Here is a 57,671-nt window from a genome sequence, read left to right on the forward strand (position 1 = left end):
ATTGATTACGCGGAAAAGCACTTATTCGATGAAATGAAGTTTGATTATTTCGCAGTTTCTTTGCCAGACTTCCTTGTGTTTGAGGACGACCTGAACATTCGGAATGAAGTTCACTGCCGATACATGATGGGACTCGGACATCTAGGCCTCGGTCATACTGAAATGGCGAGAGAACAGTTTGAGATTGTACTTCGTTTGGACGCTAACCATACTGGCGTGCAAAATCATTTTATTATGTGCCAATAAGGAAAAAGGGACTTCGGTTACTTTAAACACGCCATCACGGCGTGTTTTTTGCATTCCAACTATTATTACGTTTCCCAAGCATTTTTTGTCGGAATGTCAATATAGTAGTGTTTTTTGTCAAAATTATCAATTCTAGGTCTAAAATTAAGCGGTTACAATGAGGGGAAGAAAGTGTGAATCGTCAAAAAAAAGGTTTTTTAAATCACTTCAATAGGGAGGCAGAATCATGAAATCAATGAAAAAAACATTAAGCACCGCACTTGTCCTATCGCTTGTGGGTACATCAGGATTAGCTGCGGTACCGGGGATGCCGGGCGGCATTCAAGTCGCCGGGGCAGCGCTGTCGCAAATTGACAGCGTTTACACCAACACATTGGACAGTATGACGGCAGGTATGCTGAAGGACTACGATACACCGGCCGATACGACCGTAACGTCGGCCACGGCGCTTAGCGGAATAAGCGGCAGAGCCCTGAAGATTTCGGCCAACCCGATCTCTCAATTGATGCTCAACCAGAAGTTGAGCCTAAAGAACGGCGAAATTGAATTCAAAATAAATATGGATTCGAAATTCGAGCGGTTCGGCTTTATCATTCGCCATAAAGATGCGAATAATTTCAGTTTGATTGGCTATGACATCACAGGATGGTTCCATCAAGGGGTTAAAAACGAGGTGGCTGAATGGAGTAGTGCGAACACCGCCGAACCATTGAAAATTGGTCAAACTTATACCGTTAAGCTGGTTTTCCAGGATGATAAGTATACCGTATTCGTGGATGACAAGGAGGTGTACAACGTAGATGGAACCGGCGGTATAATGGGGCTCGATGAAGGGAATGTCGGACTGTATACATGGAATAACCCCAGAAAGTTTTATGTAGACGATTTCATCGTACGCGATTCCAATAAGGCTACCGTGTTCCAAGAGGACTTCACAACAAATGGTCCGAATGACGTTTTTATTAATGCAATGAATCCAGCCCTTTCGACCTTTGAAATGGCGGAACCCATTGCCGGAATGACCGGCATGGCGGCCCGCATTCAGAAGAGCGGCTCCATGCTTCTAGCTGATACGAAGTCGCCCGTCAATGCGGTGAACGGCACGTACAGCGCTAAGGTGAAAGCTTCGACCGCGTCGGATCTCGGTTTATTGTTCAAATACAAGGATAATAACAACTGGACTTCCGTGTATTATGAGGGCGAAGGCAACTGGTCGTTGAAAGGCAAAAAAGACGGCGTAGAAGTGAATAAATCCATTGCCAGCAATGCGCCGCTGGTCGACAATCAAACGCATCAATTAAAAGTGGAATTTGAAGGAACGCAGTACAAGCTATTTATCGACGACACGATGAAGTTTGACGGGACAGTGGACGACTTCTACATAGGAGAAGGTTCGATCGGCGCAGTCTCTTTAGAGGGAGACAACACGCTGTGGCTGGACGATATTAGCCTTCAATATACAGAAGGCGCGCCTATAGAGGAAGTAACCTCGTACAAGCGGACGTATGACGATGGCGAAGCAGGAACGTGGAATCGTGTAGACGGCACAGCGCTTCCAACTCAACCGACGATTTCCGACGGATCGCTAGTCATTCCGACTTCGGGCGATATGCGAATCTATGACGAAGAAAGCTTGGATATTGCGGACGGCACCTATACGGTCAAATTTAGGACAAGCTCCGATTTAGGCCGACTTGGATTTCTGTTCCGTTACTCAAGCCCAACTTCCTATGCGATGATCGCCAATGACGTTGGCGGCAAGTGGGTATGGGTGAACGGCAATGCCTACGGAACCCTGACGGATAGCGGTCCGACGCTTCAGAAGAATACCGACTATACGTTGAAAGTCAAATTCGTGGGCCAAAATGTTAAAGCTTGGATGAACGGAGAACTGTTCGCGAACTCGACAGTAGATATTCCGACAACGGAAGGCAAAGTCGGCTTTAGAAACTGGTTCGACGCCAAGACGATTACAGTCGACGAATTGTCGGTAGAGAAGCACATTCCGCTGCAGCCTCCTGCAGAAGGAGTATATGAGCCGATTACGATCAAGTCCGATGAGCTTAGCGTCGATTTGGACAACCGTTACCCGGCAGTCCGCCAATATACGTGGCTAGACTCTAACGAGACGGTGGCGGGACAGTCCGACTTCATGTACGCCATTCGCATCAACGGTGAAGATGTCATTGCGAAGGTTACCGATGTGCAAATGAACCCGGATGAAAACTCAGCCGTATATTCGCTGAACGCAACAGTGACAGATGATAATTCGGATGCGACATATCCGGTTCAATTAAAAGCTACCTTCAGCGTAGACGACAACGTTCTGACGTTCCGTCCGGAAGTTGTCTCCGAACCTGCAGCTTATCCGATCCAGACCATTGAATTCCCGAATCATAAGCTTGTGACCTTCAAGGGCGATCAAGCCAAAGTGGCCACAGCCACAACTTCTGGCGGCTGGAACACGGTTAGTGAAGAGTTCTATTCGGTTGCCGAGGCAAAAGAAGGTACAACTGCGAAGTCCTATAGCTTCATCAGCGACGGCAAATTCTCCGCCACCATTGTCAACAATGTGATTGAGACGCCTTCGAAAACGATTGTAGGCGTAGACAAACCATCGAATGGCGATCCATCGGTTTCGATCTGGAATGGCGGCTGGGTGTACAGAGGCGTAGAAGGTCTCGACGAGCAATTCCCGCCGCAAAACGATATGTACGCCAAGATCATCCTGACGAAGGATGCCAACAATGACAATACGGCCGATTGGCAGGATGCGGCGATCGCTTTCCGCGAGCATATGGACATCCCGCAAGGCGGCGAAGACATTAAAGACAACGTGTCGTATATCAGCTTCAACTTCAACAGCTTGGCCCAAAATCCGTTCATGCGCACGTTGGACGATGCCAAGAAGCTATACAACTTCTACGACGGCTTCGGCCAAATGATTTTGCTGAAAGGCTATCAGGCCGAAGGCCACGACGACAGTCACCCAGATGTAGGCGGCCATACTGGCATTCGCCAAGGCGGCGTCAAAGATTTCAGGAAGCTGACAGAGCTAGGCGAAGACTACAACTTGAAAATCGGCGTCCATGTCAACGTGACGGAATACATGCTGGATGCTTTCGGCACCAATTACGATCACCTCAATAAGCCGCTTAGCGCTGGCTGGGGCTGGCTCGACCAAGCGTATTATGTCGATCAAATGAAAGATCTGACCAGTGGAGAGCTTGCAAGCAGATTCGCCAAGCTGAAGGAAGATGTGCCTAAGCTGGACTGGGTATATGTGGACGTATATTCCGGCGCAGGCTGGCATGCCAAGCAACTGGCCAAGACGATCCAATCCAATGGCTGGACGGTTGCTACAGAATTTAGCGGACCAATGGAGCCGGATACCGTCTGGACGCATTGGGGGACAGACTTGTATTACCCAAGCAGCGGCGACGGCAGCCAAATTCTTCGTTTCATCAAAAACCAAACGCAAGATACATTCCCGGCCAACAGCGCCAAATTGAGCAGGCTGCTCAAAGGTGTTCAACAGCCTGGCATTGGCACTTGGCAGAACCGTACCAGCATCAAGGAAGGTGTATCCGTCTTCTACAACCAGAACTTACCTACTAAGTATATGCAATATTTCCCGATCATGAAGTGGGAAGAAAACCGAATTCAATTCGACGGAAATGTAGAAGTCAAGCTGGAAACTGTGGACGGCAAGGAGAAAGGTGTACTGCACAAAGACGGCAAAGTCGTCGCAATCTCCGATATTGTCGTGAAAGAGGACGGAAAGCTTGATACGAAGGCTGAAAGCCTTGTCTTCCTCCCTTGGGATCCTAAGAACGAAACCAAAATTTATCACTGGAATCCGAAAGGCGGAAGCACTGAGTGGGAGCTGCCGAACAGCTGGAGCGGACAAACAACTGTCGAGCTGTACAAGCTGACGGAAACCGGCAAAGAGCGTCAAGAGACGCTTAACGTTGCCAATGGTAAGGTGGCAGTTGATGCGGATGCTAATACTCCTTATGTCATCTTCAAAACCGAAGCCGACGCGAGCAAAGCTGAAGATGCGGGCAAATGGGGCGAAGGTACGCCTGTAGCAGACCCTGGCTTCGACAGCGGCAAATTTGAAGATTGGAAAGTGGAATCGAAGCAGCCGAATACCGACCATGTCACAGTCGTACAAGACGATAGATTCAACAACCTGCTTCACGTAACAGGCGGCAAGGACGCTACAATCAGCCAGAAATTAACGGGCCTTCAGCCAGGCAAGACGTATACGGCTTCCGTATGGCTGACTACAGGCAACGCCGGCAAGCAGCGCGCGACGATTGGCGTCAAAGATTACGGCGATAAGGAAGTAAATCATTACATTGAGAACCAGCCGATGCTGAACCAAGAAGAGCCGCATAAGTTCAAAAATACGAGATTTACGCGGATGAAGGTAGACTTCACGGCGGATGCAAGCGGCAGCGCGTTGCTGTACCTGAATGTAGACGCAACCGCGACTCCAAGTCCGACTAGCAGCGTGATTTTCGATGACGTTCGCGTTTGGGAGCATCCAGGTCATACGGATAAAGGCACCCATGCTTATTTCGAAGATTTCGAGAATGTCTCGGAGGGTTGGGGACCGTTCCTCTACCAAAGACCAAGCGGCGGACAAACGCACATGGTCGAGAAGGATACAGATCCGAATACGCTGCAGCATATGCACTATGTATTGGACGGCATCTTCTCGCTTAAATCGAGTGAAACGGATTACGTAGGAAAGCTGTTCCGTACCGTGCCATCTACGCTTAAATTCAAGCCGAATACGGAATACAAAGTCGGCTTTAAGTATGACACGTTGAAAGATGGTATGTACAAAGTGTCTGTCAAAAACGCGGACGGCACGGACCTTACTTCTCAAGTGCTGACCAAAACAACGGATGGCAAGGAATTCAATGAAGTATTATTGACATTCACGACAGAAGGCGAAGATACGTACATCCAGTTCGAATCGCTTGTTATGCCGAAGAGCGTCGTCAACGATTATATCGTTCTGGACGATCTATATGTAGACGACCTGTCGCTGACAACGGAACCGCCAACAACGGGGCCGCCGACTACGATCCCTCCGGCAGTCAAGCCTGATATCCAAGTTTCGGGCAGCAACGTAAACGCGAATGTCAAAGCGGATGCAAACGGAAATGTAATAGTAAACCTGAGCGCTTCCGACATGAACAAAGCAGCAGAAAACACAGATCAAACGATCACCGTTAAAGTCAATCTGGAGTCTGCGTCCCAAACGAATGGCGTAACGATTCACCTGCCTGCAGACGCGCTGAATTCAGCGGCGCAACAAGGGAATACCGTGTTGCTCGACACAGGCTTTGCAACCCTGACCTTGACTCCGGAGCAGTTGGCTCATCTAATCGGTAAAGATACAAAAGTACTTGAAGTATCGATCACAAGAGCCGACCTATCCAAGCTTACAGAAGCGGCGCAAGCGAAAATCGGAAGCGATCCGGTATATAATATCGCACTGAAGACTGACGGCGCTGCCGTTAACTCGATCAAAGGCAAAGATAAAGTATCCGTGCAACTGCCTTACGAGTTGAAAGCAGGAGAAAACCCTAATCAAATCGTCGCTTACTTCATTACGGAAGACGGCAAGTTGAAAGTAGTGAAAAACAGCAAATACGATGCAGCATCAAAAACGGTCGTATTCCAGCTAAACCAGCTGGGAAGCATCACGGCCGCGCATGCCGTAGTGAAGTTCAATGATATCTCAAAGCTGCAATGGGCACAGGATAGCATTGAGGCTTTGGCAGCTAGAGAAGTCATTAATGGCGTTGCACCAGGGGTATTCAAGCCGCAAAGCCAAATTACACGGGCTGAATTTACTACCATGCTGATGAACGCACTGGACATCGCTCCTGCTGATGCCGAAGGCAAATCTTCCTTCAGCGATGTGCAGCAAGACAAGTGGTATAGCGATGCGATCCTAGCCGCACAGCAGCTTGGCATCGTCAACGGCAAGAAGGACGGCAGCTTTGGCATTAACGACAGCATTACGCGCGAAGAAATGGCAGTCATCCTGTTCCGCGCCCTTCAATTGAAGCCGGCAGCAGGTGAATCGACATTCGAAGACGAGGCTTCTATCTCCGGTTATGCGCAAGCAGCCGTTCAGGCCATCTTCGAATCGGGCATCATGAACGGAATGGGCAATGGCAGCTTTAATCCGCATGGACAAGCTACTCGCGCTCAAGCAGCCGTAACGATTTATCGGATTCTTAAGTAAAGCAGCAACACCATCATAAAAAAGCAGGATTGTTCGCGATTCCCTGAATCCGAGCATATCCTGTTTTTTTTCTACATAAGAATTAAACTGAATAAAAATGCAATTAAATGAACGAAAACGATATTTATTTATTGATAAAATGAACATAACCGAATATAATTGGATTATCCTAGGTGAAAAAAGACTGTTCAGGAGGGAAAGGGCATGTCGGAAGAAAGTTCAGGGATGTTTGCAGAAGAACGCAGGGAGAAGATTTTTGAGCTGCTGCAGCAAGAAAACCGTGTATTAGCCAAAGACTTGGCGGAGAAATTCCAAATTTCTATTGATTCGATCAGACGTGATCTTACCATTATGGAAGAAAAGGGATTACTCAAAAAAACGCACGGCGGGGCAATACCATCTATGAAAGTCCGTCAATCCGCTCAGCCCCCAGAAAAGAGATACGGAGAAGGGACAGCGCAAGGGAATGCGATTGCTAAACTAGCTGTATCTTATATTCGTGAAAATGATACCGTATTTATTGGCAGTGCCGCGATTTCATACGTATTATTGAAGTATTTACCTGACCATATGCCGCTAACTATCGTAACCAATAGCATGCGGGTAGCCGATGTATTACGTGAACGAGAGTGGATAAGCACCTATTTAATTGGTGGTCTTGTAAAACCTTCTGGTAATATTACAGATGTTCTTGCGAACGAATGGGTTCGTCAATTTAAGTTCGATATCAGCTTCGCTACCGGAGGCGGTATCTCGGAAGAAGGAATATTTGTAGCTACCCCAGAAGTAGCAGCTTTTGGACGAGCAGTCTCGGCTGCATCCCGTCGCCGTATTGGCATTACAACGCACCATACTCTTGGTAATGATGGTTTTGCGAAGGCAGGGCAAATAGAAGATTTAGATTTGTTAATTACAGACTGGGATGCTGATCCAGAAGCGATTGAACGGATTCGGGCACTAGGAGTTAAGGTGATCGTGGCACAAACGGATGACAGTGAGAGGTTATAAATTTAGTTGAGCAGGCGCTAAGGCGGCCTGCTCTTTTTTTGTAAAAAACTCTATTCAATGACACTCATCGCAACCTTACTTATTGGTCTAGCGTCTATAGCGACAAGAGGATAATCAGGAGGGACGTAATGATCAAGCTCATTCTTTATTGCACAGTCATTGTGAGCATGTTGACGGCTTGCGGCGCTAATTCTGAACCATCAAAAGCAGTTACTAAAACTGTTTCAAATGCTGAGATCAACATGGAAGACCGTGTTGCCTTTGAAAGCAAGTACCTTCCTATCGTTGAAAAAGCGATAAAGGAGATCTTTTCTGATATTACAGCGTTTGAAACATTCGGCGTATACTACATTGATGATTCAGAGAACAAGTTGAAGATTGTTTTTCTTTTGGAGCAGCCTGATGCAAAAGAAGTGAAAAAACTTAAGACCGCTTTGGAAGTCGAAATGGGCGATTACGTGGAATTTCGTGTATCTAAGCACGCTCAAGAAAAACAAAATGATGTCCAGAATGAAATAGCCAGCACATTAAAAAGTATGGGACTGCGTGGTGGTTGGGGAATTAGCTCTGATATTAAGAAACAAAAAGTATTGGTGGAAGCCCATCTAACAGAAGAGCAGAAATCTCAATTAATGAATAAATATGGCGCGGATTTAGTTGAAGTTACAATTAGTGGAGTAGTTACCGCAATGGTTGGGTATGTGGTTAAGGAAAAGGACGGGAAAATTCTCGTTGTGGACCCGAATGTTCAAGACTATGGTGCACAAGGGGGAGAAAGTTTTCACTATGCCGCATCATGGTACTCAAATGTGCCTCCTGAAGTAAAGATTGGTCAGAAGGTCGAAGTTAAAGTGATTGAAGGACCCACCACTTCTCAATACCCTGGAGATAGCTCAGCAGAGGAAGTCATCATTATCCTAAGCAAAAAACCAGACAAAGCCAAAATGTTAGAAGAGGAAGCTATTCGGAAAGCACTGGCTACCAACGAGTACAAACAATCGATTGCGACGGCTGATGGTTGGCTGCCTGTAATTAAAGAAGCCAAATATAACGAAGAGCAATCGGTTTGGACGGTGGATTTCACAAATGAAAGTACGGATCAAGCGGTAACGATCCATGTTGAGGACTAACCGTAACAAATGAGGGAGAACGGCAAGGAATAGAGCATTTCTCGTTAATGAGGAATGCTTTTATTTTTGTGTAAAGTTAAACGAATATTTTTGTAACAACAATAATATAACTATATTCAGTAATTATATATTGCAAAACGATAAACGCTGTATTAAAATTAAGTTGACAATAATTAAGTGAGGTGCTTTTTATGGAACGAGGAACAACACTCTTTTTGAAGATAGCGGTTATACTTATTGGAATCCCGGTTCTTGCTTTGTGCATATTTCTGGTGCCCGAGATAGGGAAGTTTGCGGTAGAATTGTATCCAGATATGGCATATTTGAAATATCTCGTTTTTATTGATTTGTATGCAATGACGATACCTTTTTACTTGGCTCTGTTTCAAGCTTTTAAACTTTTAAGCTATATTGACAAGAACATAGCTTTCTCGGAATTATCTGTATTAGCGTTAAAGAAAATAAAATACTGTGCAATCTCAATCAGCGGCTTGTATGTAGTAGGCATGCCACTCTTTTATCTTATCGCGGAGAAGGACGATGCCCCAGGTATCATAGTCATCGGATTGGTTATGATTTTTGCCTCCATGGTGATTGCAGTCTTTGCTGCTGTTCTTCAAAGGCTTTTAAAAAATGCCATAGATATAAAATCAGAAAATGACCTGACGGTTTGAGGTGAATAACATGGCGATTATAATCAATATTGATGTGATGTTGGCTAAAAGGAAAATGAGCGTAACAGAACTTTCGGAGAGAGTTGGAATAACGATGGCTAACCTTTCTATATTGAAAAATGGAAAGGCAAAAGCAATTAGGATTTCAACTTTAGAAGCAATTTGCAAAGCATTAGAATGCCAGCCTGGAGATATTTTAGAATACAAAAGTGACGAGAACTCGCGGTGAGGTGCTTTTTATGAAACAGGGTTCAACACTCTTTTTAAAGATAGCTGTTTTTATAATAGGAACTCCAGTTCTCGCTTTGTGTATATTTGGGTTGCCTGGGATAGCCGCTAAAGATGCAGCAGCGCATCCAGAGACTGCCTATTTGCAGTATCCCTTTCTGATCGGTGCGTATTTAACGATAACACCGTTTTTCCTTGCCTTGTATCAGGCTTTAAAGCTTTTAAGTAATATCGACCAGAACAAAGCCTTCTCGGAATTATCTGTTAGAACGTTGAAGTATATAAAATATTGCGCGATCACCATTAGTACCTTGATTGCAGCAGGAATAATATCTGGAGTTATATTGTTTGCAGGTAAAGGTGAGGATATCACAGGTTTTATTAGCTTGGGATTAATGCTCACTTTTGCATCAACGGTAATTTCAGTGTTTGCTTCTATTCTTCAACGACTTTTACAAGAAGCCATTGCTATAAAGTCAGAAAATGACTTGATAGTCTGATAGGAAACCGGTTCATCCCTTGGATCCAAATAATGAAATGGCAGTTTCATTTCTCTCCTGTAATTAGAAATTGATCAAAAGCATAGCCTCGGGTGGCTGCAGCTTATTAAAGGTTTCAAATATGACCTTGTGCTTCAATTGAGGAGAGTATTCTGTTGCGTTGACGGAAGCGGCGAAAAATGGTTGCATCGCGGATAGGACGGCTGCCCTACTTGTGCGACCATTTTTTTAAAGCCTCGTAATCAAGTATCGTATAACCGGTTCGATGCGGCTCCAAGATACCTTCCTTGCGTAGCTGATTGATAAACCGGTTAACTGACTCTCTTGTTGTCCCGATCGTGTTGGCGAACTCTTGGTTGGTCAATGGAACATCCACATGGATAACACTGTCTTTGACCATGCCATAGTTTTCAACAAGCTTCAATAAGAACAGCAGTCCCCGATCGTGTACGTCGTGGCCCGTAATTTCCTGCAGCTTTTCCTGCAAGTCTCTGATTTTCCTGCTCATTACTCGCATGACCTTGATAGCGATCATTGGGGTATCCATTATAAGCTTCTCAAAGGACTGAATTGGAATCGCGAGGAGTTGGGTCGGGAGGATGGCTTCTGCGGTTGCGGGGTATGGAGTCTGATTAAAGAACCCGGTATGCGGAAACATGTCGCCCGTTCTAAGGAAAGATACGATATGCTCATGACCATTCTGATCCGTTTTGAACGTTTTGACTAGCCCGTCTTGAATGAAATAGACGGCCTCTTTGTTGCTTCCTTCCGTAAATATCGCTGTTCTTTTACGGTAGCCTCTCTGGATAGAAATATCCCATATGCACTCCAACTCCTCCTGCGTCAATTCTCGAAATAAAGGAACCAGGCGAAGCGCTTCTATTTTTTCCCTCATTTTGTTAAGCTCATTTTCTTTTGTCATATCAGCACCTCCAACTGTACTCAGTATACCAACAGGCATTTGGAATGAATGTGATTTCTGTCACTTTAACGGGAATGTAATCGTGCTGCTTTAGAAGGGGGGCTAAGCCCTTGCATTTTATTATGCAGATAATTTAGGAATTTATAGCGGAGTTCTGAAAGAGTGATATGGCTCACAGTAGTACTGCGGAGCGCTGATTATAATTGGGGGTATAAAGGTATAGACAATAATCACCGAATAGAGAGGTTGCAGCCTATGTTTAAGACATATAGGGGAGGAAACCGTAGAAGATGTGATGCCTATCACAGAGTCGGTACTTTGATCAGGCTATAATCAGAATCTAAGCGAACGCTTAAACAGGAATTTAGTTTTCGAACTCATTTGGAGGTGTACTATGCTAATCTCATTTAATGGTACTGAGAAGATCGGTGATATTGTAACAATTTTCCCGGGTGCTAGTAACTTGTTTAAGGAGTACAACATTGATTTTTGCTGCGGTGGAAATCGTTCACTGTTAGAAGTGCTTCGACAAAAGGATACGAAGGAAGATCTATTTCTTGAAAAGCTAAATCAGAATTACGATGAGGCAAATAAAAACAAAGATCGCAGAGTGGATTGGCTCGAAAAATCTTCTAGCGAATTAATGGATTATGTAATAAATACGCATCATGCCTATTTGCAAAAAGAACTCCCGTTGTTAAGCGAATTTACGACCAAGATTCTTCGTGTTCATGGCCCTACACAGGGAGATGTGCTTGCCAGGTTGCACCGACTTTTCCATCAAATGAAAATAGAGCTTGAGCAGCATTTAATTGCAGAGGAGGAAGTTGTATTCCCTCTAATCAGGCAATATGAAGAAAGCCCATCAGGGGCGCTTCAAGAGCAAGCGTTCCAAGCTATTAATGATCTTGAGGCTGATCACAGCGGCGTTGGCGATATTCTGAAGGAAATGAGAGAAATAACGAATCAATATGAGCTGCCGGCGGAGGCATGCCGAACCTATACGCTAACCTTCCAAAAGCTAGAGGAGCTCGAATCGGATTTGTTTGAGCATATCCATCTCGAAAACAACATCCTGTTTCCTCGTATGGCCGAGGCGCTTTAAACGAGAAATGAGTAGGAGCCGGTCAACACATCCATTTATACAATTTCTTCTGATAGCTGAGGAGAAATTGTATTTTTTTTGAACACTAATCACAGATCGGCCCTGATGTGATAAACCTCACAGCGATTAAGGTGCGACGGATGGTTTAATGAGTATAGAAAATAAAGACGAGGAGAATTTGCTATGAAAATTGCCTTTGCAACAAAACTTGCGAAAATGTACTTTCTGACGATAGTGTCACTTCTTGTCCTAGTTTATATCGGAACTCGGTTTTTCACGCATATCGATCTGGCGCTGTATGGATATATGGTCGGTACAATCGTATTTATTGGCGGTTTCTTCTATCGTTTTATTGCCTGGGCAGAGAGGCCTCCAACCAAATTAATCATTAAGAAGGGCATCAAGCTGTTATTTCGTAAGAGCACTCCGCAAACCTCGGTCGAGCATTTGGCTACCTATCGTTTCATTTGGAATCGCGGTGTGTATCGTTGGACGCAGCACGTACTGCTAGGCTGGGGCTGCATTCTCTCAGCATTCGTTACTTTTCCTCTGGTCTTCGGATGGATGTATTTCACGATGGATGACAACGGCACGTATACAGTTGTCGGTTTCGGACTTGATTTAATGAGGGTGAAGGCCGACGGGTGGATTGCCTTTCTCTTTTACAATGCTTTAAATATTACAGCGTTTATGGTCATTGCCGGCGTATGCATGGCGTTGTACCGCCGCATCAAAAATATGCAGGCAAGAGCGGAACAAACATTCGTTTATGACTTTCTTCCGCTATACCTGCTTCTGTTTATTAGTATTACCGGCTTAATGCTGACCGGCAGCAATATCTTCCTTCATGGATGGGGGCATCCGGTCATCACTTTGATTCACCAGTGGTCTGTCATCCTGACACTGATTTACTTGCCTTTCGGCAAGCTAGCGCATATTCCAATCCGTCCGCTCAGCGTGTTCGCGAAAAACTATCGCGAGCATTATAGCAAGCAGCAGATGAAGGCATGCAAGGTGTGCGGAACCGGCTTCGTGTCTGCGGAGCAATCGGGCGATGTCATTCAAGTGCTGAAGCAAAATGATATCGAGTTTGCCATGAAGGACGGTTTTCACCTAGCTGAGCTGTGCCTACCTTGCAGACGCAAATACCGCATGTCGAGATTCGCGGGAGTCGCTACCCACCAGATCAAGGTCAAGGAGGCCAACCAGAATGCTAAAGGATAAATTTTATAAAGAAATACCAAACATACATCATCCTAAAGAAAAATTAGTTCCGACTCACTGCTCCTATTGCGGCATGCAATGCGGTATGAATTTAAGAGTGGATACGGATAAAAACACCATCATCGGTGTGGAGCCGAGATATGACTGGCCGGTGACACTGGGCAAAATGTGTCCTAAAGGGGTTACGGCTTATCAGCAGACGAACCATGATGACCGCTTGCTGCAGCCATTGATCCGGGATGACGCGTCGAAGAAAGGAACGAAGGAAGGGTTTCGGGAAGCAAGCTGGGAAGAGGCTTACGATCTGATCGCGCATAAATTTAAAGCGCTGCAGGCTCAGTATGGCAAAGATTCGTTATCTGTATACAGCGGTGTGTCGATGACGAATGAAAAGTGCTATCTGACCGGAAAGTTTGCAAGGGTCGCCCTGCAGACGCGCTACATTGATTATAACGGCCGTTTCTGCATGTCGAGCGCAGCGGCAGGATTTCTTAGAAGCTTTGGTGTAGACCGCGGTTCTACGCTGCCTTGGACGGATATTCACGAAACGGATTGCTTGTTTATCGCAGGCAGCAACACGGCGGAATGTCATCCTACATCCATGTTCCGGGTTTGGGAGGTGCAAAGTCGCGGAGGCTACCTGATTGTTGTAGACCCGAGGGAGACGCCGCTCGCGAGGCGGGCTGATATTCATCTGGATCTTAAGCCGGGAACCGATCTGGCTCTGGCGAACTGTATGGTTAATCTTCTTATTCAGAATGGTTATGCGGATGAATCGTTCGTTCAGGCTCATACGAACGGCTTCGAAGAAACAAAGGAGCTCGTAAGCAAGTTTACGCCGGAATATACGAGTGAAATAACAGGCGTAGCGCCTGAAAAATTGATTCGCGCGGCAGAGATTTACGGAAAGGCGCCGAATGCGATCGTTATGTTTGCCCGCGGAATTGAGCAGCAGACCAGAGGATCGGATAATGTATCGGCCTACACCAATATGTGCTTGGTTACGGGGAAGATCGGTCGTCCCAAATCGGGCGTTGCTACGCTAACGGGACAAGGAAACGGCCAAGGGGGGCGCGAGCATGGCCAGAAGGCGGATGCGCTGCCGGGCTATCGCAAGATAACGAATCCGAAGCATGTTAGAGAGGTATGCAGCGTATGGGGGATTGAGCCGGAAGAAATGCCGCAGCCTGGGGTATCTGCCTATGAAATGTTTGATTTAATGCAAAATAAAACGATCAGAGGCCTGTTCCTGCTCTGTTCGAATCCTGCGGTATCGGCGCCTAATTTAAACTATGTCAAAGCGGCATTGAAAAATTTAGATTTTATGGTTTGTGCGGACATATTCTTATCCGAATCGGCCGAATACGCCGATGTTGTGCTTCCCTCCGTCACATGGTCGGAGGATGAAGGAACCGTAACCAATTTGGAAGGCAGAATTATTAAAATCAACAAAGCCCAGGAGCCAATTGGCGAATCGAAGCCGGACTGGTTAATTGAGGTCGAGCTTGCGCAGCGGCTGGGCCGCGGCAAATACTTCTCTCATCTAACGTCGGCCGCAAAGGTTGCGGAGGAATTCCGATTAGCCTCCAAAGGCGGATATGCGGATTACTACGGCGCGACATGGGATAAAATTGAGAAGCAAAATGGTGTTTTCTGGCCCTGCAAGGATAAAGACGATACAGGAACGCCATACATGTTCCTTGATCAGCAATATTACCATGCGGACGGGAAAGCCCAAATTTGCGCGCTTCCCTACCGTCCCCCGGCCGAGGAGCCTTGCGAGCAATATCCGCTTCGCTTAACAACGGGAAGGGTAGTCTATCACTATCTATCCGGGAATCAGACACGAAGAATACAATTCCTACATGATATGTGTCCGGAGCCTTATGTGGAGGTTCATCCGGAAACAGCAAGGCAGTACGGCATTGAGCATGATGAATTCGTGCGATTGTTCACGCGGCGCGGAGAGGCGCATTTTAAGGTGAAGATAATTGAAGCGATCCGTAAGGACACCGTTTTTGTTCCATACCATTTCGGTCACGAGCAGTCGATTAATTTATTAACCATTCCTGCTCTGGACCCGATGTCCCGTATGCCTGAGTTTAAGGCTTGTGCGGCTCAAATTGAAAAAATCGCAGTTGGCGGGGAGGCAGTACGGTGAAGAAATTACTTTATATCGAAATGGATAACTGTATTGGCTGCCGGAGCTGTCTGGCGGCATGCACGCAGTGCGGCGGCCATGATGAGCGCAACCGCAATTATGTATATGATGTCAATCCATTTGTGAACCGGCAAACGATACCGCTTATGTGTCTGCACTGCGTTAATCCTGCGTGTGCCAGAAGCTGTCCGGCGCAAGCGATACAGATTACGCCGGAAGGCGCCGTATTGTCCGCGATGGTAGAGAAATGCATCGGCTGCCAGAACTGTACGATTGCTTGTCCGTACGGTATCCCGAAATTTGACGAAGAGCAGAATTTGATGTACAAGTGCGACCTCTGTTACGACCGTACCAAAGAAGGAATACCTCCTATGTGCGCATCCGTGTGTCCAACAAATACGCTGCAATGGATCACAGAGGATGAACTGGCGATGAAACAAGAGCAGCACCGTCTTGGAAAATGGCTTTCCAGTCATCAGCCTTTCGATCCGCTCGAAGGAGAGACGAATGTGAAAATCAGTCTCCCTGGCATTTTGCAAGGTAAACAAAAGCTATTTTGAGGGGGATTAGCAAATGGAAAAGGATAAAGGCAAAAATAATAAGATTCCGTTTGATGAAGATAATTACACCCATAACATCCATAAACAGAATGAACGGCTTCTGGATCGGCGCGGGTTTATGAAGACGATGGTTGGCGCAGCGGGCGTATTCGCGGTCTCTACCCTGCCATGGGGCGGATTGGCTGCCAAACAACTGATGGGACTTAGCACAAAAAGCCATGTGAAAAAGAAGATTGTCGATATTGCTTCCTTGCCAATAGGCGAAGCGGTTGAGTTCTCGTATCCGAGCGAACATGAATCCGCTTTGCTCATTCGATTGGGAGAAAACGAGTACAAGGCGTATCAGAATGCTTGCACGCATTTGAAGTGCCCCGTCTTCTGGAGCAGCGAGGAAGTGAAAATGGTCTGCCCTTGTCATCATGGTTACTTTGATCCGAAATCGGGTAAGCCGACGGCAGGTCCGCCTAGAAGGCCGCTTCCCGAAATTGTTATAGCCGTAGAAAATAACGCCGTATTTGCAACAGGAGTGAAGCGCTATGAAGCGTAGCTACAGAGGCGTCATATTGTTGTGTATTATCTTATTTTTAAATATCGTCTGTACCCAATATGTGGTCAATCATTATTTCCATCAAAAGTACGAGCTCGTTATATTATTTTCGGTATTGAATATCGTTCTGTTCCCTATTGCTTTATACATTTATAAGAAGGAAGGTAAAGCAAAATGAATGTGGAGTTCTTTTTGGATTTATGCTTTATACGCGAACATGAAGCGGAACCGGAACACCATTTCGAGCAGGCTGTTCAGAAGCAATTAGATCGTCTTTTTTCCGGCATGGGAAGCTGGTATACAGAAGGGAAGCATGAAGATGATCAAGTAGATATTGTTGTAGCGGAAGTTAAAGGTATGGCGAAATGGCAGAGTGAGGAGGAAATCGTTGCTTATATAGAAGCGAATGCAGACCCGCAATTCATGGCCTGGCTGCAAGGTTACCGGATTCAGCTCGATATCAAAGAAGCTCATGAAGGCTGCAGCCATTGCGGCAAAAATTGAAATGGAATCAGAGGGATCATTATGGAATGGGAAAAAGGATTATCCGCGTACTTTGGACGTCCAATAGAGGTGTGGATTGAAGATCATTCGGGAGAAGAGCAAACGAAACCAAAGCCGTATCCATCCTTGTTCGGAGCGAGGATATCAGACGACCGAAAATTCGTGCAGTTTTATTTGAAGCCTACGCAGTTTTTAGCCGTCCCTGTATTTGATGAAAACGCAACAAAGTTGGAACAAAGCGGCGCCGGACGACATTATTTTGTTTCTCATGATCTCGAAGGCAAGCTAACCTATTGGATATTTTTTGAGGACGAGAAGGGCAGGGATTAACCGTGAACGGTAATAAACTTCAATTATCAGTCCAGACACTCAGTCTTATTCTAGGTTTTATGGTATGGGTCATACTGTCTTCTTTGATCCCATTTATCAAAGAGGACATTTCATTAAGTGCTGGTCAGTTGGCCTGGGTTACAGCCACACCGATACTGTTTGGTTCCTTGTTGCGTATCCCGGTAGGTTATTGGACCAATCGGTACGGCGCGCGCAAATTGTTTGTCATTAGTTTTCTGCTGCTGCTGGCACCGGTATACTGGGTTAGCATAGCGGACTCCTTTATAGACCTGATTATGGGGGGGGATGGTTCTAGGAATTGGCGGAGCCGTATTTTCCGTTGGCGTTACCTCTCTGCCGAAGTACTACCCGAAAGAGAAGCATGGGCTTGTGAACGGGATTTATGGTATAGGTAATTTGGGCACCGCGATAACTGCTTTCGCGGCGCCGGTCATCGCAAATTATATAGGCTGGGAAAAGACAGTCCTTATGTACGGCTTGCTTCTTGGTATCTTTATAGCCATTAACTTTTTCTTGGGGGATAAGAAGGAGCCTAAAATCGTCACTTCTTTGTCGGAGCAGATTAAAGGGGTTTACCGAAACGAAAAATTATGGCTATTATGCTTATTTTACTTTATTACCTTCGGTTCGTTTGTCGCATTTACCGTCTATTTGCCTAACTTTCTAGTTACCCATTTCGAATTAAACAAAGTAGATGCAGGCATCCGAACAGCTGGATTCATTGTTCTAGCTACGATCATGAGACCTGTTGGCGGCTGGATGGGAGACAGATGGAACCCATTCAAAATACTGATGTTTGTTTTTGGCGGATTAACCCTGTCGGCCGTTATCTTATCGTTTGCTCCTTCAATTGAAATCTATACGGTAGGATGTTTAACAATAGCACTGTGCGCGGGAACAGGGAACGGTACCATTTTCAAGCTTGTTCCGTTGTACTTCTCGAAGCAAGCAGGAATTGCGAATGGACTTATTTCGGCTATGGGAGGCTTAGGCGGTTTTTTTCCACCGCTAATCTTATCGGCGATCTTCAAATGGACTGGTCATTATGCGATCGGATTTATGGCGCTATCCGAGGTGGCTCTGGCAAGCTTAATTCTTGTGATCTGGATGTTCTATCAGGAGAAGCTGAGTGTAACCTTAAGCATTATGGATCAGAAAACAGTTGACTAAAAAAGATAGCCATAGGTGCGTGAAAACATCCCTTGCTTTATGCGCTAGCAGCACATGGGGCAGGGGATAACGGCGGTTATTACATTCTGCAAATGTCTTTAGGGCATCCCTCGCAGTGACATATGTCGCGCAAGTACGGCAGATCTTTTATAACAATGTGACCAGTCTCAATTGTAATCGCATTTGCTCTACGCAATTCACTCAGGATACGATTCACACTCTCCCGGGTAGCCCCGATCATATCGGCGAATTCGGTGTTTGTGTGAGTCTTAGATATCCAAATGTCGTTCCCATGTTCAACACCGTACGTATTGGCCAGTCTAATCAGTAATGAACAGAGTGCGCCATGCTTGCCGAACATCATTAAATCACGGAATTTAGTCTGGGTCATACGATGAATAAGCCCCATCCATTTCATGAATTCCACTGCTAGGTCCCCGTTTTGCCACAGCAGTACTTCCAAATCTTTCTGAAGGATAACTCCAACTATACTATCTTCCATAATGACTGCGTCAAACACATGGGAAGACTGGCGAAATGGATCTACTTGTCCGAACATGTCACCTTCCTGATACATATACAAGATGAATTGTCTGCCTTCATCCGAAGATTTTGTCATTTTAATTCGCCCGCTCTTAATGAAATACAACTTGTCGGCAGGATCGCCTTCCCAAAATAAATGCGAACCGCTAACAGCTTTGGTCTCATACATAATTTGCTGCAATTTCATAAGGTTGTCGGCAGAAAAACATTGTGTGTTCCGGACATTGGATTCAGTTGAACCGTTCGATATATTCATTGGCATGATCGCTCCGTTCCTAAATCATTAATAGTTAATACAGTATATCCACCTTTCCTATCTGCCGTTGTGATTTAAATCACTTTTGTCGGCAGTGTGACATTTTTCACTTACACAGTCCATTATTTTGTCTAAGGTGAAACTATAAGAATGAAAAGGAGAAGTGATGGCGATGCTTTCAGGAGTGGTTTTGGCAGGTGGAACAAATCGTCGAATGAAAGGAGAGCTTAAGGCACTCCTTCCTTTTGGCGGAAAACCAATGATTGCGAGGCAATTGGATCGTATGTCGGATTTATGTGACGAATTGATTGTGGTTACTCATGATCCTAAGCCTTTTTTAAATATAGTTAATCGTTCGGTACGAATTATTACCGACTTTTATGAAGGTCATGGCCCTCTTGGAGGGTTGCACGCTGCATTGTCTCTGGCGAAGCACGCTTCTGTATGGGTAGTTGGGTGCGACATGCCATTCATTTCTAGTAAAGCGGCGGAGTTAATGCTGGAAAGGAAGCGGGATGGTTTTGAAGCCGTAGTGCCTTTGATCGCTGGGGAGATTTATCCTTTACACGCCATTTATGATCGGATGTGCTTATCGCATATCGTTCCGCTTCTCCATCAGGGGGAAACGAAGATCTCTGCTTTGCTGAAGCATGTCTTTTGCAGTGAGCTGGATGACCGGTTTTTGTACGAGAATGGTGTAGATTTGAATTTTGTGTCCCGTATGAAGTCGATTGAGGATTTTGAGGCAATGAGCCGGTTGGAAGCCTCGAAGCAGTAACACATAAGGGCTGGATGAAAGGATTGTTAAGCAATGAAAAATCGCAGCCAGAAATATGTCCGCAGAGCAGTAAAAGTTGATTACGCACAGCATGTGATCAGTCAGCATATCCGGCAAATGAACAGCGAGTATACATCGATAGATTCAAGTTTGCATAGAACAATATCGGAAACGTTGTTATCGAAGGAAATTATGCCTCATTTCCCTCGGTCGGGGTTGGACGGCTATGCCGTTTTGAGTGAAGAGGCCGAGTCTGCATCTCCACAAGATCCGGCATGCCTTAGGGTGATCGATGAAGTGCCTGCCGGATCTGTTTCAAATAAAACGGTGGTTCCCGGAACTGCGATTCGCGTTATGACGGGATCAGCGGTTCCGGATGGTGCGAATGCTGTTGTCATGTTCGAGCAAACGGAAGAGTTTCAACAGGATGGGCATGAGTGCATCCGGATTAAACATAAAGTTGCGTATGGGCAAAACATAGCCAAGCCGGGTGACGAGATAATGACCGGACAGCTGCTTATGGGCGCAGGCACTCGAATCGGTCCAGGACAAATTGCGCTGCTCGCTTCATTAGGTTATGACAAGGTTCCTGTTTTCATGCGTCCTATCGTCGGTGTATTAACGACCGGAAGTGAACTAACCGCAGTGGGGGATCCGCTCCAGCATGGGAAAATACGTAATAGCAATGCTTACATGCTTGCAGCGCAAATAGAGCAATATGGCGGGCTTGTTGTCAACTATGGCACAGTTCCGGATCATATAGATAAAGTGGCGAGTACGATTCATGCAGCGCTAGAGAAATGCGATATGCTCATTGTCAGCGGAGGGGTATCCGTCGGCGATTATGATGTCATGGCGGAATTTTTTACTGCAACGAACGGGAACGAAACCGAGCTGCTCTTCAATAAAGTGGCCATGCGGCCTGGAAGTCCAACCTCGGCTGCCGTCATGAATAAGAAGCTCGTCTTCGGTCTATCCGGCAATCCCGGCGCTTGCTTTGTTAGTTTTGAGCTGTTTGTGCGCCCCTCTCTGCTTGCGATGCAGGGTAAAGAAAGACCTCTCCCATTCAGTATTCAAGCGATTATGACAACCGATTACAATAAAGGATGTCCGCACGATCGATACATTCGGGGAAAAATGACTTACTCTCAGGAGCAAGTAACGGTGAGTGTGTTGGAAAAGAATAGTTCAAGTATGTTAGTATCTATTCAAGATGCCAATTGCCTCATTCTGATCCCATCAGGATCGAAAGGTGTCTCAGCCGGTCAGATCGTTAAATTGATCACTCTTCCTTATGAAATAACCAAGTAGCGAAGTGAGGTGGACGATGGAAAATCAGAACAAACAAGCATCCAAGGTCAAAGATGCTCTTCATAGGCCTCTTCGCGATCTTCGTATATCGATAACCGACCGCTGCAATTTCAGGTGCCGCTATTGCATGCCGGAGGAAGTGTTTGGCCCGGATTTCCGGTTTTTAGGGAAAGAAAAGCTGCTTACCCCTCAGGAGATCGAGAGGCTAACGCGTATTTTTGTTTCGCTTGGCGTTACGAAAATAAGGATTACAGGCGGGGAGCCGTTGTTAAATAAAGATATCGCTGACATTATTATGCGTATTCGTCGAATAGAAGGCGTAGAAGATTTGGCTGTTACAACGAATGGTTCGCTATTAAAGTCGAAAGCCAAGGAATTAAAAGACGCCGGGCTAGAGCGAGTTACCGTAAGTTTGGATAGTTTGGACGATGACCGGTTCGGAGCTATGAACGGGAGAGGTTTTCCGGTAAAAGGAGTATTGGAAGGCATTGATGCTGCAGCGGCTGCAGGATTATCCGTAAAGGTAAATATGGTCGTCCAGAAAGGTGTCAATGATCAGGATATTGTTCCGATGGCCCGTTACTTCCGCGAAAGAGGTCATATCCTGCGTTTTGTTGAGTTTATGGACGTTGGGAATAGTAACGGCTGGAATTTAAAACATGTTGTTCCGAGTCAAAAAATTATCGAAATCATTCATAATGAAATGCCTCTCGAGCCTGTAGAATCAAACTATTTCGGCGAGGTTGCATCGCGGTATCGTTATATTGGCTCTCAGGAGGAGATAGGCTTGATTTCCTCTGTAAGCCAGGCGTTCTGCAGTTCTTGCACGAGAGCAAGGCTTTCTGCGGAAGGCCACTTGTATACTTGTTTGTTTGCTTCAGAGAAGACCGATCTGCTAGAAATGATCAGGGGAGGCGCCAGCGATGATGAGGTGAGATCGTTCATCGCTCAAATTTGGGGCAAGCGTCAGGATCGTTATTCCGAGATGAGACTTACGCAGACAACTCCTAAGCATAAGGTGGAAATGTCCCATATCGGCGGATAGTCTGTTGTGCCGTATGATCAGAGATGATTGTTTTTCATATATAGAAGAGCCCGTGGCGAATGGATGCTGCGGGCTTATTTTTTTTTATGCACATGTAATTTGAATTCTCTGTGATAAAATTCACATCCTTGTTGGACGATTCTCTTTATGATTAAAGCATAAGGATTGAGGAGAATTGAGACTGCATCGCGAGGAGGAGCTAAAATGACTATCCATGGAGATAAACGTGAGAAGCTTATGCTGATCGGCAACGGTATGGCGGGAATCAACACGATTGAGCAAATATTGAAGCTGGCGCCGGACAAGTACAACATTACGGTCATAGGTAAGGAGCCGCATCCCAATTATAACCGTATTCAATTGTCCTACCTATTGGAAGGCAGCAAGTCATTCGAAGAAATAATATTGAATGATTATTCCTGGTACGAGCAGCACGGAATTACATTGCTCGCCGGGATCGAGGCAGAGCAGATCGATATCGACTCCAAGCAAGTGCAATTGAGCGATGGGACGTTCAGCGCCTATGACAAGCTGATCATTGCGACAGGATCCAAACCCGTTATGCTTCCGATTCCAGGTGTAGATAAAGAAGGGATCGTCAGCTTCCGAGACGTGCAGGACTGTGAGCGAATGACCAGCGCGGCGCGTACACGGAACAAGGCTGCGGTCATCGGCGGAGGCTTGCTCGGGCTTGAAGCCGCGAAGGGATTGCTGAAGCTGGGAATGGAGGTAACGGTCGTTCATTTATTCCCGGATTTGATGGAACGGCAGCTTGACACAGCCGCCTCCGCCATGCTGCAAGCGGAGCTTGAGGAACAGGGAATTCGATTCCTTCTAAATAAGAAGACGGTGTCAATCGGCGGTGGAGCGAGTGTTGAAAACCTGCAGTTTGAAGACGGCTCATCGCTCGAAACGGATTTCCTCGTGATGGCGGTAGGCATTGCGCCGGAGACCGCACTGGCTCGCGATTGCGGCATAGAAACAGCAAGAGGAATTGTCGTAGACGACTTCATGCAGACAAGCACGTCTGATGTATATGCGGTTGGCGAGTGTAATCAGCATCGTGGCGTCAGCTATGGACTTGTTGCGCCGCTATACGAACAGGGAGCCGTGTTAGCCAAACATCTATGCGGATTGTCTGTAGAGCCTTATCAAGGCTCGATCGTATCGACCAAGCTGAAAATATCCGGCGTCGATGTTTTCTCTGCAGGGGAGTTTCAAGATACTTCCGGGCTGGATGTTATCCGCATGCAGAACAATTGGAATAAGACCTATAAAAAGGTGCTTCTTCGCGATAACCGTATCGTCGGCTGCGTGTTGTTCGGAGATATTACGGATTCGGCCCAGCTGTTCAAATGGGTGAAGGCGCACGAACCGATGACGCAGGACATTCATGACCAGCTTGTGGGCCAGGCTCATGCAGAGGGCGCGAATCCGCTTACTTTCGTTGCCGCTATGCCGTCCGATGAAATTGTTTGCGGGTGCAACGGGGTTACCAAAGGCATGATCGTCGATGCGATTGCAGATCAAGGTCTCCGTACAGTAGATGAAATTAAAAGCAGTACGGGCGCCAGCCGGTCATGCGGAGGCTGTAAACCGATGGTAGAGCAGATCCTTGCTCTGACGCTTGGTGATCAATATGAGGTCAACCATCAAGCTGCCGAGTCGATTTGCGACTGTACGACCCATAGCCGGGAAGATGTGATCACGGCCATTCGAGATAAGCGCCTGACCCATGTTCGCGAAGTGATGAACGTGCTGGAGTGGCACAACCCGGAAGGCTGCACGAAGTGCAGACCGGCGATCAACTATTACATCGGTATGGTTTGGCCGGAAGCTTCTGAAGACGAGAAGGATTCCCGGTTTGTCAACGAGAGGCTGCATGCCAATATTCAAAAGGACGGCACCTACTCGGTTGTACCTCGCATGTACGGCGGAGTTACAACACCGGAGCAGCTTCGCAAAATAGCCGATGTCGCCGATAAATTTGAAGTGAAAATGGTGAAAGTAACGGGGGGACAGCGTTTGGATCTTCTAGGCGTGAAGAAGGAAGACCTTCCTCACATATGGGAAGAGCTTGGCATGCCATCGGGGTATGCGTACGCCAAGGCCCTCCGAACAGTGAAAACATGTGTCGGCTCTAAATTTTGCCGGTTTGGTACGCAGGATTCCATTACTATGGGAATACTGCTGGAGAAGAAATTCGAACGGCTATGGATGCCAGCCAAGTTTAAAATGGCCGTTAACGGCTGCCCGCGTAACTGCGCTGAGGCGGAGATTAAGGACTTCGGTATTATCGGCAACGATGGAGGCTGGGAAGTCTATGTAGGCGGCAACGGAGGGGTGAAGTTAAGAGCTGCGGATCTATTATGCAAGGTAAAAACGGATGAAGAGCTTATCGAGCTTGCGGGTGCATTCATCCAATTTTATCGAGAAACCGGAAAGTACGGGGAGCGGACATCGGATTGGATCGAAAGACTGGGCCTGCCTGCGATTGTCCAAGAGATTGTCGAGAACAAACAGCGCCGGAAAGAGCTAGTAGCTAGAATTGAACTGGCCTTGCAAGGGCTGCGCGATCCGTGGGGTGAAGTTGTAGAGAGGGAAGAACTGCGGCATCAATTATACGATCACATTCATGTGAAGTGAGGGAGGTAGCAGTATGGAAACCATGACGAGTAAAGGTAATGTGAGCTATTACCCAGTGGGGAAACTTACAGATTTCCCACTGCATTTGGGGAAAGTCGTTAAGTTCGGCGTTGAACCTGCGGTCGCCATATTCCGTTTGTCCGAACGCACCGTGTACGCACTCGAGAATAGAACGGGACATAAGAAGGGAGGCCCTCTCGCCGAGGGTCTTGTCAGCGGGGACTATGTATATTGTCCGCTTCGTGACTGTAAAATAAGCTTGTTGACGGGAGAGGTTCAGCTTCCGGACACCGGACAGGTGAATACGTTCCCTGTACGTATAGAAGGCGATATCGTCCTTGTCGGTATCGAAGGGATTGTTGAACTTTGAATAAGGATGAAAGCCGCTATCCGGAAGTGATCGGCGAACTGCAGATTATGATGTCGCAGATGCAGGGGTCTTGGCAAGGAGAGATTTGGAATCGCAAGAAGAACGGTGCTGTCTATCTGGAGTGGTTAACGATCAGCTCGGTTAAAAACGATGCGGACGAGGTCGTTTATTACTCAGCCATGTTTAGTGATGTGACCAATCGAGCGATAGAACGATGTTAAGCATAAAGGCTATTTGAAAAGCGGTAGGCTAGGACCTAAATTAATGTCCTACACTACCGCTGTTTTATTGTCTAAACGTTCCCTGTTATGTTCTAGATTCATCGTATAGCTCCCGTATGGTAGATCTTCACCTTTACGGAGGTATGAAACTCAACGTCGGCAAAATCCTTGTCCCAGTCGAGTTTCCGCCAAAGATCCGGGTGATGTGCTCTAATTCGAAGTCCTACTCCATACAAGTCGCAATTGTAATTTTGCAATTTTCGAATGGCATGTTGAGCTTGATCAGTTAGCAGAACCGAAAGCGTTTGATTCCATTTTTCGATATTCTCTTTCATGAATAGATCTTTTTGATTGAATTCCTGCACATGAGCCGTTAATTCCGTATTTAAATTTGCAATGATTTTCCCTTGTTTATTTACGTTTACTTTGATCTTGCTCTTCGAATCCAGAATCCCCAGGGTCATATAATTGTTTGTCGGCGGGACTTGATTTTCAAGAACTTTTAACGTTATTTTAGCGTATTTCGGGTTTGCCTTCGTAAAGAGTAAGCTAAGCCGCGTATCATCAGTAGAAAGTATGCCTGTCATTTTATCGCCATGAACGATCGCAGAGCCGATTATGGCAGGCTCCTTATCTTTAAGCTCTAATAACGGCAGAATAAGATCCATACCGAGCTTCGGTATTTTGTCTCCTATCGTTCCCAGGTCCTCTTTGCTAATTGTTAATTCCTTCTCCTCGCTCAAGATTAATCCGGATAGATAGGGCCCGACTAACGGATCCTTCCTATCGACTGCTTCCATTAGTTCCTTCGGACTGCCCTTCACGATGGCTATTTTGGCAGTTAGCGCAGAATTCCGGTCCCGGTATTGGATGTTGAGCGGGTCAAAAAGATTTTGTTTGGCGATAGTGTCGCTTAATAATAACACTTGAATTTCAGAATTATCCGCTGTTTTTTCCGTTTTATAATCGATTGCTACACGTGCACTGCGAAGCGTGTTCCCGGTTCCTGTAAGGAAAACTCCTCGCCCCTCCGCTTTGCCGGTAAACGATGAAACGGATAATTCGATTTTCCCATCCTCAGCTTGATCAATACCGGCGCACAAAATCAAATGGTTATCTTTTAACAGTCGTTGGTCCCAACAGCCTGTCTGACTGAGCAAGACAACAATCATTAAAGCGAGTCGAATTCGTTTCAAGTCCTTTGTTTCGTTCCTTTCCCTTGTTTGATTATGGATCCGAGCAGCAATACGACCGGTACCCCTACCAGAGTCAAGAGCGCACATAGTTCTAAATAAGGCGTCCAATTGTCGACTGCAAAAGGATTATGCTGCCATAAAGCTAGTGCGAATGGCACCAGAGCTACCCACGGCACGAACTTAGCATGATTATCGTTGCGAAATACATGCGCCAGACTAAACGAACCAAGATAGAGAAACCCAACGAATGAGGTGATGGACGAAACGATCCAAAACGACAAGAAAATCAGATCGATTCGTTCAACGATTCCAAAAGTAAATCTGCTCAGCATATATAATACGGGCTCAGGAACTTGATCCAGCCTCTCAGTCGATAAATAGACGATGCAGGTTATCGTAATTAAAACGTACATACCGATGACGTACCACGATGCCAACGAGACGCTTTTCAAAATTTGTTTATTTGAGCCTAAAACAGCAGGATGTATTGCGATCAATACTTCAAATCCGAGAAGCGACAGCATCGTGGTTTTGGTTCCAAGCAGAAGCGAAGGCACGGGAGTTTGTCCAATGGGCTGGATATTCAGCCAATTCGCGTCTTTCATCGCATATACCGCAATCCCAATAAAGAATAGATGCAAGACGGTCTCAAGGAGGTAAAACCGCGCGATCGCTTTCAAGCTTTGTCTCCCCATATAGACGGAAACCAAGATGATCAGCCCCATCGTCACCCATTTCGGTGTAAGAGGATAGGCCCATTTGTACAAGATGTCGAACGTGTTCATCAAGGATAACATATTGACGAACGTAAAATATCCTGCATACAAGAGAGTGATTCCGTTGCCCGTCCATTTCCCCAAAACGCTTTCGCAAATTTGAAAGAAATGGAGACCCGGATACCTTCGCATCACACCCCAAAGGAGTAAAAGCGTGAGCTGGACGACAACTCCAGCGATTAGTATCGAAATCCAGCTATCCTGCTTCCCAAATTCATGCACTCGATATGGAAGCGAAAGAATCTCCGTTCCGATTTGGATTTGAGCGGCCAGCGCAAACAATTGAAGCAGGGAAATTTTATTATTTTTCTGAGTCATCCGATTTCCATCCTCGCGAATCCGATTCACGCTTAAGCTTTTGCGGCCTTGAATCTTTGGGGAGTTTATCCATTTTCCATAGTGGCAGTCGAACGAAAGTATCTTTGAAGCCAGAGAAACTTCCTGTCGACCACGGGGCCAAATACGGCGTCCCGAACGATTCCAACGCGCAAAGATGCATCACCAATACGGTTAGGCTTAATATGATCCCCATGAATCCGAAGGTAGCCGCTGATACCATCATCGGAAACCGCAGCAACCTGAGCGATGTCACCATCTCATTGGAAGTGACGACGAAAGAAGCCGTTGCTGTGACCGCTACGATGATGACCATAATATTGGACACCAGATTAGCCTCAACGACCGCTGATCCGATGACCAAGCCTCCCACGATACCGATAACCTGTCCGATGGAAGTAGGCAGGCGTACCCCGGCTTCACGAATCAGTTCGATCGTCAGTTCCATGATCAGCGCCTCGATAAGAGGCGGATAAGGAATTTTTTCGATCGACTCTTTAATCGGCAATACAAGCTTAAACGGCAGTGCTTCAAAGTGAAAAGCAACGACCGCGATATACAAAGCAGGCAAAGTAATCGCAATCATAAAGCTGAATAATCGAAGCAACCGGTAAAACGATCCGACTAACCAACGGCTATTGTAATCATCCGGGGTCTGATAAAAAGCAAAGAATGTAACGGGTAAAATTAACGCCGTAGGACTGCCGTTGGCAAGAAGAACGACTCGCCCTTCCATTAAATTATGAGCGACCCTGTCCGGTCTCTCGGTATTCAGCAATTGAGGAAAAGGAGAAAACGATGCGTCCTCGATAAACTCCTCCACAAATCCAGGGGACATGATGAGATCCGTTCGGATGGATCGGAGGCGCGTGCTTATCTCTTCGATCAAACCGGGGTTTGCAATATTTTTCATGTATAAAATCACGACTTTTGTTTGGATCTCTTCGCCGATCATGAAGGATTGGACGACAAGATTCTTGTTCGGCAGACGGGTTCGCAACAGGTTGATGTTGACATTTAGGTTTTCGATAAAGCCTTCATGAGATCCACGAATGATTTTTTCGTTCTCTGGTTCATCAATAGACCTTAGAAATTGCGACTTCACGTCAATGGAAACTGCTGTTTGCTCGTTCTCTATGAAAAGAACGGCATAACCTTGCAACAAATCATCGACGGCGTCGTTCAAATCGGTTCGCTGCAGCACTTCGCGTGCCGTGAGTACATCGCAAAATGGCCGGTCGGAATGATGGCTCACCGGGTTTAAAATCTGCGTGTGAATCTTATTGTCATCGGTCATCGTTTCCAGATAAACAAGCTTCCCGACGAGGGAGGGCAGCTTCAATTCATGAATTTTTAAATCGGCAGGCTGGTTCAACGTATGTTGTATAAATTTGATATTCGCATCAACGGAGGAAAGAGGAATAAAAGCCGGTTTATCCTTTGGCTCGTTCATTTGTATGTTGTTCTTTTTAAACTGAAACATCTTCCAACCCCCCTTTAGTTTGTATGATGTGCTAATTGGTGGAAAATTATAAGGGGCTTCAAATCGTATGTAACGAATGATTCACAGCAGCTATTAGAATTACGCTGTTTTCGCAAGAATTGTCGCTATCTTGACCATACTGATAAAAGGTCGACTTTCAACTAGTACATTGGTGTTAAAGGATGGTTAATATGAGAGATGAATTATGTATAAATATCTATTTAGATGAAACGGATACTCCGTTTTCAAAATACTATAGCTTAGATGATGTTCACCTAAGTTCTGATCTTGAAGATTTTATTTTGTCAAAGCAACACAGTGGTAGAAGAAAAGAAGTAGATGTATTTTTTTTAGGTCAGAATGATTTTGACGAAAAATCATTGCAGGCTGCCACATTTAACACTTTTTCTAACATCCTAAACGAAGAGGAATATACATATGCTAGAAATGCCAAAAAGGCTATTGTTTTATTTGTGCTTGGTATTATTGTTGGGATAATATTCATGAAGTTTACAACTACTCATGCCTATATTGCAGGAGTTTTAAGCATTGTGTGTTGGGTTTTTATTTGGTCAGGTACAGAGATTTATTTTTTTGAAAATCAGCAAATCAAACAAAAAATTAGAAAATGCAGAAATATTCTAAATGCGAATGTACGCAAAAAATAGGGTTTTAGTAAACTGCTGCGGAATCATATCCAAGAAATCGAGACATAGGACCAAGGAAACCTAACGGTATCCTTGGTCCTATGTCGTTGCTTCCTCACAACATGAAACGACAATAAAAGACAATTCTTCATCTGAAATCTAACGTTTGTTGACTATGAACTTATGTTTGTTAACTAGAAGTCAGTCCATTATTTCTTATACAATACAGTTAGTAAGCGGTTACAAAATTAAATAAAGGAGTTAATACTATGAGCGCAAAGCTAGAACCACTCAAAAAATCAAAGCGCTTTCATTTAAGAAAGCAAGATATTGAGTTAACTCTCCTGGCCATACCAACAACAATTTGGTACATCTTATTCTGTTTCTTGCCCATGTTCGGTGTTATTATCTCTTTTAAAAATTTTAAAATTAGTGGGGGCTTCCTTAGTAATGTGTTCAACAGCCCTTGGGTTGGTTTTAAAAACTTTGAATTTCTATTCAAGTCCAATGATGCTTGGATCATTATCCGCAATACAATCGGCTACAACATAATCTTTATTATTCTCGGCATTGTACTGCCCGTGGCGTTCGCCCTTATGATTGGACTTCTTCATAATCGCAAGGCGGGGAAAGTATACCAAACGATGATGTTCCTTCCTTACTTCCTGTCATGGGTAATCGTCTCCGCAGTAGGTTGGGCATTCTTCAGCTTCGACAAAGGGATTCTCAATCAATTTTTGGGTAATATCGGATTAGAATCTATAAACTGGTACATGGAACCGCAATATTGGCCTTATATTCTTATTCTCTTGAATGTTTGGAAGGGTATCGGTTATGGCATGATTATTTATTTGGCAACCATTACAGGTATCGACAGTACCTACTACGAAGCTGCTGTAATTGATGGCGCTTCCATCTGGCAGCAAATCCGTTTCATTACGCTCCCATTGCTTAAGCTTGTAATCGTCATGATGTTCATCCTTTCAGTTGGTCGAATATTCTACACCGACTTCGGACTATTTTATCAGGTCACTCGTGATTCAAACTCCTTGTTTGAGGTCGCCACAACGATTGACGTATTAGTATACAAACAGTTGAAAACCGCTACACTAGGAATGGCGTCTGCAGCTGCATTTGTCCAATCGGTCCTTGGTTGTATTACAATCTTGACGGCCAATTGGATTGTCAAAAAAATTGATTCTGATAGCGCAATGATATAGGAGGTGTAAGAATGGCAGCAAAAACATATGAGTCCGGACTTGATAAATTCAATCGAATAGGTAAAGGCCTCAATATTCTATTTAACTTATTCTTCATTCTTGTAGCACTTGGCTGCGTCATCCCCGTGCTTGTCGTATTATCGATATCACTGACGGATGAATCCTACATTCGGGAAACGGGCTATAGCATCATTCCAATGGTTATATCGCTGGATGCTTACGCGTTTATCGCTAAGCAAGGAACGATCATTTTGAATGCCCTAGGTATATCCGTACTCGTAACAGGTGTCGGAACTGTAATAGGTGTACTGCTAACGACTTCGATGGGCTATGTTCTCTCACGTCCATCTTACAAGTTTAAAACCTTTATGACTTGGCTCGTTTTTATTCCGATGATTTTCAACGGCGGTCTCGTTTCTAGCTACTTTATTAATACCAATTTATTGGGATTAAAAGATAGCGTTTGGGCACTTATTTTACCGCTTGCGGTTTCATCTTTTAACGTCATCATTTGCAAAACTTTTTTCAGAAGTACAATTCCTGATGGTCTGATTGAATCAGCTGAGATTGATGGAGCGAGTCAATTCCGAATTTTCTTCTCCATCATTCTCCCAATTTCATTACCCGTTCTTGCGACAATTGGCTTGTTCCTTTGCTTCGGCTACTGGAATGACTGGTTCCAATCTATGCTATATATCTATAACCCAAATTTGTTCTCCTTGCAGGCATTGCTTAACAACTTAATGACCAATGTCGACGCACTAGCGAGAAATGCTTCGAGCATGGGTATTAGCGCCGCAGAGCTGGTAGCAACGATGCCTAAGGAATCTGCTCGTATGGCAATTGGTATTCTCATCGTCCTGCCCGTTGCTTGTGCTTACCCATTCTTCCAGAGATATTTCATTTCTGGACTTACGATTGGTGCCGTCAAAGGCTGATTACGAAGTAGGCCAGATCCATTCTGGTTTATGATATGCCATTCACAATTTGTGAAATGGCGCAAAACATACGATTATAGGGGGATTTCCGATGAAAAGATCGTTCAAGCTTTTATCAACAATCTGTATTATCGCATTACTGGCGACCATCGTTGCAGCATGCAGCGGTTCCAACTCGCCAAAGAACAACGGTTCAACTAACACTGGCAAGACACCAGAGACAACGAACACAGATAAACAAGCTAACAAAGACGTTCCAACATTGGTATGGTGGCTAATCGGTGGTACTCCACTTCCGACAAACTTTGATAAGGCTATCGAGAAGATGAATGAATATACCGCTGAAAAAATCGGTGTGAAAATTGATATCAAAGTCGCAAGCTGGGGCGAGTGGGATTCAAAAATCAACACAATCGTCAACACTGGCGAACCTTTCGACATCATGTTCACGAATAGTGGAAAATACAGCAAGCAGGTAGCTATGGGAGCATTTGCTGACATTACTGATTTAGTTCAAACTGAAGCTCCTGAATTATACAACTTAATTCCAGAACAAGTATGGAATGGTACTAAGATCGGTGGTAAGGTGTACTCCGTACCAACTTACAAAGACTCTGCTCTAACACAGTACTGGGTCTATGATGATAAGCTAGTACAGAAGTATAACATCGACGTAGCGAACATTAAGACACATAAAGACTTAGACAAGCCGTTCCGCGATATGAAAGCTGGCGAAGGTAAGAACTACTATCCTTTGCAATTTACTCAATCTGAAGGCCTAAACGGCATGTTCAACGCCTATGATGATATGACATTAGGCTTCACACCAGTTGGTGTTAAAACCGATGATGCTTCACGTAAGGTTGTTTCTATTTTCGAACAGCCAGATGTTATGGAAATGTTAAAACAATTCCACGTATGGTATAAAGACGGCATCATTAACCCAGATGCTCCAACTAAAGCCGAAGGCGAGAAATACAGACCATTCTTTGCAGCACAAGCTTTCCCAGGTGCTGAGGTTGGTATGCAAATCAATGCCGGCGTAGAGAAATATGTGATGGAAAAAACATTGGGACCAATCTATACGACAAGTACAATTCAAGGTTCATTGAACGCGATCTCTGCAAATTCGAAATATAAAGTAGAAGCATTGAAATACCTGCAATTGGTGAACACGGATTCAAAGCTACGTAACATGCTTGCATTTGGTGAACTCGATGTAGACTTCAAAAGCGTTGATGGCGACAAGGTTATTGAGCGTACAACGGATACATGGCCTTTGGCTGCTTACTCGCAAGGTACATTCTTCAATATGGCAGTAACAAAAGGTGCACCTGTCGATCAGTGGGAGCAAGTTAAGAAATTGAATGAAGAAGCTACTGCTTCAACTATTCTAGGCTTCGCCCTTGACGTTTCCGATCTCCAAACAGAAATTGCCAACGCTAGTGCTGTATATGACAAATACAAATATGAATTGATTACAGGCGCCTCTGACCCTGAAAAGGTTGTACCAAAAATGCTTTCTGAATTGAAAAACGCAGGTATGGATACGATTATGCAAAAAGCGCAGGAGCAAATTGATAATTACTTCAAATAAGCCTCACTAAACAAAAAGTATATGGTATAGTTTAAATAACTGTACCGTATACTTTTTGCGTCCAATAGACAAAATTTAATTACTACCTACCTGTGCTGAGGTGCCGCATGAATACTCTTTTGAGTATAAAAATTTATCGAAATAAGTTTTGGGCATATCTGATCTTCATTGTATTAGTTGGATTAACGTTACAGATATTGACGAGTGCAATCGTAATTAATCAATCGCTTGGCAACGCTCGAATCGAAGCTGCCAATGCTTTTTCCCGCATAGAGAATAACTTCCAAAGCGATACTGATCGCATAGAAGCTTATTTACAGCGAATTTATTCCAATCAGGATCTAATGAAGGATACTCAATACTTTATGAGCCCAACCATCGATCAATATCTGACAAAGAGACTGTTAAACAACCCATACTCACAAGAGGAGCTTCTCTCCTTCCCAGAAGATGTTAAAACCTACCTATATCGCTGGGCACAAGGAGATATTATGCAAATCAGCGTACATTCAGCGCATAGTGGAAATGTTATATTTTTTGATAATAACGGCATTCCTAGCTATCAATTTGGTATATCCAACGATGACGAAATATTCCAAGAAAGCATTCAAAAGGGTTTCGTATATCGAAAGAAATTATTTCAAAGCACAGAGGGATCAGGTGAAATTCGCTTTCAGGTTAGCAGTGAGCGGATTTTCAGCAGTGTTAACAATTATCAGCTTGGTAAAGCAGCCGCCGTTAATGCTGCTGGAGATGTATATCTCATCGGCAATGGCAATATGAAGACAGAGCATATTGTTCAACTAGCCATTGCCAATAAGGATACACATGGATTTATATTTGATAACTCGTTGACACCGATCTTCTATGACACTTTTTTTTCAACAAAGTTTAATTATAGGTTTGTAAGCACAATTGATTTGGGCACATTAATACGAGACCAGAGCTCCGTGCTATTCAAGCTATTCTCCGTCATATTAACTGCTATGGTCAGCGTATTACTGCTCGTTGTTTATAATCTTCGAGACGATGCTCGCTTTCTGCATCGTATAATTCAATCCATTAAACGAGTGAAAACCGCCGACTTTACCCGGAATAAACCTGCACGCTATCGGCGTAATGAATACGGCATGATTGCGCGTGAAGTAGACGATATGATCCACCAGCTCGACAGACATATTCGCAATGAATTTGTACTCAAGCTGAAACAGCAGGAAGCTGAAATGAAAGCGCTGCAACATCAGATCAATCCACATTTTCTCTATAATACACTAGAGGTTATTCGATCTACAGCATTGGTAAATCAGGATGCGCATACGGCAGATGCCATTGCTACTTTAGGTGCGTTATATCGTGAGATTGTTCAGAAGGACAATATTATTTCCATTGGAAGCGAACTGGAGCTGCTACAAAAATACCTTAAAATTATGGAGTTTAAATACCCTAGTCATTTTTATTATCAAATCGATGTAGAGGATTCAGTTCTGTTGCTTCCTACCATAAAATTTTGGATGCAAACGTTAGCTGAGAACTTCTTCGTTCATGGTTTTTCGATAGAGAAGGAATTTAATTTATTTATAGTCAGAGGCTGGGAAGACAAAGATTTCTATAGATTGGAATTTATCGATAACGGAATCAGCATTGAGGAAGATCGGCTAGCTGAAATTCGATATGCTTTATCGAGCAACTACGGCACGAATACGAAGAGTATCGGCTTATATAATGTCTATACTCGACTAAAATATTATTATGAGCAAGGCCTTTCCATAAACATTGATAACAATGATGAAGCAGGCGTTAAAATCTCTGTACAGATTTCTAAAGAGGTGAGAGGTGATTAGAAATGTACAAGCTGTTAATTGTTGATGATGAGCCGCAAATTCTAGAAGGAATGAAACGTATTCTGGATTGGAAACACTACGGGTTCGAGCACATCGAAACTTGTAATTCCACAGATGCCGCGGTATCAAGAGCAATACAGCTATTACCTGATATAGCTATTTTTGATGTGTGCATTGGAAAAAACCGTGGATACGATGCGATTCAAAGACTAAATGAAGCAAACCTTCCAACAAAATATATCATTATGAGCGGTTATAGTGATTTCCACTATGCTCAGCAAGCGATTCGTTGCGGGGTCAAAGATTATTTACTAAAGCCCGTGGATCGTGAGAAGCTGCAACAGGTGGTCGAGAATATTATTGTTACGGATCTCCATGGGACAATAGGTAATCAAAGTGCAGATTTACTTCAAGTGGACCCTGTACTCGGTGTCCCCTATGATACTCTCTCCAAGTTAGTACGACGTATTCTACTCATGGTTAAGACAGAATATGCCCAGAACATCACACTTAAATCTGTCGCAGAACGTTTACAAATGAATAACATCTACCTTGGGCAATTATTTATCAAAGAAACACACATAAAGCTGTCAGAGTATTTGATGATTTATCGCATGCAGCGTGCAAAAGAGTTAATTTTATCTACAAATGAGAAGATTCAATGGATTGCTGGTTCAGTAGGATATAATAACTTAAATTATTTTTACACACATTTTCAGAATTACTTTGGAAAATCACCCTCTGAACTACGCGAAAAAAATTAAATTAACCAGCATAAATCAAGCGTAAACGGCTGGCGCCGTCCTCTGAAGGCATAAGCTCGTTTCGCGGTGAATTATAAGTATATTATAAGTGTGAAACTTATTAGTTCTTATAAATGATCAAAAAATGTGTCGGGGAGATTCATGTCATGAATAAATGTAGTTGCCTTATTGTTGGCCTTGCCCTGTTACTCATTACACAACTCACCGGATGCACGAGCCAGAATAAGACCGCTCCCGAATCCCGCAATGAATCGGCTGTAAACCTCATTTATTATACGATTGGTGATCCAGATAAGAATCTTAATCTTGTCAATAACAAGATCAATGAGCTTCTTCTACAGAAGATTGGAATTACAATCACATATATTAAGATTGGCTGGGAAGAGTACGAGAATCGTTTGAATACCATGATCTCATCGGACACCTCATTTGATATCGCCTTTGCTCCTAATTTTAAAACGTACGCAAAACGCGGTGCCTGGTTGAAGCTAAATGATTATTTAACGAATCAAGGCAAAGAGATGTATGATGCGATTGATCCCGTCTTCTGGGAAGGCACGAAGCTTAACGATGGAAGTATTTATGGCATTCCTACGAACAAGGAACTAGCCGTGCTTGAAAATTGGATGTATCCGGAAGCATTGGTGAAAAAATATAACATCGATATCTCAAAATATAACACGTTAGAGTCGCTAGAGCCTCTATTGCAGATGATTCAAAAGAATGAACCGGATTACATTCCCATGGAGCTGAACAAGGACTCTCACAATTTCTTCGCTATGTACGGATATGAATATATTACAAATTATAAAATACCTTTAATGATACAATCGCTGGATCCAACCGCATCCGTCGTCAATATCTTCGAAACCGCTGAAGCCAAGCAAATATTAAAAACACTCAGACGTTACTATCAGCTTGGCTTCATTAATCAAGATTCTGCATTGCGTGAACCGGGAGCGCTTCAACGAGATTCTAAGGTGTTTTGGAAATCCGCAAGCGGCGGACCGCTATCTGAGAGCAACTGGAGTAAAGATCTGGGGTATAAGGTAGTATCGAATCCTGTCATTCGTGAGATCGCGACGAATGATTCCGTGGTCGGAGGGATGATGGCTGTTAGCGCCAACACGAAATATCCAGAAGAATGTATCGCATTTTTAAATTTACTAAATACCGATCCTGAGCTGCGCAATCTATTTAACTATGGTATTGAAGGGATTCATTACAACTTGGATCACAATGGTCAGGTTGTTCTTATTCCACCGAAGGATGCTCAGGGGAATCCATTAACGAATCAAGCTCCCAATTATGCGGGGGTTCAATTCACACAAGGAAATTGGTTTATCTTAAATACACTAGGCGGTGAATTTCCTGATCCTCTGGATAAATGGGAGCAATTCCGTACGTATAACGCCCAAGTTACAAAATCTAAAGTACTAGGGTTTAACCCTGACCTATCCATGATGAATGATGAATTTGAGAAGTTGGAAATTGTATGGCGTAAATACTATCCTCTACTCATGACCGGCAGTGTCGATATCGACACCTTCCTGCCCAAATTTAATAATGAAATGCATAAAGCTGGACTTGAGAACGTACGTGCAGAGGTACAAAAACAACTAGATGCATGGCGCCAAAAGCATGATAAATCGTAATATTGTGATCAAGGGGCTGTCCCAAAAAGTGAACTGCACCCCATCAAGTAGTCAGTACAAATAATAAAACCGTTAAGCGGCCTTAGTCCTGAATTCCATTGGACTAAGGCCGTTTAGTTTTGCCTGTAATCGTTCGTTATTGTAAATGTGGATGTATGCCTCAATGTCCCGTTCAAGTTCATCAAAAGTTCGGTACTTATTCAAATAATACTTTTCGCATTTTAGGGTTCCCCAGTTTTCGTTGGGCTCCGCTGTCTTCCCGTAGTCCTCGTTATGCGTCAGACAATACTGAACAATCTCTATCCGTTCATTCCAGGTCGTAGAACGTCCTTTCGTCATAGTCTTCGCTCCCCCTTTAGGTAATCCAAAACCGCCTGTAGCTTAAGTTCTGCGGAGTAGCTGCGGTTGTTCGTTTGAAGCTTTAATCCTTCAAAACCATAGACTTCATACCGGCGTTGCCATTTCACCAAGCTTGTTTTTGATATCCCATATTTATGCACAGCGGCCATAAGGCCAAGTTCACCACTTTCGATCTCTTTGATAATGGAAAATTTCTCTGATGCGCAATATTTAACTTTAGACATGAAAATGCTCCCCTCAAAGTAGCAGGTTTTTATTATTTCACCTGTCTACTATTTGGGGAGCATATCAAAGTCATCAAAGATGACGATGGGATAGCCCCTTTCTATTCAGAACAAAATGATTTCACAGATTTCTGCTTCGAGGCTCGATTCCCTAGGTAATCGACTAGTTTCCTAATTGATGTCGAAGTCGAGTGGAATCACATATAATGTCTAGAAAAAATTAGACTATAGAAAGGGAGATTGTATGTCTGATGATATTGTCATTGCCGCGGTTGGAGATCTCTTGATGAAGCCGCTGCTTATTCGATCAACGCGTACCAGTGATAAACGAGGTGACAACGGGACTTATAATTTCGAGAAGGTGTTTGAACCAGTTACCCAATATCTGCAGGATGCGAATCTGACGATAGGCAATCTCGAGACAACCTTTGCCGGTGGATCGGAAGACGGATACACGAAGACGATTCGGAATCCGAGGAATAGAAATCCGGTCTTCAAATGTCCGGATAACTTCGCCTCGGCTTTGAAGACCATTGGTTTCAATGTGCTCGCTACGGCAAATAACCATTGCATGGATTATGGCGTTCGCGGGCTCAAACGGACGCTCAAAGTACTTGATAAGAACGGGATTGCCCATGTCGGAACGTACCGGAACAAGAATGAGTCTCGAAAGCTCTGTGTTCATGTTGCCGGAGGGATTCGTATCGGCATACTCTCGTATACGAGGGACACTAACGGCAATATCGTTCCTAAGGGGCAGCCTGCCGGCGTTAAGAAGATTGTTCGCACGAGCATGAAACAGGATTTGAAACGGTTGCGAAGGATATCGGATTTCATTATAGTCTGTATGCATAACGGATTCGAATATCACCGAAGTCCATCTGCCAACCAAAAGGAGCTGGTCCGATTCTTGTTTCGACAGGGAGCTGATGTGGTTCTTGGCGCACATCCGCATGTTCTTCAGCCAGCGGTGTACCGCACTGTGAAAGATGTAGACGGACGGACGAGAAAACGGTTCGCGATCTACTCACTGGGTAACTTTATTTCCACGCGGCTACACGGCAAGGATGACGCTTTATCTGGTATTATTGTTCGTATCCGAATTCGGAAAACATCCGACGGCGTCCGGATTGCAGGAATTGAATACATTCCGACTTGGGTATGTATCCCGAAGGATGGCAAGCAACGAAGCTGTCGGGTTGTGCCGATTCATGAGGCACTTCAAAAGCCTGAGAGCTATTTCGCCGGGCAGATGGGTCGGATGAAACGCACCTATCGTAGAACGCTTCGCATGTATAAAGTGGGTAAACCATTGCTGGGCAAGTCGCAGGCCCATATTCAAGCAGGAGCCCCCTTGCAACATTTATTGGAGGGCAATTTCATTGAATAACGGGTTACTATAGCTTAATAAACACATAGAGACGGCAGCCGATCTAATTGGCTGTCGTTTCTTTCCGAACGGGAAGATCTCGTCAACCCCTGGAGTGGAGAACTCCCTTTATTGAGACGATAGCGTGGGAAAGAAATGACGGAACAATGGATTTGTTCTTTAATGATTTTGCAGATGGCAAGGAGTATCAAACTTTATTTAGTGATAAGCAACATCATATAGGACACGAGAATTTGTTTTCTAATCACTGCGATGAATGGTTAGATAATTTGTTGGATGTTCAGCTAACGGGGAACGAGAGCTCAATAATCATCTGGCATTTATTTTCTTATGTAAGTTAGTATACTTAGGAAAAGCTCTTTCTTACCGGGCGGCGATTATTTATACTATAGAAAAACCCATTGTTTGGGAAAGAAGAGGATAGCCATATGCCTAAGATAGTATTCTTGTTTCCACTGTCCCAGAACAAACTTGAACAGATTTACACGGTAATTCCCCCGGAATGGGAAGTGATTCATGGCGATAAAGAGCTGTGGACTCTCCATCTGAAGGAAGCCGAAATTATAGTCGGCTGGAACAGGACGGTCGCGGAGCAATGTTTGAATCCGAAAGCGAAATTAAAATGGATACAGAATTGGGGGGCAGGTGTGGACGGAATGCCGCTTGCCGAGATGGCTGCCCAAGGGATTGTATTGACAAATGCTAGTGGAGTACACGCTTTTCCGATTTCTGAAACGATCTTGGCGATGATGCTTGCCTTTTCCCGAAAGCTTCATCTTTCGATCCGCCATCAAATCCAAAATACCTGGAAACCGACGGGAAAGTTGGACGAAATTCACGGCCGAACGATGGGCGTGATCGGAGTCGGGGAGATCGGAGAGGAAACGGCCAGGTTGGGCAAGGCGTTCGGTATGAAGGTGCTTGGGGTAAGACGATCTGGAAATCCTTCACAATATGTGGATCAAATGTTCGATAATCTCGGACTCGATGAGGTGCTCCGGCTAAGCGATTACATCATCGTTACACTCCCCTTAACACCGGAGACGTATCGTTTATTTGGACGGAGGGAATTTGGTCTCATGAAAGCTTCTGCACACTTTATCAATATCGGCAGGGGCGGAACGACGGATACTGATGCTTTGCTTGAAGCGCTGCGTGAGGGCAAGATCGCCGGTGCAGGCTTGGATGTATTCGAGCAAGAGCCTTTGCCCGAGACGAGTCCGTTGTGGCAGATGGACAATGTTATCATCACCCCGCATAATTCGGGATCAACGGTGTATTATGATGATAGGGCAATGGATATTTTTATGACAAACTTAAAGGCATACCTTAATAACGGTCAACCGTCCTGCAATCTTGTGGATTTTGATAAGCACTATTAAACAGAAAAAATATAATTGCAGAGGACACTTCTACCGAGGAGTGTCCTTGCTTTGTTGACAGAATAAGTCTGATGCCTTATGAATTCTTATTTCGCCCTATTTGCTTGCCTTTACGCTAATGGGCAGGATACTGGGAATAACTTCAAGAATTTATACTGGGGTGGAATAATCTCTGGGTGGTGTATTCGTTGAAAGTAAATGAAAAATGGCATCGACATTTAGGGGCTTACGGGATTTGCTTATCTGAAGAAAAGCTATTAGTCATTCAAAAGGGTAAGGGTCCATACATTGGTCGATATGACCTTCCCGGAGGTACAGTTGAAGCTAATGAATCGTTAGCAGAGGCTGTAAAAAGAGAGTTCATTGAGGAATCAGGTGTCAACATCAACATAAAAAGGAATGTCGGTATCTGTGATTTCTTAATCCCTTATGAGCTTCCTAAAAGAGGTACCACGCATATTCATCATGTAGCGGTTATTTATTTGGTTCAATACAATTCTGGAATGCTAACGAAGAATCCAGAAAAATTCGAAGGACAAGATTCTTTAGGGGCATTTTGGGTACCAATAAATGAAGTTCATTCTGCTAATTCCTCACCACTTGTTGTTGAAGCGAAAAAATGGCTAGAGACGGAACAGTTATCGCTTGAATCTTATCGGTTAGATGATTGGGTCGTTATAGGAAAGAGAGAGGCATTAAACTCTAACGGGCAGGACACTTTCAATATGTGCTAATAGGGATGGTAGAGTTACTGGGGGATTTAAGCCATGACTAATATAAACTTTCTGAAGACAAGATTAGCCAGCAGGTATGGAGAAGATGTTTCAAAAGAAGAAAACAACACAGTATTTGCTGACTTAGTCATTGATTCGATATCCTTATTTCAAAGGCTGAAAGAGTACGATTTCGTACCAGCTTTTGGTTGGGGTAATGATAAGCATCAACAGCTTATAACTGATTACTTTTTATTTAAATATCCCTTTGAATTTAAGTATCATAGGTATCCAATCTTGATTTGTCCGCAGTGCGGTGATTTAGAATGCGGATATATTTCTGTAGCTATTGATAAAGAGTTAGATATTGTTGAGTGGAGTAACTTTTACTTAGAACATACTAACCAACCACTCGATATTGGACCTTTCCACTTTAAATGGGATAACTACAAATCAGCAATAGAGAAAGCTTATGAAATCGGTCGATTGCGCTAACGGGCACAATAGTTGAGGAGGAGTTGCATTTTCAAAAGCAGCTCCATTTATTCAGGTATTTTGAATAAACTGTATTGTAGAAGGGATATCAATGAAAGGACAGGTATGAAAAGAAGAAAAAAGCAGCGGTAAAATTAGATGATCTAATTAATGAAATTGAAATTCAAATGGATGAGACCGTTACATATATAAACACCCAGACAGGAGAAGTTATAATATTATCGAGAGAAGAGATGAGAGCGGCAGAAGATAAAGAGCCACTTGAAAACTATCCAGATTGGCAAAGAGAGAACATTGAACAAGCAATAAAAATTATAGAGGATGAAAACGAGGTTTACCTCAATTTCACATTAAGAAACGAGTACCATGAGTATGAAATAGTAGAAGAATTTATTGGGACATTAAGCGATGAAGAGGTTCGAGAAGAATTGTTTGGAGCTATTCAAGGAAGAGGGGCATTTAGAAGATTTAAAGACGGGATCAGAGAACATGACGTCGAAAAACAATGGTATGAATTCAAAGAAAAAAATTTAAAGGAATTAGTTATTAAATGGTGTGAAGAGAAGGATCTTGTAATAGAGGAATGAAGTATTGTTTGTTGAACTATCGAGAAAAAAGAGTTGAATAAAACAAAAAGCTGGCTGAATGAACAGTCAGCTTTTCTTCGCTATTCCGCTAACGGGCAGGATAGTTTAATCGATTCACGAATATGTAAAATATTGAAGTGTTTGCGAAGTTCACAAATATGACGTTATCGGAAATTACTGATACAAGAAAGAGGATCAACAAAATGCATACTAAAGACTTACTTACGTGGTCACAAGATCATCGAGTAGTGGAAAGAGCGAAAAATGGTTTTAATACATATTTAGCAAATTGGAAGAAAGAAAATCGGGATGATTTTTTTGACACGTTTAAGGGCAAATCGAATATGAAGCTCATACAAACGGAATTTCATTCATTACAGCTTACACATATTAAAGATTATTCTGACTTTGTATATTGTAATTTAAGGATTTTATATATAGGAGAGTATATTGGAGATTATAAATATGTATTTTCGCTGGACGGCGAAGGTGCTGATGATATGATTTTATTTGATAAGTATATTGATAATACAATTAGAGAAGGCACAGTTAAGGTAGAAACAATACTAAGGGCGATAAAACTAGGTTATGGTATTGAAGACATTTCAAAGCTCTTAGATCTTGATAAAGAACATTTAAAACCACTATTTGAGAGTTAATCAATGAAGTCAGTAACTTCCGATAATACCATGTTCAGGCTTCAGGCCATTCGGCTCGCCCTAGGCGTATTGGAGAGGTGTGCTCATTTTAATGCTAGTTCCATTAAACTAACGGGCAGTTTAACGCAGAAATCCAACAAAGGGTGTTGAACTGATGAAGCAATTGTATGAGTGCAAGAATTAGTCTAAGGACATAAATAGAAACAGCGGTAGCTGAGGATTAAAGTTAACTCCTGGGCTACCGCTGTTTTCGAGAATGCTCTTTACTCATAATAAATAGCATGATAAGGAAATTCCAGCCTCTTCATTCGATAATCCTTCGGTGTCATGGACATATACTCGCGAAATACTTTACCGAAGTAGCTTGGACTCTCGAAGCCACAACGTTGCCCGACCTCATGGATAGGTAACTCTGTGGTTCTGAGCATAGCAATAGCTGCCTCTACCCGTCGATCTCTCAGGTATGCAAGCGGCGAGGTTTGCTCAGACTTCTGGAACAACCTGCATAAGTGATACTTGTTGATCCTACAATGCTCGGAAAGCGTGTCCAATGTTAACGGCAAAGAATAATGTTCCTTCATGAATCTCTTGGCCTTTTTAATCATCATACTTGAATTGGCACTGATGTCTTTGCTGAGTTCCCTGCTCGTTTGGACCAGAGTAAGCATCCACTCATATACTTGGACGGACAACAGGTATTGGTCTGTAACCTTCTCGTCGGCAATCATTCGAAGGAGCCTCCAGAAACTAAGAATCAGGGGAGAGGCTACATCTCGTCGAATGATAGGTCCTTCTTGCTCCACCACGAGATCCCAGATGCGGTTTGCTTCTTCCCCGCGTATATTCAGCCAGATGACCTCCCATGGTTCTTGGTGATCCATATAAAAGTATCGGTGCCTGCTTGGAACTTTGACAAGAAACCCCGAGCCTTTAGGTAAGGGAATGCACTGTTGTTCATATTCAATATAGCCTTGACCGCTAAGTGTATATTGAAAAATAACATGCCCGCAGTCTGGACGTTCATCACCCGCAAAGCTGTACTCAGGACTATGAATTTTTTGCCAACCTATGGAATTGAGTGTCAAGATCGATTTATCATCGTTGCGAAATGCATACGAAGAAAGCTCAAGCATTTAGTCCTCACCTGTCTTGAAAAGTCAATTTTGTTATATTATAAATCACGACTTTAAGATTGTCATCCTATACTCCAAGCAGTAAGATCGTATTTGAAAAGGAGTGATTTTTTAAATGGAAAATCGTGAGCTTGTGATTGAATTACTGACTAACGAATATTGGTGGGGTGGTCGGGCAGCAGATGGTCGAAGTATGCCTTTTGGCAAATCGTTTTCCAGTGCAGACTTAGCTGTAAGCCACAATGGGAATCAAGCCTGTCCATTACTTATTTCAAACAAAGGCAGATACATTTGGAGCGAAGAGCCCTTTGCCTTCCAATTTGAGGGTAATTGTCTAAAGGTGAGCAATATCGGAGGAGAAATCTTCTCAGGTGAAGGCCACGAAACATTACGTGGGGCATACTGCTATGTATCCCGTACTTTTTTTCCTCCTATTTCTTCCATTCCAGAAGAACTGCTGTTCACTGCTCCTCAATACAATCTTTGGATCGAGCTTTTGTATGAACCTACACAAGAAAAGGTTCTGCAATATGCAAGGAATGTGCTTACTCACGGAATGCCTCCTGGCGTAATTATGATTGATGACAATTGGCACGAGCCATACGGAACTTGGAAATTCCATTCGGGACGGTTTCCAGATCCCAAGAGTATGGTTCAAGAGCTGCATGCTATGGGCTTTAAGGTGATGCTCTGGGTATGTCCTTTTATTAGTCCAGACACTCTCACATTCCGCAGGCTAGAACCAATGGGGGTTCTCTTAAAGGAACGAGATGGCAAAACAGCCATTCGAAAATGGTGGAACGGTTATAGTGCTATTCTTGATTGCACCAATCCCCAAGCCATCAAGTGGATTCACGAACAGCTCGATTTCCTGCAAAACGAGTATGGGATTGACGGCTTTAAGTTTGATGCTGGCGATGTAGAATATTATGAGTCTGATGATTTGAGTTATGTGCCAACAACTCGTACTGGACATTGTGAGGCGTGGGCTAAGGTAGGACTGAAATATCGACTCAATGAATATCGTGCATGTTGGAAGCTTGCAGGACAACCCCTTGTTCAAAGGTTAATGGATAAGAACCACGAATGGCAAGGTAATGGGTTAGATGCATTAATTCCTGACGGATTAGCACAAGGGCTACTTGGCTATTCATATACATGCCCCGACATGATCGGCGGGGGCCAATATATGAGTTTCACGGCAGATAAATTGGATCCAGAATTATTTGTCCGTTATGCTCAGTGCTCTGCCTTGTTCCCTATGATGCAGTTCTCTGCGGCACCCTGGCGGGTTCTGGATGACAAGCACTTGCGATACTGCGTAGAGGCAGCCCAACTCCATGCGCAGTTCGGTTCAGAGATTCTGGACCTTGCAAAGCACTCAGCCATCACTGGAGAGCCGATTCTGCGTCACATGGCTTATGAATTTCCCGAAGAAGGCATGGAGACCATCCAAGATCAATTCATGCTGGGGGGCTCTCTACTTGTTGCACCCGTTATAGTAAAGGGCTTGAGGACCCGAAATGTGACGTTCCCATTCGGTATTTGGATAGGAGATGACGGTACTTTCGTGGAGGGACCAACGAACCTGCAAATTGATGTACCACTCGGTAGACTTCCTTGGTACAGGAAGCGTTAAATCATTGGCCTTCATACTAAACTAACGGGTAACGATAGTTCAATCAGACAGGGAGTAGACCGTCGCGGCAGTTGCTCCCTATTTTCATTTAAGTAACGGGCAGGTTAGTTTAATAGTATCATACAAACAAAATTAAAAAGAAAAAAGATAAGACTAGTATAGGACTAAACTGTTACCCATAGACTGGACACTTAGAAAAAAGGTGTTTAGGCTGTGGGTATCTTTTGTATACTAGATTAAGCATGGGGGGATGAAATGAGTAAGAAACTTTTTAATAAAGCAGATCAAAAACTTTTACTTAAGAACAAATTTATAAGGGAAATCAGTGAAAAATCAATCGCTTACTCCGATGAAACTAAGCGATTATTCATAGAAGAGCAAATGACTGGTATGTTACCAATAGATTTGAAATAAAGGGAAGTCAGTTATCGTTTATGTCCAAAGTCCGGAAGAAGTCATTAGATTTATTGAAACATATTAAATAAAGATTCTAGGGAGTGTTGTGGTTGGGAGGATATTTATTTGTATTATTTGTAGGATTGGTGGCAGGGGCTGTAAGCGGCGTTATAGGCACAGGCTCATCCATCATGTTATTGCCTGTTTTGGTCTTTACATTTGGTCCAAAGCAAGCCGTACCCATCATGGCAGTTGCTGCTGTCATGGCGAATATTTCAAGGGTTATTGCCTGGTGGCATGAAATCAACTGGAAAGCTTTTGCCGCATACTCGGTTACAGGTGTACCTGCCGCAGCGTTGGGTGCCCGTACTTTGTGGGTATTGCCAGTGCATATGGTCGATATTGGACTCGGCATTTTTTTTCTGGCTATGATTCCTTTAAGGCATTGGTTCGATGCAAAAAAAATACATATTCGCTTATGGCAGCTTTCCATCGCTGGCGGATTTATCGGCTATTTGACCGGCATCGTTCTTTCGACCGGCCCTCTAAGTGTCCCGGTATTTACTTCATATGGATTGATGAAAGGAGCATTTCTTTCTACGGAAGCTGTTAGCTCACTTGCACTTTATATTAGCAAGGTTGTGACTTTCCAAGATCTCGGGGCACTTCCGATAGAATTGATTTTACAGGGTGTTATTATAGGTGCTTCTCTCATGCTTGGCACGTTTGTTGCCAAGAGAGTGGTGCAGCGTATGAGTATTGTCTCATTCCGATATGTCTTGGATGTTCTGCTCTTGTGTTCCGGACTTTCAATGCTGTGGACTGCATTCGCTCTGTAGTTCAACATTGAGCGACACGCTATTAAAAGTAAAAAAAACCACAGACATGGGCATCAGAGTGTCGAGAAAGTTTCGTGGACTTTCCCAAACTATAATTTTTATATGAGGATACTTAACTTTCTAGACAAAAATCAATTTAAAACGATCTTAGATTTTATTAACTACAACAGCTATTTTTAACTCCTTGAAAAAAACAGGGGGCGTTAGCTTAACGGCAGACGGATAATATTAAACTAACGAGCAGGTTTGCGTGGTGAGTGTTACTTATATTTTGAGTTAGGAAAAAGGAATTGGATGGTCTCCTATCGTAATTGTAATAAAATGAATAGTGGAGGCAGGATATGACCCCTAAATTTGAGACCAATCGCTTAATGCTCCGATTATTTGAACTATCTGATGCACAAATGGTTCAAGCATTGGCGGGAACCGAAGAAGTTGCACGTACAACGCTCTCTATACCCCACCCATATCCTGATGGTGCGGCTGAAGCATGGATTGAACGCATCCTACAAGCGGCTCAAAAAGGTGAAATATTTTCATTCGCAATGGCCAAGAAAGAGGATGAGTTATTAATTGGTTGTATGAGCTTGCGCATATCTAAAACAGATAATGAAGCAGAATTGGCTTACTGGGTAGGTCACCCATTTTGGGGGCAAGGCTTTGCAACAGAGGCCGCCCAGACCGTAGTTGAATTCGGCTTTGAAGGATTGCAGTTAAATCGCATTTATGCCGCAGCTATGACGAAAAATCCAGCATCTTACAAAGTAATGAATAAAGTTGGGATGAAGTTTAAAGACATTCACCCTAAACATATTTTAAAGTCTGGGATTTCCGAAGACATAGTATTTTACGACTTGCACAAGTCAGATTATATTAAAGTTGGTTAAACCAACGGCGAACTATAGTTGAACAAAAAAGGAGCAATTTGCTACGTGGCAGTTGCTCCCTTTCTTTGTTAAGCTAACGGGCAGGATTGAGTAGTAAAATTATTGTACATAAAAACCAAGGAGAAATACTTAATATGAATGATTCTTTTGAACTGGAAATCATACCGGGGATAAGGGTAGGTAAGTTTCATTTAGGATGGGATATTGATGAGTTAATCAATAACATAGATTTTGAATATGAATTAGTTCAACATGATAAATATGAGATGACTGTTATCGAGAGTAATGATTTTTGGTTTACCTTGAATAAAACTAAGGGTTTGTACAATATTTATGCCAAAGGGAACTATCAAGGAATGTACAATAATCTTGTAGGTATAGGGTCAGTTTTAACTCAAATTCATGGATTGAATTATGAGATAGATGAAGAGTTCTTATACGATACTATGTGGTGGCGGTTTAAACCAACCAATGTGAAAGGTATTCATTTTGTACCTGATAATGAATGGGATGATAATTCACCTATTCATTCAATTCACGTATTTTTTGATAATGGGGAAACTAACCAATAATCAAGTTATTACGCTAACGGGGAACTAGAGCTCAAAAAAGATATGGAGGGTACTTATGAAAATCAGAGAAACAGGAATAATTCTGTTTTGTGAGGATTACGATTCGGCACTAAAATTTTACTCTGAAAAACTTGGCGGCAGCTGCTCCTTGTTTTATTAAAGTAACGGGCACAGGATAGTTTAATCATTTTCGCGAATAACTTCAATTAGTGGGTTCATAAGTATGTCCGTATCTCGGATCAAATTTGAAGGAGGAACAAATAAGCCGTATGGCTTCTTCTTTATAAATAACTTGTTGGGCTCAAACAAAGGAATCAATACATTTTTATTGTAAAACGATAAATAAAGTGGTAAAATCAAAAATGAGGTGAAATAGATGAAAAAAGAGACGCTCTTTTTAAAAGTTGTTCTGGTTGTTATGGCAATTCCTGCATTAGTGATGTGTTTTTATGGACTCCCAGCGATGGCGCATAGTATGATGCCGGATTTCCCGGATATTAAAGTTTATCTTTCCGCTTTGGCTGCGTATGTGGCGTCTATTGCGTATTCATTTACGCTACTTCAGGCATTTAAGCTTCTCAGGTACATCGATACAAATACCGCTTTTTCGCAAACCTCTGTTTTAGCGCTTAAGAAAATAAAGCGAGCGGCGGTTGTCGTATCACTCATGTTTGCATGTAATCTCCCGCTTTTCTACTTTGTTGCTGACGGCGCAGACGCACCAGGCGTCATGGTCATCGGGCTATTTATAACCTGTGCGCCAGTCGTAATCGCAGTATTTGCCGCAGTTCTTGAGAAACTGCTCAAAAACGCGATCGAGTTCAAAGAAGAACAGGAGTTGACCGTATGATAGTGGTTAACATTGACGTCATGCTTGCAAAGCGGAAAATGAGCGTTACTGAGCTATCGGAGAAAGTCGGCATTACAATGGCGAACCTGTCGATACTTAAAAACGGAAAAGCGAAAGCCATTCGAATCTCAACACTCGAAGCGATCTGCAAAGCACTCGATTGCCAGCCTGGAGATATTCTCGAGTATCGGCAGGATTGAATAAAATAAAAAAACCCGCCGTACGTCGCAGATGTAAGTAATGATGAAGAGTTCGAAAGCTATATCAATCCTAACGACTACATAGCCTTCGCCTTTGAGGCTAACGGCAATATGACACTATACCATAAGAATAATTCATCAATAATAATGCTTGCTCATGACCATTGTTTTGAGCACATTACACCCCTTGATGGTTATCCAAAATATACAATATACAGAATTAATGATTGTCCAAACTTGTTGCTTGGGTTGAAGAAGTTGCTAAGCAAGAACTAAGTAGATTGATAACACAATGAATGATTAAGCTCCCTCGGAGAATAAGGTTTTTCTCACGAATACTCGCGAATTCGCAGGATTTCACATATAGATTTAAATAGGAGTTTAAATGATTACATAAAATGGGCTAGGCAGTTCCGTTTGAGGGCATGCGGGAATAGAAGGTGTTGGTCTATTTACAACATCTTCCTGAGAAAGATTTGCTGCACGCCTCTCTCCACAAGGTCCTTGGGATTCACTCTCCCAAATCTCAACGGGTCTATGCCCTTACATTCCTTCGTCCTATCTATCCAAGGTGTGGAGTCCGATCAACGTTAACGGAACGGGTCTATGCCCTAAAGCGTAAAAATCTCGGTACTCCGTGCTTTCTTTGTGAAATCCTGCGAACGAGCTAATCTACGTATCTGGGTTGCGAATTTAGTCGTTAAGCTGCTAGTAGCGGTTGAGCCTTATCCGCGGAGAAAGTTTGTCCTTCTCGCGCCATGGCTACAAGCATTCGAGCCAATTTCCCAATCAACTTCATCATGGATTGCATTTTCGTCATTCGTTTTACTTCAATATTGTGTGCATGCACGGCTTGGAATGCACGATTGTGAGATAAGAGGTGAAACACTGAGAAGTACAAATGCTTCCGTAGTAATGAGTTTCCTCGTTTGGTTAGCTTAATGTGCCCCTTATACTTACCAGAACTACGTTCCGCTAAGTTTAATCCAGCCTTTCGCAATAACTGATTTCCGTGAGACAACTTAGGCAAGTCCCCGCCAAATGCGAATATGGCAGCCATAGCGGGAACGGAAACACCGACGGATCGAACGAGATCAGAACAGGGGATCTATTTACAAGATGCTATTTGATTAATTCCGAATATATTCAGGTGTAGCGCAGGGGCTGTCCTATTAGGTGGGTAATTCTACCTCATGGTCAGCCCCTTTTTTTTTGTTGTCGGGGCTACACAACTTTACAAACTTGCGTCATTTCTCACAATGATAAGTAGTTTGCCTTCCTGTTTGATCATGCCGGAATCGGCCATGCGGAAGCCCTGAAACTGTCTCGTGCAAAAAAATGCTATCGGCCAATTAGCCTATGCAGAATAGTGGATCATAGCAATATAAGAGATTTCCTGATCTGTTTTGTTGTGATACGAGTGGGGCTGGTTGGCGGGAAAGTGTATAGCATTGCCCTCTGTAATGTTGTAAACCTCATCGTTGAACTTGATAGCGAGACTTCCCCGAACAACGATAACGTACTCCTCGACGCCATCGTTATGAGGTTCGGACATATGATTGCAGCCAGGGGCCATATGCACTGTATAAATCTCAAATCCCTTTCGTTGATCAAATGGAAACATTGGGTAGACCCGATAATTACCGTCCTGTTCCAAAAAGGGTTCTATCTCATCTTTCGAAATGACCGATATTTTGGGGTTCTCTTCTTCGATCAACGATGTAAAAGAAATCCGAAGTCCGTTTACGATTTTCCATAGTACCGATATGGTTGGATTGGAATCACCGCGTTCGATTTGACCCAGCATGGCTTTACTGACACCTGTCAGTTCGGCAACCTGATCCAAACTGAACCCTCGCGTTTTGCGGATGGCCAAAAGATTTTTCCCTACTTTTTTATGTATCTGATCCATCATACCCTCCAATTGTACTTCGTAAATTTAGTCTTTTCATAGTATACCACTATATCACGGCAATTTTTTTTGGAAAAAGACATGTGCGTTAAGTTGTATTTTTGTATAGTATATTATAACTTGAAGTAAGGAACAGTTCAAAGCCTCCGGAAAAAAGATAAATTTATATTGTGCAATATAATATACAAATGTATACTATATTATACAAATACAAATTATCTAAGGAGGGGTTGTAATGGGCAAAACGATGATCGGGCTTGTGAAAGAAGAAAGAGGTCCAGGCGCGGTGTTGAAGCAAGTTCAGGTCCCGGAAATTGGACCGAACGAAGTGTTGGTACGCGTGAAAGCGACCTCAATCTGTGGGACCGACTTGCATATTTACAATTGGGATGCTTGGACGGAGAAAACGGTCGTCACTCCTAATGTGTTAGGTCATGAGTTTGCAGGCATTGTTGAATTAATTGGCGATCAAGTTACGAATGTGAAGATTGGCGACCCTATTTCAGGAGAAGGGCACATGGTCTGCGGTCACTGTAAGACGTGCCGTACCGGAAATGCGCATGTGTGCCCGAATACACGAAGTTTTGGCATTACTGCACCAGGATGCTTCGCCGAATATGCTGTCGTGCAAGCGAGTAATGTCATCCATAATCCGCCCGATATGCCGTTTGAGTTAGCCTGCCTGCAGGACCCTCTTGGCAATGCGGTGCAAACCGTTCTCTCAGGGGATATTGTCGGCAAATCGGTTGCTGTCATTGGTACAGGATCCATCGGTTTAATGGCTATTGCCGTTGCGAAAGCTTGCGGAGCAGGCAAGATTATAGCTGTCGATATTAACCCTTACCGGTTAGATCTGGCGAAAAAGATGGGTGCAGATGTGATCGTGAACAGCAAGGAAGTATCCATGGCGGATGCCATAAGAGCTCATACGAACGGCGAGGGTGCTGAAGTTGTGCTCGAAATGTCCGGCCATCCAGCGGCGATTCGCGATGGTTTCGAGGCAGCGGCTAATGCGGCTCGCGTTTCGCTGCTTGGCATTCCAACGAATGAGGTAACCCTTGATTTGGCCAGTCATATTATTTTCAAAGGGATTCGCATTGAAGGCATTACCGGTCGGCGTATGTACCAGACGTGGTATCAGATGAAGGGGATGCTGGAAAACGGGCGGTTAAACCTTGACGGGCTTGTTACTCATACTTTTACGTTGGACCGGTATGAAGAAGCATTTGAATTGATGAGAACGGGAAACTGCGGGAAAGTCGTTTTTATACATGAATAGGATGAGAAATGCACAAAGAGAGGATGGAGTACAATATGGGCAAGTTTGATCATTTATCCACTGAGCTGGAACAGCTCTATAACGAGGGAAGATATAGGCCCTTAAAAATATGGGATAGTGGATCCGATACTTGGATGGAGCTATCCGGCAGGAACATATTACAGATGTCCTCCAACAATTACTTGGGTTTGACGAACCATCCGGATTTACAAAAAGCAGCCGTCGCAGCTATTGAACAATATGGGGTAGGGAGCGGATCTGTCCGATCTATTACAGGCACCCTGCGTATTCACGATGAGCTGGAAAATGAGCTTGCAGCGTTTAAGGGAACAGAAGCGGCCTTGGTGTTCCAGTCCGGTTTCACGACGAATCAGGGCATATTATCTTCCATTCTAGGTCCGGATGATATCGTAATTAGCGATGAGTTGAATCATGCCAGCATTATAGACGGTATCCGGCTTACGAAAGCACACCGCAAAATATATGGGCACAAAAACTTGGAACAGCTGGAGGATTGCTTGAAAGCAAGCGCTTCCTTCCGGTCGCGTGTTGTAGTGACGGATGGTGTGTTCAGTATGGATGGCGATATCGCGCCATTGCCTGAAATTGTCCAGCTTGCAGAGAAATATGATGCCATTGTATATGTGGATGACGCTCATGCGAGCGGAGTGTTAGGACGTAACGGCAAAGGTTCGACAGATCATTTCAATCTTCACGGAAGGGTACATATTCAAGTCGGTACGCTTTCGAAGGCGATTGGCGCGGTAGGCGGCTATATGGCAGGATCGCAGCTGCTGAAAGATTATCTTATCCATAAAGCGCGGTCGTTTCTGTTCAGTACATCGCTTCCGCCATCTGTTGCCGCTGCATGTCTCGCTTCCATACGCGTGTTGAAGAACGAGCCGGAGCGAAGCGAACGACTGTGGAGCAATGCGCTTTATTTCCGCAATAAACTGCAGAAGCTTGGTTTCGATACGGGAGAGAGCGAAACGCCGATTATCCCGATTATTGTTGGAACTCCGGAGAAGACGAATAAGTTTTCGGACCGTCTGCTGGAGGAAGGGGTTTTTGCGCAGGGAATCGTATTCCCGACAGTGGCAATGGATAAAGGCCGGGTTAGACTGATCATTATGGCGAATCATACGATGGAAGATTTGAACTTTGCGCTAGACCGTCTTCAGCATGTCGGTAAACAGTTCGGGTTAATTTAACCCGAACTGTTTATCAATTGAATCCTATGATGAGATCATGGGTTTGGAAACAAAATGAACAGAATGAAAGCGTTGACATAAAAGCGGCGGCATTATAAGATAAACTCAGGATAACGTTTGGGTATATAACGGGAAAAAGGGGGTGCTAGCGCTTTGCCTACATTAAAGGATGTTTCTCAGTATGTCGGCGTATCCGTTTCCACGGTCTCGCGTGTCATCAATAATGATACTAGCAGACATATCAATGCGGATACTAAGGCCAAAGTATGGCAAGCGGTCAGGGAGTTAGGATACGAGCCGAACGAATCGGCGCGGCGTTTAGTAAAGAACCAGAAGGAAGAAGTAAGACCGACCAAGCAAATCGGATGTATCGTAGCGGGATCTCACTTAAGAGAGGATCACCCTTATTTTTCTCCCATCCTTGCTGGTTTTAACAAAAAGTTAACAGAACTTGGGTACACAGTTGCTTTTATCCATACTCCCGAAGAGATCGGAGATGAAGTACTTCTACGCAAAATGATTCAAGAGATTCGTATTGACGGCGTCATTGTGATTGGCTGTATCAACGAGAAGCTCCTGAATTACTTGAAGTCAACCAGTAAAGCCATCGTAGGGATTAGCGCTTCCGGTCATGGCATATCTTTGGTGGACTATGATCGGGTATCTGCGGCTAAAACCGCTGTAGATCATCTCATTGCTCAAGGGCATCGCAAGATCGGGTTTGTCGGCGGCCATGGGCATACAGGCAAATTGGATAGTGAGGAGAGATTTCAAGGATACAAATACGCATTGTTTGAAGCGGGTATGACATTGAACCCCTCTTGGATCATCAATACGAACTGGAAAGTAGACAAAAGCTTTGAAGACATGTCCGGGTTGATAGAGCATAGCGGGAGCGACTTGCCCACGGCTATGTTGTCTGCGAGCGATTTACTTGCCATTCCTGCCATGCGTGCGGTCATCGAACATCAATTACGGGTTCCGGAAGATATCGCTTTTATCGCGATGGATAATATTGAGCTTTCACAATACACGTCCCCTCCGCTATCCTCGGTTCATGTGCCAAAATATGAAATCGGTATGGTTGCGGCAAAAACGTTGGTCGATGAATTGCAGGGAGGTTACCCATTAACCTCCAAGATCTTACTGCCTTTTGAAATGAGAATAAGGCAATCTTCGAACTATAATAGATAATAGTTCTTTTTTTTCTCTTCATGGATAACGTTATCCAATTTGGCACCAACATTTTAAAACCAAAAAGGAGAATGTCTAATGAAACAGCTTACAGCAATCTTGATCGGTGCAGGGGCCAGAGGTGCGGCGTATGCGCATTATGCGCTCGATTATCCGCATGAACTGAAATTCGTATCCGTCGCGGAATCGAATCCAGAACGGCTGGCCAAATTCGCAGAGCAGCACGACATACCTGCCGAGCGTCAATATACGTCCTGGGAACAGATTCTCGAAGAGCCGAAGCTGGCCGATATTGCAATCATCTCTACACAGGACCGGATGCATTATCAGCCAACGTTAAAAGCGTTAAAGAACAAATATCATGTCCTGCTTGAGAAGCCGATGTCGCCGGATCCTGGGGAATGTATCGAGATGGAATTGGCCTCCAAAGAGAACGGAAGGCTGCTTACGATCTGTCACGTGCTGAGGTATACGCCGTACTGGTCGGCGATTAAGCGGCTCCTTACAGAAGGCCGTATCGGCGAGGTCGTTTCCATTCAGCTTAATGAAAACGTCGGCTACTGGCATATGGCGCACAGCTTTGTCCGGGGGAATTGGAATAACTCTGACAATTCGAGCCCTATGATTCTAGCTAAATCGTGTCACGATATGGATGTCTTATCTTGGCTGATGGATCAATCATGCCTGCGCGTCAGCTCCTACGGCTCTCTGAAGCATTTCCATTCCGGCAACGCGCCGGAGGGCTCTTCGGATACTTGCATCGGCTGTGAAGTGGAAGCAGAGTGTCCATATTCGGCGCCACGTTTCTACTTAGGCGAAGGAAAAGCTTGGGCGCGGCATTTTACCGAAGAGCTTACGCGGGAAAACATTGTGAAGGGCTTAAAGGAAACGAATTACGGTCGTTGTGTCTACAAGAGTGATAACAATGTAGTGGACCATCAAGTCGTCAATATGGAATTCGAGGGCGGCGCCACTGCAATATTCAGTATGTGCGGATTCACTCGACATCAGGAACGGCGAATTCAGATTATGGGTACAAAGGGTGAAATTCGCGGCGAGGAAGGCAAAATTACGGTTATGGATTTCGTTACCCACGAAAACACTGAGATTCAAATCCCAGAACAGACGTCAGGGCATGGGGGTGGGGACAGCGGCATTGTTCGCAGCTTCCTGAAGGAAGTGTCCGGCTACGATGGTAGCGAGAGCCTAACGTCTGCATCGGCTTCGGTACGCAGCCATCTTATGGCGTTTGCAGCAGAACAATCCCGATTAAATAATGGACAATCGATTGAACTTGATGATTTCTACAAGAAGCTTACCGTCCAGGTGTGAAATAATTAGTTGAAAACATAGTGATAGAGAAGGGGGACCCAGTCCGAACCATAGCATACGGAAATGTCCGTTACCGAGCAGCTGGAATGAGGCTTTGCCGCATAATATGCGTGCTAACAGCGATCATGTGGGTGTAGGCAGGCGGGTTTGTGGGCTCTGTAAGAACGCATACGTTCTTACAGGTGCTCAG

General features: G+C 44.1%; 54 protein-coding genes and 2 pseudogenes (1 of these 56 only partly in view). 46 read left to right on the forward strand and 10 right to left on the reverse strand.

Annotated elements, in window-relative coordinates; all coding sequences use genetic code 11:
* The 7 genes from AC0YN6_RS05385 to AC0YN6_RS05415 form a co-directional block, all read left to right on the forward strand.
* On the forward strand, positions 1 to 246 hold the final stretch of the coding sequence (locus tag AC0YN6_RS05385) for a DUF5107 domain-containing protein (protein ID WP_475745628.1). It extends 3,090 nt beyond the left edge of the window; 246 of the gene's 3,336 nt are visible here — the last part of the coding sequence; the start codon falls outside the window, past its left edge; its stop codon occupies positions 244 to 246.
* A gap of 226 nt (positions 247 to 472) precedes the next feature.
* Positions 473 to 6,520: an endo-alpha-N-acetylgalactosaminidase family protein gene (locus tag AC0YN6_RS05390; RefSeq protein ID WP_475745629.1), complete on the forward strand. Its 6,048-nt coding sequence runs from the start codon at positions 473 to 475 to the stop codon at positions 6,518 to 6,520.
* A gap of 225 nt (positions 6,521 to 6,745) precedes the next feature.
* Complete coding sequence (locus AC0YN6_RS05395) at positions 6,746 to 7,528, forward strand: DeoR/GlpR family DNA-binding transcription regulator (RefSeq protein ID WP_475746261.1); 783 nt, start codon at positions 6,746 to 6,748, stop codon at positions 7,526 to 7,528.
* Between the two features lie 128 nt (positions 7,529 to 7,656).
* Positions 7,657 to 8,658, forward strand: coding sequence for a DUF3221 domain-containing protein (locus tag AC0YN6_RS05400; protein ID WP_475745630.1), 1,002 nt, complete (start codon positions 7,657 to 7,659; stop codon positions 8,656 to 8,658).
* A gap of 191 nt (positions 8,659 to 8,849) precedes the next feature.
* Positions 8,850 to 9,332 (forward strand): DUF2975 domain-containing protein, encoded by a 483-nt coding sequence (locus AC0YN6_RS05405; protein WP_475745631.1) that lies wholly within the window; start codon positions 8,850 to 8,852, stop codon positions 9,330 to 9,332.
* Between the two features lie 10 nt (positions 9,333 to 9,342).
* Positions 9,343 to 9,561 (forward strand): helix-turn-helix domain-containing protein, encoded by a 219-nt coding sequence (locus AC0YN6_RS05410; RefSeq protein WP_475745632.1) that lies wholly within the window; start codon positions 9,343 to 9,345, stop codon positions 9,559 to 9,561.
* 10 nt (positions 9,562 to 9,571) lie between these two features.
* A complete protein-coding gene (locus AC0YN6_RS05415) occupies positions 9,572 to 10,060 on the forward strand; it encodes a DUF2975 domain-containing protein (RefSeq protein WP_475745633.1) in 489 nt (162 codons plus the stop codon).
* Positions 10,061 to 10,268: 208 nt separating this feature from the next.
* Here AC0YN6_RS05415 and AC0YN6_RS05420 read toward each other — a convergent pair whose 3' ends face one another.
* Positions 10,269 to 10,982, reverse strand: coding sequence for a Crp/Fnr family transcriptional regulator (locus AC0YN6_RS05420; protein WP_475745634.1), 714 nt, complete (start codon positions 10,980 to 10,982; stop codon positions 10,269 to 10,271).
* Between the two features lie 394 nt (positions 10,983 to 11,376).
* Between AC0YN6_RS05420 and ric the strand changes: the two genes are divergently transcribed.
* The 9 genes and pseudogenes from ric to AC0YN6_RS05465 all read left to right on the forward strand — a co-directional run bounded on the left by ric (position 11,377) and on the right by AC0YN6_RS05465 (position 18,604).
* Positions 11,377 to 12,087, forward strand: a complete 711-nt coding sequence (ric, locus tag AC0YN6_RS05425) for an iron-sulfur cluster repair di-iron protein (RefSeq protein ID WP_475745635.1) — start codon at positions 11,377 to 11,379, stop codon at positions 12,085 to 12,087.
* Between the two features lie 183 nt (positions 12,088 to 12,270).
* Positions 12,271 to 13,311, forward strand: coding sequence for a hypothetical protein (locus tag AC0YN6_RS05430; protein WP_475745636.1), 1,041 nt, complete (start codon positions 12,271 to 12,273; stop codon positions 13,309 to 13,311).
* Positions 13,298 to 15,472 (forward strand): molybdopterin oxidoreductase family protein, encoded by a 2,175-nt coding sequence (locus AC0YN6_RS05435; protein WP_475745637.1) that lies wholly within the window; start codon positions 13,298 to 13,300, stop codon positions 15,470 to 15,472. Before AC0YN6_RS05430 ends, AC0YN6_RS05435 begins: the two co-directional genes overlap by 14 nt.
* Positions 15,469 to 16,032, forward strand: coding sequence for a 4Fe-4S dicluster domain-containing protein (locus tag AC0YN6_RS05440; protein WP_475745638.1), 564 nt, complete (start codon positions 15,469 to 15,471; stop codon positions 16,030 to 16,032). The genes AC0YN6_RS05435 and AC0YN6_RS05440 overlap by 4 nt, the downstream gene beginning before the upstream one ends.
* A 13-nt stretch (positions 16,033 to 16,045) precedes the next feature.
* The gene (locus tag AC0YN6_RS05445) at positions 16,046 to 16,579 is read left to right on the forward strand and encodes a Rieske (2Fe-2S) protein (protein WP_475745639.1); all 534 of its coding nucleotides are present in this window, start codon (positions 16,046 to 16,048) and stop codon (positions 16,577 to 16,579) included.
* Positions 16,569 to 16,757 (forward strand): hypothetical protein, encoded by a 189-nt coding sequence (locus AC0YN6_RS05450; protein WP_475745640.1) that lies wholly within the window; start codon positions 16,569 to 16,571, stop codon positions 16,755 to 16,757. The genes AC0YN6_RS05445 and AC0YN6_RS05450 overlap by 11 nt, the downstream gene beginning before the upstream one ends.
* On the forward strand, positions 16,754 to 17,083 hold the full coding sequence (locus AC0YN6_RS05455) for a hypothetical protein (protein WP_475745641.1): 330 nt from the start codon (positions 16,754 to 16,756) through the stop codon (positions 17,081 to 17,083). Before AC0YN6_RS05450 ends, AC0YN6_RS05455 begins: the two co-directional genes overlap by 4 nt.
* A 21-nt stretch (positions 17,084 to 17,104) precedes the next feature.
* Positions 17,105 to 17,413 (forward strand): hypothetical protein, encoded by a 309-nt coding sequence (locus tag AC0YN6_RS05460; protein WP_475745642.1) that lies wholly within the window; start codon positions 17,105 to 17,107, stop codon positions 17,411 to 17,413.
* A 59-nt stretch (positions 17,414 to 17,472) separates the two neighbouring features.
* Positions 17,473 to 18,604: pseudogene (locus tag AC0YN6_RS05465) on the forward strand (nitrate/nitrite transporter).
* Between the two features lie 79 nt (positions 18,605 to 18,683).
* On the opposite strand, the gene AC0YN6_RS05470 reads toward AC0YN6_RS05465, so the two are convergent.
* Positions 18,684 to 19,403: a Crp/Fnr family transcriptional regulator gene (locus AC0YN6_RS05470; RefSeq protein ID WP_475745643.1), complete on the reverse strand. Its 720-nt coding sequence runs from the start codon at positions 19,401 to 19,403 to the stop codon at positions 18,684 to 18,686.
* 172 nt (positions 19,404 to 19,575) lie between these two features.
* Here AC0YN6_RS05470 and mobA point away from each other — a divergent pair, with 172 nt between their 5' ends.
* The 6 genes from mobA (at position 19,576) to AC0YN6_RS05500 (ending at position 25,774) form a co-directional block, all read left to right on the forward strand.
* Positions 19,576 to 20,181 (forward strand): molybdenum cofactor guanylyltransferase, encoded by a 606-nt coding sequence (mobA, locus tag AC0YN6_RS05475; RefSeq protein WP_475745644.1) that lies wholly within the window; start codon positions 19,576 to 19,578, stop codon positions 20,179 to 20,181.
* 33 nt (positions 20,182 to 20,214) lie between these two features.
* Positions 20,215 to 21,492 (forward strand): molybdopterin molybdotransferase MoeA, encoded by a 1,278-nt coding sequence (locus AC0YN6_RS05480; RefSeq protein WP_475745645.1) that lies wholly within the window; start codon positions 20,215 to 20,217, stop codon positions 21,490 to 21,492.
* Positions 21,493 to 21,508: 16 nt separating this feature from the next.
* On the forward strand, positions 21,509 to 22,537 hold the full coding sequence (gene moaA, locus AC0YN6_RS05485; protein WP_475745646.1) for a GTP 3',8-cyclase MoaA: 1,029 nt from the start codon (positions 21,509 to 21,511) through the stop codon (positions 22,535 to 22,537).
* A 204-nt stretch (positions 22,538 to 22,741) separates the two neighbouring features.
* Positions 22,742 to 25,183, forward strand: coding sequence for a nitrite reductase large subunit NirB (gene nirB, locus AC0YN6_RS05490; RefSeq protein ID WP_475745647.1), 2,442 nt, complete (start codon positions 22,742 to 22,744; stop codon positions 25,181 to 25,183).
* Positions 25,184 to 25,196: 13 nt separating this feature from the next.
* Positions 25,197 to 25,553 carry a nitrite reductase small subunit NirD gene (nirD, locus tag AC0YN6_RS05495; RefSeq protein WP_475745648.1) on the forward strand — a complete coding sequence of 119 codons (357 nt, stop codon included), beginning with the start codon at positions 25,197 to 25,199 and terminating at the stop codon, positions 25,551 to 25,553.
* Entirely contained in the window at positions 25,550 to 25,774 is a 225-nt protein-coding gene (locus AC0YN6_RS05500; protein WP_475745649.1) for a hypothetical protein, read from the forward strand. The genes nirD and AC0YN6_RS05500 overlap by 4 nt, the downstream gene beginning before the upstream one ends.
* Before the next feature lie 98 nt (positions 25,775 to 25,872).
* On the opposite strand, the gene AC0YN6_RS05505 is transcribed toward AC0YN6_RS05500, so the two are convergent.
* From AC0YN6_RS05505 to AC0YN6_RS05515, 3 genes are read right to left on the reverse strand one after another with little or no spacing between them, the layout of a single operon-like run.
* A complete protein-coding gene (locus AC0YN6_RS05505; protein ID WP_475745650.1) occupies positions 25,873 to 26,970 on the reverse strand; it encodes a Ger(x)C family spore germination protein in 1,098 nt (365 codons plus the stop codon).
* The gene (locus AC0YN6_RS05510) at positions 26,967 to 28,064 is read right to left on the reverse strand and encodes a GerAB/ArcD/ProY family transporter (protein WP_475745651.1); all 1,098 of its coding nucleotides are present in this window, start codon (positions 28,062 to 28,064) and stop codon (positions 26,967 to 26,969) included. The genes AC0YN6_RS05505 and AC0YN6_RS05510 overlap by 4 nt, the downstream gene beginning before the upstream one ends.
* Positions 28,048 to 29,565 (reverse strand): spore germination protein, encoded by a 1,518-nt coding sequence (locus AC0YN6_RS05515; protein ID WP_475745652.1) that lies wholly within the window; start codon positions 29,563 to 29,565, stop codon positions 28,048 to 28,050. The genes AC0YN6_RS05510 and AC0YN6_RS05515 overlap by 17 nt, the downstream gene beginning before the upstream one ends.
* 191 nt (positions 29,566 to 29,756) lie before the next feature.
* Between AC0YN6_RS05515 and AC0YN6_RS05520 the strand changes: the two genes are divergently transcribed.
* The 7 genes from AC0YN6_RS05520 to AC0YN6_RS05550 all read left to right on the forward strand — a co-directional run bounded on the left by AC0YN6_RS05520 (position 29,757) and on the right by AC0YN6_RS05550 (position 38,227).
* Complete coding sequence (locus AC0YN6_RS05520) at positions 29,757 to 30,233, forward strand: hypothetical protein (RefSeq protein WP_475745653.1); 477 nt, start codon at positions 29,757 to 29,759, stop codon at positions 30,231 to 30,233.
* Positions 30,234 to 30,481: 248 nt separating this feature from the next.
* Complete coding sequence (locus AC0YN6_RS05525) at positions 30,482 to 31,432, forward strand: ABC transporter permease (RefSeq protein ID WP_475745654.1); 951 nt, start codon at positions 30,482 to 30,484, stop codon at positions 31,430 to 31,432.
* 11 nt (positions 31,433 to 31,443) lie between these two features.
* Positions 31,444 to 32,370, forward strand: coding sequence for a carbohydrate ABC transporter permease (locus AC0YN6_RS05530; RefSeq protein WP_475745655.1), 927 nt, complete (start codon positions 31,444 to 31,446; stop codon positions 32,368 to 32,370).
* Positions 32,371 to 32,461: 91 nt separating this feature from the next.
* Positions 32,462 to 33,967, forward strand: coding sequence for an ABC transporter substrate-binding protein (locus tag AC0YN6_RS05535; protein WP_475745656.1), 1,506 nt, complete (start codon positions 32,462 to 32,464; stop codon positions 33,965 to 33,967).
* 107 nt (positions 33,968 to 34,074) lie between these two features.
* Positions 34,075 to 35,808 carry a sensor histidine kinase gene (locus AC0YN6_RS05540; RefSeq protein ID WP_475745657.1) on the forward strand — a complete coding sequence of 578 codons (1,734 nt, stop codon included), beginning with the start codon at positions 34,075 to 34,077 and terminating at the stop codon, positions 35,806 to 35,808.
* Positions 35,809 to 35,810: 2 nt separating this feature from the next.
* Positions 35,811 to 36,572, forward strand: coding sequence for a response regulator transcription factor (locus AC0YN6_RS05545; RefSeq protein WP_475745658.1), 762 nt, complete (start codon positions 35,811 to 35,813; stop codon positions 36,570 to 36,572).
* A 146-nt stretch (positions 36,573 to 36,718) separates the two neighbouring features.
* Positions 36,719 to 38,227 carry an ABC transporter substrate-binding protein gene (locus AC0YN6_RS05550; RefSeq protein ID WP_475745659.1) on the forward strand — a complete coding sequence of 503 codons (1,509 nt, stop codon included), beginning with the start codon at positions 36,719 to 36,721 and terminating at the stop codon, positions 38,225 to 38,227.
* A 72-nt stretch (positions 38,228 to 38,299) separates the two neighbouring features.
* Here AC0YN6_RS05550 and AC0YN6_RS05555 read toward each other — a convergent pair whose 3' ends face one another.
* Entirely contained in the window at positions 38,300 to 38,566 is a 267-nt protein-coding gene (locus AC0YN6_RS05555; protein WP_475745660.1) for an IS3 family transposase, read from the reverse strand.
* Positions 38,563 to 38,811, reverse strand: coding sequence for a helix-turn-helix domain-containing protein (locus tag AC0YN6_RS05560; protein WP_475745661.1), 249 nt, complete (start codon positions 38,809 to 38,811; stop codon positions 38,563 to 38,565). Before AC0YN6_RS05560 ends, AC0YN6_RS05555 begins: the two co-directional genes overlap by 4 nt.
* A gap of 244 nt (positions 38,812 to 39,055) precedes the next feature.
* Here AC0YN6_RS05560 and AC0YN6_RS05565 point away from each other — a divergent pair, with 244 nt between their 5' ends.
* From AC0YN6_RS05565 to AC0YN6_RS05590, 6 genes are all read left to right on the forward strand, one after another.
* Complete coding sequence (locus tag AC0YN6_RS05565; RefSeq protein ID WP_475745662.1) at positions 39,056 to 40,201, forward strand: CapA family protein; 1,146 nt, start codon at positions 39,056 to 39,058, stop codon at positions 40,199 to 40,201.
* A 428-nt stretch (positions 40,202 to 40,629) separates the two neighbouring features.
* Complete coding sequence (locus tag AC0YN6_RS05570; RefSeq protein ID WP_475745663.1) at positions 40,630 to 41,583, forward strand: D-2-hydroxyacid dehydrogenase; 954 nt, start codon at positions 40,630 to 40,632, stop codon at positions 41,581 to 41,583.
* A gap of 188 nt (positions 41,584 to 41,771) precedes the next feature.
* Positions 41,772 to 42,317, forward strand: coding sequence for an NUDIX hydrolase (locus AC0YN6_RS05575; RefSeq protein ID WP_475745664.1), 546 nt, complete (start codon positions 41,772 to 41,774; stop codon positions 42,315 to 42,317).
* Positions 42,318 to 42,350: 33 nt separating this feature from the next.
* The gene (locus AC0YN6_RS05580; RefSeq protein WP_475745665.1) at positions 42,351 to 42,791 is read left to right on the forward strand and encodes an oxidoreductase; all 441 of its coding nucleotides are present in this window, start codon (positions 42,351 to 42,353) and stop codon (positions 42,789 to 42,791) included.
* Positions 42,792 to 42,958: 167 nt separating this feature from the next.
* Positions 42,959 to 43,378, forward strand: a complete 420-nt coding sequence (locus AC0YN6_RS05585; protein WP_475745666.1) for a UPF0158 family protein — start codon at positions 42,959 to 42,961, stop codon at positions 43,376 to 43,378.
* 203 nt (positions 43,379 to 43,581) lie between these two features.
* Positions 43,582 to 44,037, forward strand: a complete 456-nt coding sequence (locus AC0YN6_RS05590; protein WP_475745667.1) for a hypothetical protein — start codon at positions 43,582 to 43,584, stop codon at positions 44,035 to 44,037.
* 263 nt (positions 44,038 to 44,300) lie between these two features.
* Here the strand turns inward: AC0YN6_RS05590 and AC0YN6_RS05595 are convergent, their stop codons facing one another.
* Entirely contained in the window at positions 44,301 to 45,170 is an 870-nt protein-coding gene (locus tag AC0YN6_RS05595) for a helix-turn-helix transcriptional regulator (RefSeq protein WP_475745668.1), read from the reverse strand.
* Between the two features lie 115 nt (positions 45,171 to 45,285).
* On the opposite strand from AC0YN6_RS05595, the gene AC0YN6_RS05600 reads away from it, so the two are divergent.
* The 7 genes from AC0YN6_RS05600 to AC0YN6_RS05630 all read left to right on the forward strand — a co-directional run bounded on the left by AC0YN6_RS05600 (position 45,286) and on the right by AC0YN6_RS05630 (position 50,553).
* The gene (locus AC0YN6_RS05600) at positions 45,286 to 46,809 is read left to right on the forward strand and encodes a glycoside hydrolase family 31 protein (protein WP_475745669.1); all 1,524 of its coding nucleotides are present in this window, start codon (positions 45,286 to 45,288) and stop codon (positions 46,807 to 46,809) included.
* Between the two features lie 255 nt (positions 46,810 to 47,064).
* Positions 47,065 to 47,223 (forward strand): hypothetical protein, encoded by a 159-nt coding sequence (locus tag AC0YN6_RS05605; protein ID WP_475745670.1) that lies wholly within the window; start codon positions 47,065 to 47,067, stop codon positions 47,221 to 47,223.
* A gap of 92 nt (positions 47,224 to 47,315) precedes the next feature.
* Positions 47,316 to 48,044, forward strand: a complete 729-nt coding sequence (locus AC0YN6_RS05610) for a sulfite exporter TauE/SafE family protein (protein ID WP_475745671.1) — start codon at positions 47,316 to 47,318, stop codon at positions 48,042 to 48,044.
* A gap of 341 nt (positions 48,045 to 48,385) precedes the next feature.
* Positions 48,386 to 48,931, forward strand: a complete 546-nt coding sequence (locus tag AC0YN6_RS05615) for a GNAT family N-acetyltransferase (RefSeq protein ID WP_475745672.1) — start codon at positions 48,386 to 48,388, stop codon at positions 48,929 to 48,931.
* Positions 48,932 to 49,065: 134 nt separating this feature from the next.
* Entirely contained in the window at positions 49,066 to 49,503 is a 438-nt protein-coding gene (locus AC0YN6_RS05620; protein WP_475745673.1) for a hypothetical protein, read from the forward strand.
* Positions 49,504 to 49,879: 376 nt separating this feature from the next.
* The gene (locus tag AC0YN6_RS05625) at positions 49,880 to 50,353 is read left to right on the forward strand and encodes a DUF2975 domain-containing protein (RefSeq protein WP_475745674.1); all 474 of its coding nucleotides are present in this window, start codon (positions 49,880 to 49,882) and stop codon (positions 50,351 to 50,353) included.
* The gene (locus AC0YN6_RS05630) at positions 50,350 to 50,553 is read left to right on the forward strand and encodes a helix-turn-helix domain-containing protein (RefSeq protein ID WP_113035934.1); all 204 of its coding nucleotides are present in this window, start codon (positions 50,350 to 50,352) and stop codon (positions 50,551 to 50,553) included. Before AC0YN6_RS05625 ends, AC0YN6_RS05630 begins: the two co-directional genes overlap by 4 nt.
* An 856-nt stretch (positions 50,554 to 51,409) precedes the next feature.
* Here AC0YN6_RS05630 and AC0YN6_RS05635 read toward each other — a convergent pair.
* Both AC0YN6_RS05635 and AC0YN6_RS05640 read right to left on the reverse strand, forming a co-directional pair.
* Positions 51,410 to 51,661 (reverse strand): annotated as a pseudogene (locus tag AC0YN6_RS05635) (transposase); the annotation flags it as partial.
* A gap of 249 nt (positions 51,662 to 51,910) precedes the next feature.
* A complete protein-coding gene (locus AC0YN6_RS05640; protein ID WP_475746262.1) occupies positions 51,911 to 52,465 on the reverse strand; it encodes a helix-turn-helix domain-containing protein in 555 nt (184 codons plus the stop codon).
* 235 nt (positions 52,466 to 52,700) lie between these two features.
* On the opposite strand from AC0YN6_RS05640, the gene tdh reads away from it, so the two are divergent.
* The 4 genes from tdh (at position 52,701) to AC0YN6_RS05660 (ending at position 57,481) form a co-directional block, all read left to right on the forward strand.
* Complete coding sequence (gene tdh / locus AC0YN6_RS05645) at positions 52,701 to 53,744, forward strand: L-threonine 3-dehydrogenase (RefSeq protein WP_475745675.1); 1,044 nt, start codon at positions 52,701 to 52,703, stop codon at positions 53,742 to 53,744.
* A gap of 35 nt (positions 53,745 to 53,779) precedes the next feature.
* Complete coding sequence (locus AC0YN6_RS05650) at positions 53,780 to 54,955, forward strand: glycine C-acetyltransferase (protein ID WP_475745676.1); 1,176 nt, start codon at positions 53,780 to 53,782, stop codon at positions 54,953 to 54,955.
* A gap of 153 nt (positions 54,956 to 55,108) precedes the next feature.
* Positions 55,109 to 56,149 carry a LacI family DNA-binding transcriptional regulator gene (locus AC0YN6_RS05655; RefSeq protein ID WP_475745677.1) on the forward strand — a complete coding sequence of 347 codons (1,041 nt, stop codon included), beginning with the start codon at positions 55,109 to 55,111 and terminating at the stop codon, positions 56,147 to 56,149.
* Positions 56,150 to 56,227: 78 nt separating this feature from the next.
* A complete protein-coding gene (locus tag AC0YN6_RS05660) occupies positions 56,228 to 57,481 on the forward strand; it encodes a Gfo/Idh/MocA family protein (protein WP_475745678.1) in 1,254 nt (417 codons plus the stop codon).
* The last annotated feature ends 190 nt before the right edge of the window (positions 57,482 to 57,671 follow it).

The sequence above is a fragment of the Paenibacillus sp. J22P15 genome (genome assembly GCF_056269345.1).

Excerpts from the sequence above, each read along its gene's own strand:
- AC0YN6_RS05390 (WP_475745629.1), top strand. The coding sequence starts at position 473 with ATGAAATCAATGAAAAAAACATTAAGCACCGCACTTGTCCTATCGCTT.
- AC0YN6_RS05395 (WP_475746261.1), top strand. The coding sequence starts at position 6,746 with ATGTTTGCAGAAGAACGCAGGGAGAAGATTTTTGAGCTGCTGCAGCAA.
- AC0YN6_RS05400 (WP_475745630.1), top strand. The coding sequence starts at position 7,657 with ATGATCAAGCTCATTCTTTATTGCACAGTCATTGTGAGCATGTTGACG.
- AC0YN6_RS05405 (WP_475745631.1), top strand. The coding sequence starts at position 8,850 with ATGGAACGAGGAACAACACTCTTTTTGAAGATAGCGGTTATACTTATT.
- AC0YN6_RS05410 (WP_475745632.1), top strand. The coding sequence starts at position 9,343 with ATGGCGATTATAATCAATATTGATGTGATGTTGGCTAAAAGGAAAATG.
- AC0YN6_RS05415 (WP_475745633.1), top strand. The coding sequence starts at position 9,572 with ATGAAACAGGGTTCAACACTCTTTTTAAAGATAGCTGTTTTTATAATA.
- AC0YN6_RS05420 (WP_475745634.1), bottom strand. The coding sequence starts at position 10,982 with ATGACAAAAGAAAATGAGCTTAACAAAATGAGGGAAAAAATAGAAGCG.
- ric (WP_475745635.1), top strand. The coding sequence starts at position 11,377 with ATGCTAATCTCATTTAATGGTACTGAGAAGATCGGTGATATTGTAACA.
- AC0YN6_RS05430 (WP_475745636.1), top strand. The coding sequence starts at position 12,271 with ATGAAAATTGCCTTTGCAACAAAACTTGCGAAAATGTACTTTCTGACG.
- AC0YN6_RS05435 (WP_475745637.1), top strand. The coding sequence starts at position 13,298 with ATGCTAAAGGATAAATTTTATAAAGAAATACCAAACATACATCATCCT.
- AC0YN6_RS05445 (WP_475745639.1), top strand. The coding sequence starts at position 16,046 with ATGGAAAAGGATAAAGGCAAAAATAATAAGATTCCGTTTGATGAAGAT.
- AC0YN6_RS05450 (WP_475745640.1), top strand. The coding sequence starts at position 16,569 with ATGAAGCGTAGCTACAGAGGCGTCATATTGTTGTGTATTATCTTATTT.
- AC0YN6_RS05455 (WP_475745641.1), top strand. The coding sequence starts at position 16,754 with ATGAATGTGGAGTTCTTTTTGGATTTATGCTTTATACGCGAACATGAA.
- AC0YN6_RS05460 (WP_475745642.1), top strand. The coding sequence starts at position 17,105 with ATGGAATGGGAAAAAGGATTATCCGCGTACTTTGGACGTCCAATAGAG.
- AC0YN6_RS05470 (WP_475745643.1), bottom strand. The coding sequence starts at position 19,403 with ATGAATATATCGAACGGTTCAACTGAATCCAATGTCCGGAACACACAA.
- mobA (WP_475745644.1), top strand. The coding sequence starts at position 19,576 with ATGCTTTCAGGAGTGGTTTTGGCAGGTGGAACAAATCGTCGAATGAAA.
- AC0YN6_RS05480 (WP_475745645.1), top strand. The coding sequence starts at position 20,215 with ATGAAAAATCGCAGCCAGAAATATGTCCGCAGAGCAGTAAAAGTTGAT.
- moaA (WP_475745646.1), top strand. The coding sequence starts at position 21,509 with ATGGAAAATCAGAACAAACAAGCATCCAAGGTCAAAGATGCTCTTCAT.
- nirB (WP_475745647.1), top strand. The coding sequence starts at position 22,742 with ATGACTATCCATGGAGATAAACGTGAGAAGCTTATGCTGATCGGCAAC.
- nirD (WP_475745648.1), top strand. The coding sequence starts at position 25,197 with ATGGAAACCATGACGAGTAAAGGTAATGTGAGCTATTACCCAGTGGGG.
- AC0YN6_RS05510 (WP_475745651.1), bottom strand. The coding sequence starts at position 28,064 with ATGACTCAGAAAAATAATAAAATTTCCCTGCTTCAATTGTTTGCGCTG.
- AC0YN6_RS05515 (WP_475745652.1), bottom strand. The coding sequence starts at position 29,565 with ATGTTTCAGTTTAAAAAGAACAACATACAAATGAACGAGCCAAAGGAT.
- AC0YN6_RS05520 (WP_475745653.1), top strand. The coding sequence starts at position 29,757 with ATGAGAGATGAATTATGTATAAATATCTATTTAGATGAAACGGATACT.
- AC0YN6_RS05525 (WP_475745654.1), top strand. The coding sequence starts at position 30,482 with ATGAGCGCAAAGCTAGAACCACTCAAAAAATCAAAGCGCTTTCATTTA.
- AC0YN6_RS05530 (WP_475745655.1), top strand. The coding sequence starts at position 31,444 with ATGGCAGCAAAAACATATGAGTCCGGACTTGATAAATTCAATCGAATA.
- AC0YN6_RS05535 (WP_475745656.1), top strand. The coding sequence starts at position 32,462 with ATGAAAAGATCGTTCAAGCTTTTATCAACAATCTGTATTATCGCATTA.
- AC0YN6_RS05540 (WP_475745657.1), top strand. The coding sequence starts at position 34,075 with ATGAATACTCTTTTGAGTATAAAAATTTATCGAAATAAGTTTTGGGCA.
- AC0YN6_RS05545 (WP_475745658.1), top strand. The coding sequence starts at position 35,811 with ATGTACAAGCTGTTAATTGTTGATGATGAGCCGCAAATTCTAGAAGGA.
- AC0YN6_RS05550 (WP_475745659.1), top strand. The coding sequence starts at position 36,719 with ATGAATAAATGTAGTTGCCTTATTGTTGGCCTTGCCCTGTTACTCATT.
- AC0YN6_RS05555 (WP_475745660.1), bottom strand. The coding sequence starts at position 38,566 with ATGACGAAAGGACGTTCTACGACCTGGAATGAACGGATAGAGATTGTT.
- AC0YN6_RS05560 (WP_475745661.1), bottom strand. The coding sequence starts at position 38,811 with ATGTCTAAAGTTAAATATTGCGCATCAGAGAAATTTTCCATTATCAAA.
- AC0YN6_RS05565 (WP_475745662.1), top strand. The coding sequence starts at position 39,056 with ATGTCTGATGATATTGTCATTGCCGCGGTTGGAGATCTCTTGATGAAG.
- AC0YN6_RS05570 (WP_475745663.1), top strand. The coding sequence starts at position 40,630 with ATGCCTAAGATAGTATTCTTGTTTCCACTGTCCCAGAACAAACTTGAA.
- AC0YN6_RS05580 (WP_475745665.1), top strand. The coding sequence starts at position 42,351 with ATGACTAATATAAACTTTCTGAAGACAAGATTAGCCAGCAGGTATGGA.
- AC0YN6_RS05585 (WP_475745666.1), top strand. The coding sequence starts at position 42,959 with ATGGATGAGACCGTTACATATATAAACACCCAGACAGGAGAAGTTATA.
- AC0YN6_RS05590 (WP_475745667.1), top strand. The coding sequence starts at position 43,582 with ATGCATACTAAAGACTTACTTACGTGGTCACAAGATCATCGAGTAGTG.
- AC0YN6_RS05595 (WP_475745668.1), bottom strand. The coding sequence starts at position 45,170 with ATGCTTGAGCTTTCTTCGTATGCATTTCGCAACGATGATAAATCGATC.
- AC0YN6_RS05600 (WP_475745669.1), top strand. The coding sequence starts at position 45,286 with ATGGAAAATCGTGAGCTTGTGATTGAATTACTGACTAACGAATATTGG.
- AC0YN6_RS05605 (WP_475745670.1), top strand. The coding sequence starts at position 47,065 with ATGAGTAAGAAACTTTTTAATAAAGCAGATCAAAAACTTTTACTTAAG.
- AC0YN6_RS05615 (WP_475745672.1), top strand. The coding sequence starts at position 48,386 with ATGACCCCTAAATTTGAGACCAATCGCTTAATGCTCCGATTATTTGAA.
- AC0YN6_RS05620 (WP_475745673.1), top strand. The coding sequence starts at position 49,066 with ATGAATGATTCTTTTGAACTGGAAATCATACCGGGGATAAGGGTAGGT.
- AC0YN6_RS05625 (WP_475745674.1), top strand. The coding sequence starts at position 49,880 with ATGAAAAAAGAGACGCTCTTTTTAAAAGTTGTTCTGGTTGTTATGGCA.
- AC0YN6_RS05630 (WP_113035934.1), top strand. The coding sequence starts at position 50,350 with ATGATAGTGGTTAACATTGACGTCATGCTTGCAAAGCGGAAAATGAGC.
- AC0YN6_RS05640 (WP_475746262.1), bottom strand. The coding sequence starts at position 52,465 with ATGGATCAGATACATAAAAAAGTAGGGAAAAATCTTTTGGCCATCCGC.
- tdh (WP_475745675.1), top strand. The coding sequence starts at position 52,701 with ATGGGCAAAACGATGATCGGGCTTGTGAAAGAAGAAAGAGGTCCAGGC.
- AC0YN6_RS05650 (WP_475745676.1), top strand. The coding sequence starts at position 53,780 with ATGGGCAAGTTTGATCATTTATCCACTGAGCTGGAACAGCTCTATAAC.
- AC0YN6_RS05660 (WP_475745678.1), top strand. The coding sequence starts at position 56,228 with ATGAAACAGCTTACAGCAATCTTGATCGGTGCAGGGGCCAGAGGTGCG.